Here is a 57,671-nt window from a genome sequence, read left to right as displayed (position 1 = left end):
ATGTTTTTACCATTTTGAGCTTGCATAGGCATATGGAGCATAACCGCCCTACCTTCTTGCTCAGCACGGTGCGCAATTTCAGAAGCCAGTGGCGTTTGCGGAAGTATGGAGAACGTAATTTCTTTGGGGAGAGAAAAAGCAGCGACGTCGGACGGCCTGTATCCCAGGTCATCTAATATTATTATTATGTCTGACTTTGCGTTTACTCGAAGGCTAATTAGCCCGCATAAAACAAAGATTATACAAGGCATCAGCAGACGCAAAAGCATCTAAGTCACATCCGTTTTTCATCATTATTATTAAGCGCACTGTGTGAATATCTTCACTTTAACGTTAAGCATACCAATAACAAGCGTACTTTCAACAAAACTAGTTTTTTATTACAGGTGAATCATGAACAGGCTTTGCAATCGATTTTAGAGCAATACGACGCTGATTCACTAACCAGTGACAACGCGACGTCTATTGTTGAGCAATTGAAAAGTGAAGGCAAACCTCAACGTCCGTTACCAGATACAGCGACATTTGAAGTTACTGCTTAAACATTGCTGTGGCGTTAACGATTTAATCTAACCAAGCTTTCGGATTTAGCGCCTTGCCTTTGTGACGAATTTCAAAGTAAAGATTAGGGTATTCCTGACCACCGCTTCGACCAACAAGTGCAATGCGCTCCCCTTGGCTTACGTCATCGCCTGCCTGTTTAAGGAGCGCTTGATTGTGGCCATAAACACTCATGTAGCCCTCGCCATGATCGACAATAGCAACTAAACCAAATCCTCGCAGCCAATCAGCGTACAACACACGCCCTGGCGCGATTGTATTAACGGGGTCGCCCTCTGCCCCATCTATCACAATACCTTTCCAAGATACTTGCCCTTGACGGCGACTACCAAATAAATGACGTATTCTGCCCTTAACGGGGGCGGGAAGTTTCCCTTTTCTTTTGGCAAGTCCATTCATGCTGAACTCAGCCGCACGCGCAGCGCGTTCAGCTGCTATACGAGCTGCTTCAATAGCACCTCTGAGCGCTTTCTCATCGGCTCGTAATGATGCAATGCGCTGACTTTCTGAAGCAATGGTTTTATTTATTTTCTTTAGCGTAATTTTACGGTCCGCTTGACGAGTAACAAGCACGGCCCGCTGGCTTTCTTGGTCGTCTTTGAGCGCCGCTAGCGACAATGCTTTTTCACTAAGTTCAGCAGTAACCTCTTCAAGCCTTGCAACATTCTTTCTGAAGCTTTCGATTTCTTTTTGACGTGCTTTTGCCACGTATTGATAATAAGTAATAACACGTTCAAAAGTGCGTGCATCATCTTGATAAAAAAGCATTTTAGCGTAGTCATAATGACCCGCCATAAACGCACTTTTGAGCTGACTAGACAATAGAGATTGCTGTTTGCGAATAGCGACTTTTAATGCATCTTGCTCTTCTTCGAGCTTGGTCTCTTCTTGCTTAACGCTTTTTAGCGCTTGTTCGGTCGTCGATAACGCTGTTGCTACTTTTGCTATTTCTAGCTCTGAGGTCTTCAGTACGGCTTTTAGCTCTTCTGCGCTGGCTTTGCTGTTTTCAAGTACTTGCTGTCGTGCGCGTAACTCAACCTGCAATTTAGCTAACTTTTCTTTTTGCGCATTAGCGTCGCCGTCTTGCGCTAGCACATTGCTTCCAATTGGCATAACAGCCAGAGCGACTATGCATCCGATAACTGAAAGAAATGAACGTGCAGACATAACGTGCGCTTAAAACCTCTTCTGTTGTAATGGTGCCTTACTGCTCAACCGCTGCTTTTCACCACTACTATTAATACCAACATCCAGTGTATCTGACGGCTTCCCATATGCCCAGTGCAATTTATCCGTAATATCAATCATCTAAAGTATTTATGTTCAAGGCGTGGTGTCCGTCTCTTCGCTAACTGAAAGGTAAGCTGGTTTCTCGCCCATTTTTCTATATACTTTGCACTCTTTTCATGGTCTGTAGACAGGGTTAGAGGTAATGGATCAACTAGTAGAATTTGCTAGCAACAATATTATTCTTGCTGGTATTTGGGTTGCGCTGATTGCCATGTTGATATTTAGCTATATCAGTGCATGGACATCTTCAGTAAAAGAATTAAGCACGCACGAAGCAACGGTTTTAATGAACAAAGACGATGCGATTGTGCTAGATACACGTCCTGTAAAAGAGTTTAAAGCTGGTCACATCTTAGGTGCAAGACAGATTAAACCTGAAGAAGTGCGTGAGAAAAACTTTAAGAAACTTGAAAACAGCAAAGACAAACCCATTATCGTAGTATGCGCTATGGGTAATCAGGCTCGTGGTACAGCAAATGCGATGCTTAAAGATGGCTTCGCGAATGTTAATGTATTAAAAGGCGGAATGAACGCGTGGCAAAGTGCCAGCCTTCCCGTTTCTAAATAACAGGTAACCTTTATGAGCAAAGTAGAACTTTACACCAAGGGCCACTGCCCTTACTGCCACCGTGCAAAAGCACTATTGACGCAAAAAGGTGTAGAATTTATCGAATACCCAATAGACGTTAAGCCTGAGCTGCGCGACAAAATGATTGAGCGCGCGAATGGCGGCTGGACCGTTCCACAAATTTTCATTGACGATCAGCACGTTGGTGGCTGTGACGATATGATGGCTTTAGAAGCACAAAGCAAGCTTAACCCAATGCTGGGTTTAGCGTAAGCGTAAGCGTCAGCGCATACAGCAACGCACTACATTAAATTAAAACGACAATTAAATAGGAAATACCATGGCTGACGAAAATCAGACAAATCCCGGAGAAGCAGCAGGCGCACAAGCGCAACAAGGCGCTCAGTTCAATATTCAGCGTATCTACACCAAAGATATCTCTTTTGAGTCTCCAAACGCACCGGCTATTTTTACTAAAGAGTGGAAGCCAGAAATTAAACTAGACATTGACACTAGCACTAACAAGCTAGAAGAAAATGTATTTGAAGTTGTACTTTCAGTTACCGTTACGGCAACGCTTGGTGAAGAAACAGCATTCCTTTGTGAAGTGCAACAAGCAGGTATCTTCGCTATTGGCGAAATGCCAGACCAAAATAAAGCGCACACACTGGGCTCGTTCTGCCCGAATATGCTTTTCCCATATGCGCGTGAAACCATTTCTAACTTGGTTAACCGTGGAACATTCCCTCCACTTAACCTAGCGCCTGTAAACTTCGACGCTATCTTTGCAGCTTACGTGCAAAAACGTGCACAGCAAGCGCAGGGCGAAGCGCCAAAAATGGACGCCTAATTAGGTGAACATGAAAGGCGTGGACATGAAGTCGCATTCGGTTTCAGGGTCTGTTTCAGTATTAGGGGCGGGGTCTTACGGCACCGCCCTTGCTTTTTGTCTTGCCAGAAATGGCAACCCCACACTGCTTTGGGGCCGAGATGAAAAGCACATTGCCGAAATGGAAGCGAATCGAGAGAATGCTCGTTATCTTCCCGGCGCAACATTTCCAGATGCCCTAGTGGTAAATGCCAACTTAGAAGAAGTGGTGGCTGCCAGCCAAGATATTTTAGTGGTTGTACCTAGCCATGCATTTGCAGATATGCTTCAAAGCTTAAAGCCATTGCTTAAACCGCATCAACGCATTATTTGGGCGACCAAAGGACTTGAGCCAAAAACTGGCCGTTTGCTTCGCGATGTGGCAGAGGAAATACTGGGTACCGACTATCCCCTAGCCGTGTTATCAGGCCCTACTTTTGCTAAAGAAATGGTAGCGGGCTTACCTACTGCAATTTCGCTGTCTTCCACTGACGATACGCTGAGTGACGAATTTGCAGCAAAGCTGCATTGCGCAAAGTCGTTCAGAGTATACAAAAACTCAGACTTTACTGGCGTTCAGCTTGGTGGTGCGGTTAAAAATGTTATCGCTATTGGCGCGGGCTTAGCCGATGGTCTTGGCTTTGGTGCAAACGCGCGAACGGCGCTGATCACCCGAGGTTTGGCAGAGCTTACCCGCTTAGGCGTAAAGCTAGGCGCCAATCCTGAGACGTTCATGGGTATGGCAGGCCTTGGCGATTTAGTTTTAACTTGTACAGACAATCAATCGCGCAATCGTCGCTTTGGTCTGGCTTTGGGTCAAGGCAAGAGTGTCGATGTTGCTATTGACGAAATCGGACAAGTGGTTGAGGGATATCGCAATACTGAGGAAGTTCACATTTTGTCTAAGAAAATAGGCGTAGAAATGCCTATTTGTGAACAAATTTATGCTGTGCTTTATCACGGAAAATCCCCTAAAGAGGCGGCCTTAGCCCTGCTTGGTCGAGACCTCAAAAAAGAAGCCTAGTGAATACTTGATGGTTTTTGCTTTATAGCAAAAACCATCAGCCTCTTAACGCCCCACTCTTTCTATCTTTTCCAGCTTATTAAACTGAATTTAGCGCCCTTCTCTTACCACGATCACTTTAGCGTTGTCGTGATATCTAGCGTGACTGCGCTTGTGGTGTTTCACTTTTTTCACCTTTTTGTAGGGTGAATCGACAACCACATAGCGATTCCCATGCTTGCGATAGTAATGATTATTATCAACGTAATAACGATGATTATCGATAACCTCCACCCTATGCGCCCCTGGTAATACATTGACGTACAGTCCAATTTCAGGAACGCGTATGGCTACGTCAATAAGCGGACGAGCAGGTTGCGTAATAATAGTGACTCTTTCATTCACCCCTCTATTCGAGTGAGAATGATGACCTGAATGGGCGCTTGCCTGCCCCGCAATAATTAAGCAAACGCCAGTGATAATACTCAGTGTGATACGTTTCATAATACTACTCCTAACTCATTTGTGTATATTCAAAGGCTATACTAATGAGCGAAGCTGAACGAAAACTGACTTTGAGGGGCTTTACGCTGTCTTTACATTAGGCATAAAAAAGCCCTTGTTACAGGACGTTTTTAACAGGTATATCTTCAGGCAACTTTTGCCTACCTTCTACTATCGGGCACCTTCATAGCCAAACTGACGCCAGCTTTCGTATACAAAGACAGATACGGCATTAGATAGGTTCATGCTGCGACTGTCTGGCAACATGGGAATGCGAACGCGCTGCTCAGGAGGTAACGACTGAATATAATCGTCCGGTAAGCCGCGAGTTTCAGGGCCAAATATAAGTGCATCGCCTTTTTTATACGATACATCACTATGAAACGCTTTGCCTTTTGTTGTACAAGCGAATACGCGGTTCGGCTTCGCGTCTTCAAGGTAGGCTTCTAAGTTTGCATGGCGCTTAACGTGAGCAAATTCATGATAATCTAAACCTGCACGTCGTACTCGCTTGTCGTCCCACTCAAAACCTAAGGGCTCGATTAGATGTAGTGTGAACCCACTGTTTGCGCATAGACGGATAATATTTCCCGTATTTGGCGGGATCTCTGGCTGATAAAGTACGACATCAAGCATGTTTTTCAAACTACCTTCACTGTTATTAACCGACTCATTCTATAACGAAACACAGCAATTCATCACCTACTCTGCGATCAAGAAGTCTAAAATTCTGGAAAGAGAGCGTTCGCGAATGTCGTCTGACTCGGTGAATAACTCATGATAAGCCCTTGGTATAATCTCAAGCTCAGCATTTGGCATTAGGTGTGCCACCCGCCGTTGGCGCTTATTATCTATTATGGCGTCATCGTCGGCGCTTAAAACCAGCGACGGGGTAGTGATTGCCCCCGCACTAGTTTCAATTCTATTCATGGCCTGATGGGCTGCGGCCAACCACTCGGTAGTTACGCCCCCAAGCTGGATATCTTGCTCTTCATCATAAAGCTCGCGAAACAACGCGTAGCGGGATTTGCTATGGGTAAGCTTATTCAAAGAAAAAGGAAACGCGATATACGGGGTTTGCCCAAAAAAGTAGCCTGCATCGGCTTTTTTCATTCTATTAACCGCAAGTCCAGTGCGAATTAAACCGTTTGCCAACCAATTGGGCAATGAAGGTTTAATACCGAACATGGGGGAAGCCAATACAGCTTTAGAAAACAAATTGGGTAAACGCAATAGCGTAAGCGCACCAATAGCGCCGCCCATTGAATGGCAAACTAACAACAAAGGGCCTTGTTGCATAGGCTTAACGATAGACTCAACGAAGGCAACGAAATCGTCTACATAGTCATCGAAATGTGCAACATAGCCGTGTTGGGGATCCCGTGTCATTCTGTCTGACAGACCTTGCCCTCGGTGATCAAGAATAAAAACGGCAAAGCCATTTTGATAGAGGTCGTAAATAAATTCTTTGTATTTTAAGTAAGACTCAATACGCCCAGAACAAATAACAATGGTTGCTCGTGGCGTTTCTGGAATGCAGTAGGCGTAGCGCACCTTTATATCATCTTTGCCGGTGAAGTGGCTTTCAGTGACACTCTTCTGCCAAAACGGGTTGATGTGAGTGGCAAAGGTGCTGGCTAAATTCTCTTCCGACGTGAACGTCCAGTTCATAAATACCCTATAACGGTCAATTTGCGCTCATTGTGAAGCTACATACTACTGTCAAAGTATAGGTTACTACTTCGGGAATGACAGAGTGACTCGCAGTCCACCGCGCTCAACAGGTTCAGCTATAATGAGCCCATGATGCAACTCAACCGCCGCTTTTGCAATGGATAAACCCAGACCAACACCTCCAGACTCCCGCTCTCTGGCAAGCGTAGCTCGGTAAAAAGGTGAAAATATACGTTCACATTCTTCTACTGTCAGTCCATCTCCGTCATCGGTGATATGAATGCACCAGTGTTTAGCATCTTCGCTAAAAGATATATGTGTGGATAAAGCACTATGTCGTATAGCGTTGCGCAGAACATTCTCAACAGCGCGGCAAAGCATCACACTGTCGACAACGACTAAAGCTTTGGGAATTTCATCAATTTTCAGCTGCTTGTGTTTATTTGCTGCCTCAAAATTCGCATCGGTAAAAACATCGTCTAACACTAGCGATAGCATTTGCTTTTGCATAGTAGCTTCACCAGCTTCAGCACGGCTTAATGTGAGCAATTGGCTCACTAGCGCTTCCATACGCTCTGCCTCTCGCTCGACTCGAGATAGAGTTTCAGGATCTACGTTCTGCTGATGAGCAAGCCCAAGCGCCATTTGCAAACGTGCGAGCGGAGAGCGAAGCTCGTGGGATACATCGGCTAACAAGCGCTTTTGCGCCCCCCACATAGACTCTAACTGCTCAGCCATTTTATTAAAATCACGAGAAAGCTGTCCTAGCTCGTCCTGACGCTTAGCCGCTCGGCCAACTCGCGCCTGCCAGTCGCCGCTTGCTATACGTTTCGCTGAGCTTTGAATACGCAGTATTGGGTTAGTCAGTGATTTCGCAAACAACCAGCTTAACAATACAGTGGTGATCAACGCGATAGTAAGAAACAGTAAAACAGGAGGCGTTTGCTTTTCAGGCATTTCCAGTCTAACCGTAAAAAGCGCAAATCGGGTGCCGTTGCGCTCAAAGAAAACCGGGCCCAAGATTTTAAATGCCCCCCGCTTTACCGCAATGGGTGATGTTTGGTTAACCAGTCGAAGTAAATCTTCTTTATCATTTTCACGAAGCGGAGGACCCCCACCCGAAATAAGGCGGTTATCACTCATGTCGACAGCAACCATTCGACCTCTCCCTCCTCGAGAAAAGCGGTCAAGAGGCTCGTGCAGCGGTGCATTTTGGAAGCGACTGTTTTGCAAATGTTCCACTACTTGGTTTAGAACAGCAATTTCTCGCGGCTGTATTGCTACAATTTCCAAGTCTTCAAAAAATAATCGGCTACCCCAAATAGCCAATAAGGCGGTGACAATAAATGTAGCCCAAAACCAAAGGAACAAGCGGCCCATGATGGCCCGCGTAGGGCTTATACTGCGTAACAGTTTTACCATCAATGACTTCCAACAATTAACATATATCCCACGCCTCGGATGGTTTTAATTTTCTCATCCGCAGCCACTGCGCCTATTTTCTTGCGCAAGTTACTTACGTGCATATCAATACTTCTATCAAAAGCCTGTAATGGCTTACCCAATATTTTTAAACTTATTTCTTCTTTCGTTACTCGCTGGGCCGCATTAAGCATTAATAGGCGCAGGATCAAAAATTCCGTTGTTGTAAGCGTTAGTTCGATATCATCCACTTTCGCCAGCTGACTGCTGGGGCTTAAAAAGATACCGTTGACGAATAAGTCCTGTTCAACAGCGCCGCCCGTGGATGACAAATTATGACGGCGAACTATAGCTTTTATTCGCGCAACGAGCTCCCGGTGATTAAAAGGCTTAGGTAGATAGTCATCGGCCCCCATCTCGAGGCCTAAAATGCGGTCATAGTCATCGCCTCTTGCTGTAAGCATAAGCACTGGCGTACTGTGACTGGCTCTTAGTTTCTTTAATACATCGAAACCATCCATTTTAGGCATCATCACATCAAGCAATATCAGATCGTAATGACGCCCAGAGACCGCTTCTGATAGTCCCTCTTCGCCATTGTTGCGTACTTGCACTTGATAACCCATACCCGATAAATACGTACAAAGCATTTCTGTAAGCTCTAAGTCATCATCAATAACAAGAATAGACTGCAAGTGAAAATCTGAACTCATGGTATTAAACTCTTTAACTGCTAGATTCATGAAAATGCCTGTAAATTGGAAGAAACTCAACCTACGCATTCGGTGTGACTCGCCTCAAGCCGACAAACAACACTGACAAAACGCGTACTATATCTTTTCAGACCTTTACAATCATAAATCGGCATTACCTTTACATAAGCTTTACACTGCATTGACTGCTTTTTTAGTCGAGAAAGCTACGATTAGCGTGTCCGAAAAAAAGGAGACGACAATGAAAAAGTTATTAATTGCTAGTGCAACAGTAGCAGCGATTGGCATAGGAGGCTTTGCATTGGCCCAGCCACCAGAGCCTGGAATACGTCACCACGAACCGGTTAAAGAAATTGTTAAACATCTTCGCGGTCTAAGCTTAAGTGACGCTCAGCGCGAGGAAATAAAAACACTCGTAAGCGCATTTAAAGACGCTAACCCTCGCCCTAAATTTGGTGATAATGAAAAACCTAACCTAGATTTTGCTACCGCCACAGAAGCACAGATAAACGCGTTTATTCAAACTCAGATTAAAGAGCGCGAAGCAAAGCATTTCGCTTTTGCACAACTGCGTCACGACATTTACAACGTGCTGAATGAAGAGCAACAAGCAACTCTCTTAGCACGAGACGCTAAAAGAGAATTAGATAGACAAAAACACCATGATGCTTTCGAAGCACAAGAAGCTCGCTTTGCCAAAAGAATGATTGGTGAGGTTAAAGGCCCTAACCGCAAACCCAGGGAATTTTTGTTCGAAGGCGTTGAATTAACCGACGAACAAATAGCAAGCCTTGCTGAGCTTCGCGAGACATTTAAAGATACATCTAAAACGAATGGAGAGTTGCTACGCAATTTTAAAGATGCCCAGCGCGATTTGGTTCGCAGCCAGTCTTTCTCTCAGGACGCTTGGGATGCGCTTATCGCCCAATACAAAGGTGACCTAGTTAGCGCCGGCGTAGAAAAAGCTAAACAGCGCCAAGCCATGTTTCAAGTTTTGTCATCTGAGCAACAAGCGAAACTGGAAGCACTGCGTGAAGAAGAACATAAGCTAGACGAGCTATTTAAGCCTTAACGCTTAGCTTTTTTCGCCCATCCCCCCATCTTACCCACCGTAAAAAGTGCTGGTTTCGGCCAGCCTTTTTTATGGCTGGTTATTAGTTATGTTTTCTAGAAGCTCGGTTTAACTGGCTTGTAATCAGGTGATAAGAAAAGCGGTGACGTAATTACCAAATCTGCCGTGGCTGGCGTACAGGCTACAGGTACATTCCACACTGAACACAACCGCAATAGCGCTTTTACATCGGGGTCGTGGGGCGCTGGATTCAATGGGTCCCAAAAAAAGAATAGCGCGTCTAGCTTGTTTTCTGCGATCAACGCGCCTATTTGCTGGTCCCCACCAAGTGGGCCACTTTTATAGCGTGTGACGTCTAATCCCGTTTCGCTGGCAATTAATCCGCCCGTAGTTCCTGTCCCCACCAAATTACACTGCTTAAGTACGTCAATATGCTGTTTAACCCATGCTAGCAATTCGGGCTTCTTATGGTCGTGCGCCACCAGCGCTAAAGTAAGTTTGCTCATTTTATTTTCCGAGTTTAATCCCAACAATCTAGGTTCACAGTGATTTACATAGGCATTTCGCTACCTATTATTTTTAACTGCCTATTTGCATAGTCCGCTTGCGCTTTTCCACCCACTTATGTGGTAGACCATTGCAAAGACCAAATTAACTTTTTAGTTTTTCCACCATCAATGCCGCTAAAAACTAGACTCACTACTACTTATAGCGAGCAAATATAAATATTCAGTTTTATTGATTAACTTGTCAACTTACTGTCACAACTATAAATATATTATTAGTTATATTTTTAAAGCTTAAATCCCGCCAAGAACCGGCAAAATATTTATACATTTTTATTGCATAAAAATTCAATATAGATAAACTAGGCAACGGTTAAAGCATCCAACCCGTAATTTGGGTTGTAACATGATAGGAATTGATGATGACACAACCAACTCGCGTTGTTGGTTCAACCACTAACAACGATATAGAGTTTACCTCTCCCCTGGCTGGCTACACCTTGCATAGCGCACGACGATGCGTGTGCACATCTATGCTTATTCGGTAGCACACTTTTTACCTTTGTAATGTGGTCGCGGTTAGGCAAGGATTTACGCCCAACCAGTTTACAAAGGTAAAAAGTGATTTTTTTCTCCTTTTATTGAATTTTTAAATTATGTATAGCGTTTCAATTATTGGTGCCAGTGGTTACACAGGGGCACAACTTGTTCAGTTGGTTATTCAACACCCTCAACTCGAATTAGCGGGTACTTACGTATCTGAAAAAAGTAGTGATGCGGGGAAAAATATCGCACAGCTTCACGGCAACTTGGCTCACGTTAATGCCACACTGACGCCTATTTCGGATGCGGCATTAAAAGAAATGGCTGACGGTGTCGATTTTATCTTTCTTGCCACTCCTCACGAGGCGAGCCACGACTGGATGCCTGTCCTATCTTCGGGCAAAGCCAAAGTGCTCGATTTGTCGGGTGCATTCAGGCTAAAAGACACGAATGTCTTCGAACAGTTCTACGGCTTTCCCCATACGCAAAAGCAAAGCTTGGCTCAAGCTGTTTACGGTCTTGCCGAGTGGCACGAAACTCAAATTGCCAATGCAGATGTTATTGCTGTTCCGGGTTGCTACCCCACGGCGAGTCTTAGTGCACTGAAACCACTTGCTGAAAATAACCTACTTGACGCAAGCGTACGCCCTGTAATTAATGCCGTTTCAGGCGTATCGGGTGCAGGAAGAAAGGCCAGTTTAACCACCAGTTTTTTTGAGGTCAGTCTTCAAGCATATGGCGTACTAGGTCATCGCCATACGCCTGAAATTGAAGCGTATCTAGGCACGCCTGTTATCTTTACGCCGCACTTAGGTAATTTTAAACGTGGAATATTGGCCACAGTGACCGTTAAGGTTAAAGCTGGTACCACCAGCGCGCAACTTGAACAAGCGTACACTGACGCCTATGCTGATAAACCTATTGTGCGTTTGCGCAAGAGTTTTCCAAAAATTGACGACGTTGCTCATACTCCATTTGTTGATCTGCATTGGAAGTTAGATGAAGCATCTGGATACGCAGTGATTACCGCTGCAATCGACAACGTAATGAAAGGTGCTGCCTCTCAGGCAATACAGTGCCTTAACATAATGACGAAACAACCAGTAGAGACAGGGTTAGTACTATGAGTGTTTCACCAATTGTAATTAAAGTTGGCGGTGCATTACTTGATGATGCGGCGGCAATGACTCGCTTATTTCTAAGCGTAAAAGACGTTCAAGCAACACGCCCAGTTGTAGTGGTTCACGGAGGCGGACCATTAGTGGAAACGCTAATGGCGAGTCTTGGTCTTCAAAGCACAAAAATAGATGGCCTTCGGGTTACGCCCGATGAACATATGCCTTATATCTGTGGAGCCCTCGCAGGCTCTGCCAATAAACAGCTTTGCGCTGCGGCGCTTGCTGCTGGTATTACTCCAGTTGGTTTATCATTACTAGACGGCAATATGGTGGTGTGTGAGCCACTGGCAGACCAGTACGGCGCCGTTGGCGTGCCATCAACAGCTGACGCTGCGTTTCTAAAAAACGTACTAGCCCAGTCAACCCTTCCTATCATCAGTTCAATTGGCTCAAGCCCACAAGGTAGACTGCTAAATGTTAATGCCGACCAAGCAGCTACGGTTATCGCTGAACTCCTTAACGCGGAACTTTTATTACTTTCGAATGTTGAAGGTGTGCTAGACGGTGACAAATCGCTAATTAGCGAACTTAACGCTGCAAGCATATCGAAGTACGCAGATGAAGGCGTGATCACTGACGGAATGAAAGTAAAAGTAGACGCGGCACTTGCGTCTGCAGAAAGCCTAGACCGCACGGTGTATATCGCGAGTTGGGCTGCCGACATCAACGACATTTTAAATAATAAAACGGGTACGCAAATTCTACCCGCAGCGCTGACAAATACACCGTCAACAAACGCTGACTTACACCATACCGATTTTACAAAAGGCAATGCCGGAGAAGTACAATGAAACAGGACCTACTTACCTTTGCAGACTGGACACCCGACGCAATGAAAAACTTGCTGCAATTGGCTGTAGAAATTAAACAAGCACCAGCAAGTTACAGCAATGTACTAGCGGGAAAATCAATTGTTGCCCTGTTTGAAAAGCCGTCTTTGCGAACCCGCGTAAGCTTTGATATCGGTATTAATAAGCTTGGCGGTCATATGGTGTACTTAGATGCACAGTCGGGCAAATTAGCAGGTCGAGAAGATGCCGTGGATACTGCTGCCAACCTAGCCTGCTGGGCTGACGCAATTGTCGCTCGCGTGTTTTCTCACGAAACCCTAGAGACCTTTTCTAGAGCGGCCAAAGTGCCGGTAGTTAATGCACTGTGCGATAAATACCACCCATGTCAGGGCCTTGCCGACTACCTCACTATGTTTGAACGCTTTGGCAAGACCGAAGGTCTTACCATGGCTTATGTAGGCGACGGCAACAATGTAACTCACTCTCTGTTAATTGTTGGTGCGCTTTTAGGTTGCAACCAAGTTGTAGTCACGCCAAAGGGTCACGAAGCGGCACCTGAAATTGTGGCGCAAGCGAAAGCAATTGCGGAAAAGACGGGTGTATCGATTGTTGAAAGCACAGACCTTAGCGCCGCTAACGGCGCTGACGTTATCTATGCGGATACATGGCTTTCAATGGGTGACGATACACCACTTGAAGTGATCAAAGAAAAATTCATGCCTTATCAGGTAAATGAAGCGCTGATGGAAGCAACGGGTGCTAGCTACGTGATGCACTGCCAACCAGCCCATCGCGATTTAGAAATTACGGGCTCGTTAATTGATAGCGATAAATCGCTGTTAATGCAACAAGCCGAAAACAGAATGCATGGCCAAAACGCCATCCTTACTCAATTACTTAACGCCTAAGCAGGCACCTAAGAGGTTTATTTAGATGCAAAACGTTAAAAAAATCGTGCTGGCCTATTCAGGCGGGCTTGATACATCAGCCATCATTCCATGGCTTAAAGAAAACTATGGCTGTGAAGTTGTCGCATTTGCAGCAGATGTGGGCCAAGGTGATGAAGAGCTAGAAGGCCTTCACGAGAAAGCTATCGCATCTGGTGCAAGCGAATGCCACATTGTTGATTTGAAAGAAGAGTTCGTAAGCGAATATATCTTCCCTACTATCACGACAGGTGCGGTATACGAAGGTGAGTATTTACTTGGTACGTCAATGGCGCGCCCGGTTATCGCTAAAGCGCAGGTTGAGATTGCCCGTAAAGTAGGTGCCGACGCCCTATGTCACGGTTGTACCGGTAAAGGTAACGACCAGGTACGTTTTGAAAGCACCTTTGCAGCGCTTGCTCCAGATCTTACGGTAATCGCGCCATGGCGTGAGTGGGACATGGTAAGCCGTGAAGACTTATTGGCTTACCTAGCTGAGCGCAATATTGCGACAACCGCGTCAGCGACAAAAATTTACAGCCGTGATGCAAACGCATGGCACATCTCACACGAAGGCGGCGAGCTTGAGGATCCATGGCAAGAGCCTACCAAGCAAGTGTGGACCATGACGGTTGACCCTGAAGATGCCCCTGATGCCCCTGAGCGCGTAACCCTGTCTTTTGACGAAGGTAAACTGACTCATGTTGATGGTGAAGCACTCTCGCCTTATCAAGCACTTGTTAAGCTAAACACAGTAGCAGCAGCGCACGGTGTTGGGCGTATCGACATTGTTGAAAACCGCCTTGTAGGTATGAAGTCTCGTGGCTGTTATGAAACGCCAGGAGGCACCGTACTGCTTAAAGCATACAAAGCACTAGAAACTATGGTGCTAGATAAAGCTGCGCTTAAATACCGTGAGCAGATTGGTCTTGAGTTCTCACACGTGATGTACGACGGCCGTTGGTTCACCGCACTTAACGATGCACTGCTTGCTGGCGCTGCGTCTTTTGCTAAGAAAGTGACAGGCGAGATAGTAGTTAAGCTTTACAAAGGCCAAGCTACGGTTACCCAGCGTAAATCGCCAAACAGCCTTTACTCTGAAGACTTTGCTACCTTTGGTGCTGACGATGTTTACGACCAGAAGCACGCTGAGGGCTTTATCCGCCTATTCAGCCTTTCAAGTCGTATTGAAGCACTAAAAAATCAAGGTTAATGGTATACCGCGCGTAGCGTTTAGCAGCTACGCGCAGGTAGCAAAGGCAACAAACAGTATTTAAGGAGCATCGCATGGCGTTGTGGGGTGGCCGGTTTGAATCCGGTGCAAGTAGTATGTTTAAACAGGTTAACGACTCACTGCCGTTTGACCAAGTTATGGCAAGCCAAGATATTCAAGGCTCTATCAGCTGGTCGCGTGCGCTGCAAAAAGCGGGCGTTCTAACTGCTGACGAACAAGCCCAGCTTGAAGCAGCACTTAGCGAGTTGAAAGCGAAAGCTGATGCAGGTGAATTAGACTTTAACGCATCTAGCGAAGAAGACATTCACAGCTTTGTAGAAGCTGCGCTTATAGAGAAGCTTGGCGACATTGGTCGTAAGCTTCATACCGGGCGTAGCCGAAACGACCAGGTGGCTACTGACTTTCGCTTGTGGGTACGTGAACATATTGCCTCACTTCGCGCTGATGTTTTAGGTGTGATCAAATCGCTTCTTAATGCCGCTAGTCGTCATCAAGAAGCCATTATCCCAGGTTACACCCACTTACAGCGTGCACAGCCTATTCACTTTGCACACTGGTGCTTGGCTTACGTTGAAATGCTAAAGCGTGACTTAAGTCGTTTAGACGACCTTAAAGTGCGCATGAATCAGTGCCCGTTAGGCTCTGGTGCATTAGCAGGCACTACTTTCCCTGTAGACCGTCATGCCATAGCTGAAGAGCTGGGCTTTGACTCTCCATGCCTTAACAGCCTAGACGCTGTGTCGGACAGAGACTTTGTGCTTGAGCTTTTGTTTGTGGCCAGCACCAGCATGATGCACTTGTCTCGTCTTGCCGAAGATATGATTTTCTATAACTCTGGTGAAGCAGGATTCTTACAGCTTGGCGATAGCGTAACGTCTGGTTCGTCGCTTATGCCGCAGAAGAAAAATCCTGATGCGCTTGAATTAATGCGCGGCAAATGTGGCCGTGTGTTTGGCTCATTACAGGCACTCTTGGTTACTATGAAGGGTCTTCCGCTTGCCTATAACAAAGATATGCAAGAAGACAAAGAAGGCGCTATCGATACGGTAAATCAGTGGCATATTTGCTTATGCATTGCCAGCGAAGTGCTTGACTCTCTGCAGCTAAACGAAGAGCGCTGCCGCGTTGCGGCAACCCAAGGTTTCTCTAACGCCACTGAGCTTGCCGATTACTTGGTAGGTAAAGGTGTACCGTTTAGAACAGGCCATGATATTGCTGGGCGCATTGTGCTTCAAGCCATCGACAAAGGCTGTGCTATTGAAGATTTACCGCTAAGCGACATGCAGGCGATTTGCGATAAAATCGAAGACGATGTTTATCCAGTACTTCAATTGGAATACGGCGTAAACCAGCGCAATATCCTTGGCGGAACCAGCAAAGAAACAGTCACTAAAGCACTGTATCAAGAGCTGGAAGACTTGGATAAGCAAGGGTAGCGGTAAGGAACTACTTAGATGGTATTAGCGCAGCAAGATGGTATAAAACTGTTTCGCAGTTCACTGCCATATATTAATGCTCATCAGGGAAAGACCTTTGTACTGATGTTCGGTGGCGAAGCCATTGAACATCCTAATTTCCCTAATATTATTCACGACATTGCCCTGCTTAACAGCTTGGGCGTGCGCGTAGTCGTAGTGCACGGTGCCCGCCCGCAGATTGATCAGCGCGTTGCCCTTCGCAACATCGAAGGTCGCTTTGAAAGCGGTGTGCGCATAACCGACAAACAAACCCTTGAGTGCGTAAAAGATGCCGCCGGCTCAGTACGTTCTCAAGTGGAAGCTCTGCTTACTATGGGGCTTCCCAACTCACCTATGCACGGCTCTCAAATACGCGTGTGTTCGGGCAACTTGGTCGTTGCCAAGCCGATGGGCGTACGAGGCGGTGTAGACTTTGAAAATACCGGTTTGGTACGTCGTATTGATACCACCGGCATTAACGACCATTTAAACGACGGCTCAATTGTGCTGCTATCGCCTATGGGCTATTCATCAACAGGAGAAGTGTTTAACTTATCTCACGAAGATGTAGCCACACAGGCGGCTATAGCCCTAAAAGCTGACAAGCTTATCGTATTTTCGAATTTTGATGGTATATACAACCGCGAGGGAAGATTACTTCGCACCATTGAACGCCCTCAGCTAGAGCAGTTGATCATGGCAGGTGACATCACCACCGAAGATACGGTACTAAGCGCACTTACCACCAGTGTTGCTGCTGGGGTTCCACGCGCGCACTGTATCAGTTTTGAAAAAGACGGTGCTTTACTTCAAGAACTGTTCACACGCGACGGTACGGGCTCACTAGTAATGGAGCACCATTATGAGCAGTTGCGAGCTGCAACCATCGAAGATGTAGGCGGTATCTTAAAGCTGATAAAACCGCTAGAAGAAAGCGGCGTGTTAGTGAAGCGCTCTCGTGAGCGTTTAGAAAACGAAATAAACCAGTTTATAGTGATAGTGCGTGACGGCATGATCATCGCCTGTGCAGCCTTGTATTTATACCCTGAAGACGGCTGTGCCGAGCTAGCTTGTGTGGCAACCCACCAAGATTATCGCGGTAAAAACCGTGGCGAACGGATTTTAGATGAAGTGCGCTCCCGTGCTAAAGAAGCGGGTATTAACAGCATTTTTGTACTGACCACAGTTACCGCACACTGGTTTTTGGAGCAAGGATTTGAACCTGCAGACATCAGTGCGTTACCTACTGTGAAAAAAGAACTGTACAACTTCCAGCGCAATTCTAAAGTATTTACCTTGGCGGTGTAGGAAATCTCTCGTTTTAGCGCGAATGCTATGGCTTACCATCCCAGATAAGCAATAGCATTTGCGCGTCACTTATCACTCAGCACTAACTATTAACAAAATAAATAGTCAGGATATTGCATTTTATTGGTGCAGAAGGTTTACTGGTTAGACCAGATGAGTTTTAGAGATCTCCAATGTCGAGCAAAATAAAGCAACAAGACACCCTAAAAAGTACGAGTGTTAAAGATATCACTGTTACTTGTGCTGATAGTACACCGCTTGCAGCTTCCCTTTACTCTCCTGTCCGCCCTGCTAAAGCAGCTGTCATGGTTGGGCCAGCGACGGGTATTAAACGCCAATTCTATAGCGCGTTTGCCACTTACTTGAGTGAACAAGGGTTTGGCGTTATCACGTTCGATAACCGTGGCATTGGCGGGTCGGTAAAGGACAGTGTTAAACAAAGTGACGCATCACTCGTAACCTGGGGCGAGCAAGATATGCCAGCGGTGCTCGAGACACTAAAGATTCACTTCCCTAATGTGCCCTATTTTCTTGTTGGTCATAGTGCGGGAGGTCAGCTATTGGGTTTGATGCACAACGTACATGACCTCACTGCTTTTTGTAACTTTGGCAGTTCATCAGGTAGTCTACGCAATATGCGCAAAAGCTATTTGCTAAAAGCGCATTTCTTTATGAATTTCTATATCCCCGTGAGTAATTTACTGTTCGGCCATACTAAGTCTCAGTGGGTAGGCATGGGCGAGCCACTGCCCAAAAAAGTGGCGCGCCAATGGCAAAAATGGTGTAACGGTAAAGGATACGTAAAAACAGGATTCGGCAGTGATGTAAACCAGCACTACTACGACACCATTCAGATACCTTCTAAGTGGTTACTCGCCAACGACGACGACATTGCTAATATTCATAACGTTCACGATATGATTAGCATTTTCCCCAATATGGAAGCAGAAGTTGAGGAGCTAGATCCACAGGCCTACAACGTAAAAGAAATCGGTCACATGAAGTTTTTCTCACGGAAATGTCAGCACTTATGGCCTAAAGTCACCGATTACTTTAACCAATACGTGTGATATCACCTTCAAACGAGCGCTTATATCAAAGCACTCGAACTCGATACGGGTGCTCTGGTTACGCGCTAAGCAAGTGTGTATATTCTTCCTTCATTTGAAGGAATGTGACCTTGTTGATGTTCGCTAAAGTCATCTTGTAGCGCGCTTAACCCTTCACGCTCTTTAACGTTCAACCAACCGGCGCTCCACGCAATAGCTTTTGATACAAACCCGCTACTTAACTTCTGGTACTCAGCAGCCCCAATCTCAGACATACGCTGCTGTATATGAGTAGGGGCAAAGAAGAACTCCTCATCGCTTGACGGCTTGATGTCCTGCCAGTGAGTAAGCCCAACGTTGATGTATCTTGTTAGGTGCGCACCAAGTCTATGTCTAATTGATTCTTTGACCTGCGCGTTACCGGACATGTCGACCACAACGGTGCTTTTCAGTTGCAACATATCCAGCTGTTCATAGCTAATAACAGAGCTGTAAACATCTAACCCTTTGAGGGACGCGACACGCTTATCTGACGTGACGCCTATCGCGCTAATACCAGCTTCTTTTAACGCAAAAGCAAGCCCTAAACTGGTTTTGCTTGAAGCACTTAGCACCAGCAACTGTTCTCGCGCTAAAGCGGGTATGGATTCGACCACTTCCGACAAACAGTAGGACGTTGCATAAAGCGGCCACAACAACATCTGAAAGTTCTCTTGTTCGTGCTGCTTAGTGTTTACTTCAGCGTTAGCATCGGCCGCTAGTTCAGGAAGCGGTCGGTAGACATTATACCCTTGGGGCAACTTCAAACGATGAGGACTACAGTCTATCAAATTGTTGTTTGTCACCGTAGTGTTAGCCATAACCAGATACTCAGCGGGCGGGAAATAACCTAAAAAGCGACTGCCAACTTCTACCGAGTCATTACTGGAGCTTATTACCTGGCCCACACCCCATACTGGAATAACACCCCAGTTTTCGTTACTACTTGTATTAACGGGAGGAAAAAACTGCCAATAACCAAGCTTGTCACCCACCATATAGTAGGTCAGGTTATTGGCAGTAAACGCGAACCTTTCAATTTTGATTACTAGGCTTTTCGTGTTTTCAGTCCCCTCTATTCGCGCGTTATCGGGGCTACCTTCAGCTTGCATTATTCGAAAGCAGTTTGGGTTCGTTTTGTCTATTTGAAACTGTTTCATCGTTATTTTTAACCTATTAAAGTTGTCCGCTCGCTTTTAAGCCCTGTATGTAAGTCATCAGCTTTTGCATGGCCGGCGCCGCTGCTTGTTTCAACCGCCCTAACACCTGCATTTTTTGCATATCGTCTTTTGCCACGCCGTGTACTATTTTTGAAAAGCCATCTAGTCGACATTGGTAGATCCACGCTTTAAGCGCTGGGTCTTCACCCCAAATTTGCATATTTCGTAACATAGCTGCGGTCATTGGCAACCAGTCGACATCGCGATTAGGCAGCGGAACCACTTGTGTCAGCATTTGCTTTTGTCGTTCATCGCTGTAAGCAGCCTCAACGTGGGCAATAAGTGCAGCACTAAAAACAGGTTGATAGGCGCGCACTGTTTGAGGGGTGATGGTGTCGCCATCGAACACCGCTTTCATCTCTAGGTTAGTCAGTGCAGAAGCTGAGCAGTCAATAACCAGCGTGTTCTCTGGCATCTTCCATGCTGTGTTTTCAAAACGCAGTTCTTCGCGGCTGATATGTTTAACACGACCTTGTCTAACGACAGACGGAAGCGTTTGTAAGGCATTTAGCTCTAATTCGCTCACCGTTGCGCCGTGAAACATACTAGGTCTTACTTCCTTATCAATGCGCAGTAAAACACCGCGCTCTTCTAGTTTGTCGAACATGTCCTCGATAGAACTTGACGCAGCAATAGCTTCCATTTGGTTTGCTTGTGCCCCAATAGAATCAAAGAAGAAGTTATCCAAAGGCTGCGTATTTTTTCGGTTCAGTAACCATGCATCTCGCGATACGACCCAATGAATATTATGCGGGGAGACGTGATTCTCGAGCAGCCATAGGCAGGTATCAATACCCGTTTTACCACCGCCAACAACCACGTAGTTGTCAAAGCCTTCGATATTTTCAACAACGGTATTAACCGGCGTAAAGGCAACGTCGTCGTCGCGGGTAAAGCTTGGGGTGTGGGTAAGCGGTATATTAGTGTTTAGGTAAGTGGCATCAACAATTTTCTTGTTAACCTTAACGTTGTAGTGCTTGCCACTTAAGGTTGAAACAAACTGGTTATTTCCTTTGTACTCGCAAAGCGGGTAATACTGCACTCGGTTTGAAGGCAAAAAGGTTTCGTTCATTACCGCATCGAAATACGCACTCACTTCTTGGCCTGACGCTAACCCCATTAGGCCTTCATTCAATCCTGTTTTATCAATAACGCCACGATTTAACTCTTTTGAACACACGCCATAGAAAGCTGAAGGCTGGTGCAGGGTGACGAAGGGATAAGCATAGTTCCAATGCCCGCCGGGCTTCGCATTTTTATCTACAATCAGAATGTTAGCGTTAGTCTCGTGAAGCAGTACATCAGCAAAAGCCATCCCTACCGCGCCAGCACCAACAATTAAATAATCGCAGGTTAATTCCTCAGTTTTCATATATAGTGTCCTTATGAATAACCTGCGGCCAGGCAGGTTAAGTGTTAAACCAAGAGATATAACGGCGTTATAAAACCACTTTACATAACGGTGTTATATTGCGCAACATGTAAATGATGTGTAAATGAAAAAAGATACGCGACAAAAGATCTTAGATGCTGCTTCAGCACTGTTTTTGAAAGGCGGTACAAATGCGCTCAGCGTGCGCGCTATAGCCGAAGGCGCGGGCATGTCTACCATCGGCATCTATAGCCATTTCAAGGGCAAGCAGGGTATTTTAGATGCGCTCTACATTGAAGGTTTCGAACTCGTAGAACGTGAAATGTTGGGGGCAGATGGCAATACTGCAGCAGAAAAAGTGATTGATGGCTGTGAGCGTATTCTAACGTTTTCGGAAACTCACGCTGCTCATTATCGGCTAATTTTTGCTTCTAACTTGAAGGATTACACGCCTTCGGATGAAGCTATTGAGGCAGGTGAAAAAGCCTTTATAACACTAACAAAGCTTACTGCCGCGTTAATTAAAAAGGACCTGTCTGTTGAAGAAAAACAAGATGTGGCTATGCAGGTGTGGGCGCTAAATCATGGTTATATTACGTTGAATCAGCACGAAATTAGCAACCGTATTACTTGGAACAATTGGAAAGAACGTGCACTTCAAGCCATTCGCTTGCACGTTTACGCCCTTGTTGCTACTCAATAGCATAACCTTGTTGTGCTACTTTGGATTACGCTTGTCTAGTGCATATTGAACGGCCATCCGTGCGAGGCCTGCTCCAATGCCAGACACTACTGCCCAAGTAACGGCTTCTTTAAGGTCTGTATTTTCACTTTGCTTATCTTTAGGTGCAGGTTGATCGGTTACCTTTTCCCAAGACTTTTGCAGCGTTTTTCTCGCGAGAATTCCTGCAGAGGCTGCGGCGAGTCCAATGCCTACATTCGTAATGAGCTGTTTATTACTCATGATGATCTCCGATAAATTTATCCATTGATGCGGCGATAGAAAAGTAACAGCTGCTTTTTGAACAACTAACAGCTGTTTTTTCTGACCGTTATAGTCTTTGAATAAAGCTCAAATTTGGCTATGGCTTAACTTTTGCCCCTAACCAAATTCATTACTACTGAAATAATCAGTAAGATAACGAAAACACCAAATATAATTTTGGCAATACCCGCTGCAGAGCCGGCAATTCCACCAAACCCTAAAACCGCTGCAACTAATGCGACAACTAAAAATATTAAAGCCCAACGTAACATAATGTATCTCCTTATTTCGTCACTTAAAGTCATTTAATATCTTAGTAATTGCAAACCACGGGCCCATTTGAGAATTCATCTTAGCTATTGTAGAGCTCATAAGGCTTACAGAATGATAATGATCAATTAAAGGAAGTGCATTTTATCGCTGCCGTAACTTTCATTACAAAATATGCCGGCTTTATTACCTTTAAAATTGTAAATATTTCTCGAATAAAAAGAATCAGAGCAATCTTCATTAATTAACTCTGATTCCCCGCAATTACTATCTATTTGCTACCGCCTTTCTTACCCGTTCACCATAGTCGCTATCAGCTAGGTCGTATTGCACAAACATGGCTTCTTGAACATCCTTAGTAGCTTGGCTTAGGCCATCAGCGATATTGCTTACCAACTGCTGCTTTTGATCTTCACTCATAATGCGGTACAGCTCACCCGCTTGCGAGTAGTTGTCTTCATCACGGTTATCGTAAATGTCTAACCATGCATCTTGCTCTAAAGGCATCGGTGGCTCTTGTACCTCTGGCATTTCAGCAGGCTCACCAATTCGCGCACGGTTGTTTGGATAGAAGTTTGCCCCACCTCCCGCAAGTGATGGGTTAATTCCAGAAAAAGCGCCATCTCGCTGATAATTGTGTACCGGACAACGTGGTGCGTTTACCGGTATTTGATTATAGTTGGCCCCAATGCGGTATCTGTGAGCATCTTGATAGGCAATTAGTCGCGCTTGAAGCATTCTGTCTGGCGACGCACCAATACCCGGTACCAAATTGCTCGGCGCGAACGCGGCTTGCTCAGTTTCTGCAAAGTAGTTATCAACATTACGGTTTAACTCCAACTGTCCTACTTCAATTAATGGGAAGTCGCTGTGCGGCCATACCTTGGTAAGATCAAACGGATTGATACGATAATTACGTGCTTCCTCTTCGGTCATGATCTGCACGTTCACTGTCCACGATGGAAAATCACCGTTATCAATACTTTCGACAAGATCTTGCTGGGCACCGAAGGCTGGCATTTTCGCAGCTTCTTCGTTAGTAAGCGTTTTAATACCTTGGTTAGTTTTAAAGTGCCACTTTACCCAATAGCGCTCACCTGCGTTGTTCCAAAAACTTAAAGTATGTGAGCTATAGCCATTCACGTGGCGATAGGAAAGCGGTATACCGCGGTCAGACATCAAAATCGTTGATTGGTGTAGCGACTGCGGGTTGTTCGCCCAAAACTCATAGACTGCTTGAGGATCTGGCAAGTTAGTGCGTGGGTTCTTTTTCTGGCTGTGTATAAAATCAGGGAACTTAATACCATCTCGCAAGAAGAACACAGGGGTATTATTTCCCACCATATCCCAGTTACCTTGCGCGGTGTAAAACTTCACCGAAAAACCACGAGGATCACGAGCGTAATCACTTGAATCCTGGCCGCCACCTACAGTAGAAAAGCGCAAAAACACATCAGTTTTTTGCCCTTCTTTTTGCAAGAAGTCAGCAATAGTATAGTCAGACAAATTTTTAGTTAGCGTGAAAGTCCCATGCGCTGCACTACCTCGGGCGTGAACTACACGCTCTGGAATTCGCTCGCGGTTAAAGTGCGCAAGCTTCTCGAATAGATAGTGGTTGTCGAAAGTAACAGGTCCGCGCGGGCCTGCAGTTCGACTTTGATTGTCATTAGCAACGGGCGCACCATTGCTAGATGTTAGCGTGGTAGGATTTATAACGGTACCTGAAAATGGACACTTACTCATTGCGAATTCCTTCTAGTTCTTTTCTCGCCCTCTTTTCAGCTTTACTAATAGCCTCGCTAAAACTGGGCACTACATGCGCAATTAACAATGTCTTGTTAATCACCTTTTTCGTTTAAAAAGATAATCGCTGATTCAACAATACAATTAAAGTAAACAAAATAGATAATGCTAATCGTTATTTCAAATCACAATGAAGCACTCGTTATCAGGTGGTAGCCTTTATTTATTAATATTGTAGAGGCATCGAACGACGAAAATCAGCGTCGGCGAGCTTTGTATGACTAAAAAAAGCGAATTACTTTTTTGCAATGAAAGTCTAGCGATGTGCTTTTTTCGTAAATAGAAAACTAGATATTTGCAATCGACTAAGGGCTTGCTCCATGACAAAGCCACTCATATTCATCACCGGTTTCATAATGTTGTGCATGATTGCTCTTGCGTCTTGGAATACTTTTGAAACGCTTATGGATTTTAACGACAAAAATAACGAACTAACTTTTATGGGCAGTTCGGGTTGGCAGTGGTATAACAAATCACAAGGGCTTCAAATTAAGCGTGCAGACAGTTATTTGCCTGCGATGAGAAAAGTATCCGACAGCAAAGAGTATGCTTCGCTTATCACCATCACTGAAAGAGGTAATTATCGCGGCTTTGTATTTTTTGACCAAGACTGTGAAGAAGGAGCTATTGTCTCAGAGCGTGTGACTTACAGTGAGCAAGAACCAGCAAAACTTGAGGTATTACACTGCCTGCATGGAAAGCTGGTATATATGAAAAGCTGGGCAACAGTGCCTACGAAAAGGTGGCGTGGCCGTGTGGGCGACTTTGAATTTGATGAAGCCCTAAACGAATGGGATTTCACACCACTTCAACAAGCCTACTTAAAGAGCGTGGCAGAGCTCATATGAAGATTGAGGTCAGAGTACTTTTTGGTCCCGCTTTTTGTCGATCCCCTTCCTTAGCCATACTGATGCTAAAAGATGATAAACATAACTAAAGTACTCTGACCCCGTCGATTGCGTAATGTACTTTGACCCCATTATTTAGGTGTTGGCGAGTGCGTCGTCGATATCTTTGGCGCTGTGGCGATTTTCTAATTGGCCATCGTCACCCCAGGTTTTGTTGACGATACGACCTCGTTTAACCCCTTCTCGCTGCTCTAGTTGCTTAGCCCAGCGGACTAAGTTGGTGTACTCGTGCACTTGAAGGAACGTTGCTGCATCATACAGATTTCCGAGCACTAGATTGCCATACCATGGCCATATAGCCATATCAGCAATGCTGTATTCTTTTCCCGCCATAAACTCATTGTTTGCTAAGTGCTTATCTAATACGTCTAGCTGACGCTTAGTTTCCATGGTAAAGCGATTGATAGGATATTCCATTGGGTAAGGCGCATAACTGTAGAAGTGCCCAAAACCACCGCCTAAGTAAGGCGCTGATCCCACCTGCCAGAACAGCCAGTTGAAACATTCCGCCTTGGCATGAGCGTCTTGTGGAATGAATTTACCGAATTTTTCCGCTAGGTATACTAAGATTGAACCCGACTCAAAAAGCTTGGTTTCTGGCGACGTGGTCGTGTCGACCATAGCAGGAATTTTACTATTCGGATTAACGTCGACAAACCCAGAAGAAAACTGGTCTCCCTCACCAATGTTAATCAGCCAAGCGTCGTATTCTGCTTCGCTCACGCCAGCAGCTAACAACTCTTCAAGCATGATGGTAACTTTCTGACCATTAGGCGTAGCTAACGAGTATAGCTGCAAACCATGTTCACCATTAGGGCGAGCCTTCTCATGGGTAGCGCCTGACACAGGACGATTAATGCTGGCCCATTTGTTGCCATCATCCTCAGCCTGAGCCCAAACCTCGGGTGGCGTGTAGTTACTTTCTGTCGACATAGCAAATCCTTTAAATGACTTTATCGTTAAGGTTAGTGCAATACATAGCTACTAAGAACAGCTTTTAAAGACTTATAGCTCAACACTGTCGACTAATAAACGGCGATATACGTTTACTGACATAAAAAAGCCGCGCACCAGAGTTACCTGAAGCGCGGCTTTATGAATAAAAGGCGAGCAGTCCTTTGCCCGCAAACTGGTACTATTCGATATTTATCAATAAGAATTCATAGGTAAAAACGATGACTATATCGATAGCATGTAAACCTATAATTTTGAGTTACTTAACCTTGTAGTAGGCGTCAATTAGGTCGGATTCATCCAAATAGGCAAACATTTCACTTTGTTCATCTACTGAGCTTTCTGAAGTAGGTTCGATAGCCTTTTCATCGTGTGCTACCACATCAACATTAGTTGCATCACAAGCAGAAAGTGTTGCAAGAGCTGCCATAACTAACGACGTAGAGAATGAGCGCTTCATAACTTGCGCACAGAAGGGATTAGTCTTGCTCTTTAACTTTGTCATCAATAACGCCTCTTGCTCCTTGTTGTAACTAATAGGAAGAGTATCAATCATTGTGCCAACTAAAATTAATCTATATTTATCAGTATCGTAAGAAAACCGAAACGGTAAAAGCAGTATAATGAATGAAGGAAATGTTGCGCATAGGCAACACTATTTTACATTTGTTAACGATTACTCGCGAGATGCATAAAAAGCGAACAAATTACGTTTGTTTATTTCTGTTAATGCTAGAGAAGTAATGAAGAAAACCTAATCTACAGGCACAAAAAAAGCAGGCTTAGCCTGCTTTTTTGTTGCCATTACATTTTACTAAATGCTAACGCGCTTATAAGGGCGATATTCGGCTTTCCAGAAGTTGCGCTCAATGCTGGCGCGCAGTGCGTCGTCAGACATTTCCAAGGCTAGTCCCTGCTCCATCGCTACTTTACCCACTTCAAAAGCAATCTCACGGCTAATTTCTGCAATCGCTGCAAGTGGTGGTAATAGTGAACCTTGACCCGTGTTGACTAATGGCGACGCTGCCGCTAGCGCGTTACTTGCTGCCATTAACATTTCATCACTGATAAGCTTGGCTTTTGATGCGACAACACCAAGGCCGATGCCAGGGAAAATATACGAGTTATTACACTGAGCAATAGGGATAATATTGCCATTGTACTCAACAGGCTTGAACGGACTACCTGTTGCAATAATTACCTCACCTTCGGTCCATTCAATTACTTGCTCGGGACGCGCCTCAACCTGACGAGATGGGTTACTCAATGGGAAGATGATTGGCAGCTCACAGCCTTGCTTCATGGCACGAATAACTTGTTCAGTGAATAAGCCTGGCTGACCTGAAACACCAATAAGTACGTCTGGCTTCGCGCAGTGCATCACATCTAGCAAAGAAGCGTAGTCACCGCTGAATGTCCAATCTGCCAAGTCAGCATTCTTCTGCTGTAGTTTTTGTTGGAAGTCGCGTAGACCTTCCATGCCTTCTGTTACCAAGCCAAAGCGGTCAATCATGAACACTTGCTTACGCGCTTGTTCGTCAGTAAGGCCTTCAAATACCATTTGCTGAATTAGCATTTCGGCAATACCACAGCCTGCAGAGCCCGCTCCTACAAACACAACCTTCATGTCGCGTAGCTTTTGCTGCTTGGTTTTACATGCCGCCAGAATAGTACCAAGAGTAACCGCAGCGGTGCCCTGAATATCGTCGTTAAAACAGCACACGTCGTTGCGATAGCGGTTTAATAGCGGCATAGCGTTTGGCTGAGCAAAATCTTCGAATTGAATCATTACATCAGGCCAGCGTCGCTTCACAGCGTTAATGAACATATCAACGAACTCGTCGTACTCTTCCTGTCCAATACGCGGGTGGCGAGCGCCCATGTACATTGGATCATTAAGTAGCTTTTCGTTGTTAGTGCCTACATCTAACATCACAGGCAACGTGTACGCCGGGCTAATACCACCGCAAGCTGTGTATAGCGACAGCTTTCCGATAGGAATGCCCATACCACCTATACCTTGGTCACCCAGGCCTAGAATGCGCTCTCCGTCTGTCACAACAATAACTTTCACTTTTCGTTTAGTCGCATTGCGAACGATATCATCTAGTTGATGGCGCTCTTCATAAGACACAAACAAGCCGCGAGAACTGCGATAGATATCAGAGAACTGTTCACACGCATCACCCACTGTCGGCGTGTAGATAATTGGCATCATCTCATCAATGTGCTTTTGAATGAGGCGATAGAACAAGGTTTCATTGTTGTCTTGTATAGCGCGCAGGTAGATATGCTTATTTAGCGCTTCATCAAAGCTGCTGTACTGCATGTAAGCACGTTCAACTTGCTCTTCAATCGTTTCATACCTAGGTGGTACTAAACCAGTCAAGTTAAACGCTGCTCGCTCACGTGCGGTGAAAGCACTGCCTTTATTAAGTAGGGGAGTTTCCAGCAATGAAGGGCCGGCATGAGGAATATAAAGATATCGCTGTGAATCTTCTGACATTGGTTTTCCAATAATGTGTTCAGGCAAAAACATCACCTAAAGCCTGAAGCGGCACGCTCGTGGCGTGCCATTTTTAATTAGAATATTTCTTCTGGCTCTGGCGCAGTAGTCTTATCCTGCGTGGCTGGGTCCAACACTTCGTCATCGCGAACGTAAGTTGTCGGCTCAGTCCCTTGCAGGAAATATTCGAATAGTGTCGTATGGTCTGTACGTCTGGTCAACTTTCCACTGGTACGATCAATGCGAACACGTACTATATTTTCTGGTACGGGCAAAGGCGTATGAGGTTTACTTTCAAGGGCGTGCTGCATAAATCGGATCCACGCCGGCTGTGCCGCTTTAGCCCCGTCTTCAATACCAATCAAAGCGTTGCCAATCCAGTTAAACTTCTCAGGATTCTTATTAATAAGGTTTTGGTTGCGCGTTGCGCGGCCTAGTTGACGACCCATGTTGTCGAACCCAACCCAGGTCGTTGCCACTAAATCTTTATGAAAGCCACTAAACCAAGTATCGCGAGAGTCATTAGTAGTACCTGTTTTACCTGCAATATCAGTACGCTGAAGAATATTGCGAGCACGCCAGCCTGTGCCTAGCCAATAGGTCTTTTTGCTCCAATTTCCATTTGCTCTAACCGCTGTACGCATCATCTCTGAAACTAAAAAGGCATTTTGTGCAGTAATGACCTGCGGCGCGATTACCTTTTCTGTGCCTTCATTACCACCGTCACTGTCGCCAAGCAAAATATCTTGATTCAATTCAGCGGCGAGTAAGGCTTCAATATCCGCTTCTTCATCTTCAGGTAGCATTTCTTGCTCGCTTTGGCTTTCACAACGATTACATGCCCAAACAGGGTTTGCTTTCCAAAGTTCATCACCGTTTTCATCAAGCACTTTGCTAATAAAATGAGGGTTTACTAAGTAGCCGCCATTCGCAATGACCGACATACCTCTTACTACTTCAAGTGGCGTATGTGAACTCGAACCAAGAGAGACAGTTTCGTCTAATGGAATGTCGTCTTTATTAAAACCAAACCGGGTTAAATAGTCTGCCGTTTCTCTTAGACCAACACCGCGAAGTAAACGAACCGACACCACGTTTTTGGATTTACCCAAGGCTTTACGCATTCTTATCGGGCCATCGTACTCTGCCGGCGAGTTTTGCGGTCGCCAAGCAACCCCTGTAGCCGCATTCCATTGGTTTATAGGCGCGTCGTTAATAATAGATGCGAGTGTGTAACCACTGTCTATTGCTGCCGAATAAACAAAAGGCTTTATGTTTGAACCCACCTGGCGCTTAGCCTGGGTTGCCCTGTTAAACTGGCTTTGGTAGAAGCTATAGCCGCCCACTACTGCTTCAACGGCGCCATTTTTTGGATTAAGCGCAATAAAGGCACCACTGACTTCAGGAATTTGCGAAATACGCCACTGCCCTTCTTGCTGCCTAATGTAAATAACCGCACCTTCTTGGGTTACATCTGACGCGGTTCTAGGGTCACTGCCCTGTCTAAAATCCGTAATGTAACGTCTCGCCCAGTCCAAGCCATCCCACTCTACCGTAATAGTTCTTCCATCAACGGCAAGCACATCGATTGACTGTTCATTTACCTTTATTACCACAGAAGGCAGTAGAGGCTTAATGTGAGGGATTTCTTCTAGCACTCGAATAAGTGACTCGTCATCCCATTCTTCTCGCGTTGTTTTATTACTTACGTCAAAGCTTAGCGAAAGCTGAGGAATTACGTCATCTTTGCCTTCTTGCTTTGGAATATCCCATAGGTACCCCAACGCCCCTTTATAACCATGACGTTCATCGTAATCGTGAAGGTTTCTCACTACCGCTCGTTGTGCGGCTAATTGAAGGTCTGACGTTGCTGTTGCGAATACTTGGTAACCTCCAGTTTCTGCTTCTTCTTTGCCATAAATTTCGACCATTTCGTTGTAAATGGTGTCAGCCAAATAGGGCGCATCAACTTCAATTTCGGCGCCGTGTTTTCTAGCCGTAACTGGCGCATTTGCTGCTTCATCGAACTGCGCTTTTGTAATGTACTGCTCATCTAACATTCGAAGAAGTACAACCCGCCTGCGTTCGACTGAGCGTTGTGGCCCGCTAATAGGATTGAGTAGTGAGGGCGCTTTAGGCAGACCCGCGATGGTCGCAATTTGCGCCAAAGAAAGCTCGCCCAGCGGTTTGCCGTAATACACTTGAGCAGCAGCACCAAAGCCAAACGCCCTGTGCCCCAGCTCAATTTTATTGAGGTACAACTCCAATATTTCTTGTTTAGAAAGCTCCTGCTCCATATGAAGCGCAATAAAGATTTCTTTTATCTTTCGAATATAAGTCTTTTCACGAGTAAGGAAGAACCCTCTAGCTAGCTGCATGGTTAAGGTACTCGCTCCCTGACGCTTTTCACCAGTAAGCACTAAACTTACAGCAGCACGTGCAATACCAATAGGATCAATGCCGCGATGTTCATAGAAACGACTATCTTCAGTAGCAAGTATGGCGTCAATTAATTCTTGTGGAACTTCCTCAAGTTTTACCGGGATCCGCCGTTTAACTCCATATTGCGAAATAAGTTTTCCGTCTTTGGTGTAAATCTGCATAGGAGTTTGCAGTCGTACATCCTTAAGTACAGTAACACTTGGTAGGTCAGGTTTGATATAAAAGTAAATACCTACCAGCGCTGCAAAACCAAGAAGGCCTGATAGAAAGCTAAATAAAATAAGTGGTTTAATGTACTTCACTGTAACGGATACCAAGACATTTTGTTGAAATGACGTATATTCTATACGTATGTGTTATCTGTAGAACCATACGCACTATACTAATAGAGTAATATTGTACTTTAGAGCAACTACCTTTGAAACTGGACACTTGCAAATGAAATCGCTGTTTAAAAAAAAGCTGCCGCCCATTGTGGGCTTAGACATAGGCACGCGTCAAATAAAAGCGGTATGGCTAGAACAATCAAAAGACGGGTTCGTCCTTCAAGGGTATGCCTGCGAGCCGATAACTAAAATCGCGTTTTCAGAGCGAGATATAAAAGATTATGAGTCGGTAAGCGTTGCACTAAAAAAAATTCGCAAATCGTTGAAGACAAAATTAAAGCTGGCAAATGTTGCGGTAGCAGGCACATCTGTAATCAGTAAAATTGTTTACATGGACCCCGAACAAAACGATTACGATCTTGAAAATCAAATCGAGATAGAGGCAGACAGTCTCATTCCCTACCCTCTTGAAGAAGTCTATTTAGACTTTGAAGAAATGGGGCCAAGCGCGACGCACACTGGCAAAGTCAATGTTCTGTTAACTGCCGCTCATAAAGACCTCGTCGACAGTCGATTGTTGCTAGCGAGAGAAGCTAACTTCGAGCCTAAGATTGTTGACATGGAAAATTACGCCATTGGTAACGCATTAGATTTTTTCCACACTCCACAGGCTGAGGATGAACCGATTTGCTGCATAAATTTGGGCGCTTCGCTGCTTCAAATATGTGTAGTTAAAAACGGTAATGTAATTTATACAAAAGAGCACGCATTCGGTCTTAACCAATTAATCAATGATATTAGCGCCATTCATATGGTTGAGCGCGAGGTAGCAGAGCGCCAGTTACTAGACGATACACTTTCAGGTAACTGGGTGGAAGATACACTGCCCATATTTGCTGCTAATCTTCAGCAGAATATCAACCGCGCACTACAGATGTATATGAGTACCTTGCATGCTGAGAGACCAAAGAAAATTTTGTTAAGCGGCGGTGCAGCGACCATTGAGCCCTTGGTAGATATACTGAAACAAGACTTAGGCCTTGAAGTTGATTGCTTCAACCCATTTAGCAAGATGACGATTAATCCAAAACTTGATACTACGCGACTTAGCAAAATTGCACCTCAGCTTGCAATTGCTGCGGGTCTGGCGAGCCGGAGCTTTACGCCATGGCACATGTAAATTTACTGCCTTGGCGAGAAAAACAGCGCCAACATCAAAAGCAACAGTATTTAGCGGGCCTGGTTGCGGTTGCCGCTATTGTCGGTTTAATTTTTTGGTTTATTGGTCAAGCTATCGACCAGCAAATTAATAATCAAAACTCACGAAACCAATACCTCGAGCGGGAAATAGCCCTACTGGATGCGCAGATTGGTGAGATTAAAAAGGTAAAAGAGAGAAAAAGTGCGGTTGAGCAACGCATGGCACTCATCGAACAACTACAGGCAAACCGCAACGTGGCCCCTATTGTTTTTGATGAGCTTGCAAAACTAGTACCCCAAGGGGTGGCATTTGAATCAATGACCCGAACCGACAACAGCATCAAAATTGAAGGAATTAGCGACTCAAACAATCGCTTATCAGATTTCATGCGCGCATTAGACACTTCAAAAGTATTCGTGGGTGCAGAGCTTTCTACTATTAAGTCTGACAGTAGCGCGGCCAGAGCAGTTAGCAACTTTACGCTTACGTTTTCGATAAACCCAAACGTTGCTCCTTTAGAAATTGTCAGTAGTGAGGCGCAGTAGCAATGAAGTTTGACGTTTCAAAACTAAAAGAACTCAACGAACTCGACTTTGAGCAGATTGCAATTTGGCCAAACGAAGTCCGCATTGTTGTAGCTGCGTTCCTTGCCATATTGGTAGGCGCAATAAGCTACTACACCTTAATAAGCCCCAAGCTACCTATAATGGATGCAGCAGAGTTAAAAGAGCAGGAGCTTAAACTGCAGTTTGAAGCCAAGTATCGTATTGCAGCTAATTTAGATGCGTATGAAGAGCAGCTTGCGAAGATAAAAGAAGACTTTTCTTCTATGCTTAAGAGTTTGCCCACCAGTAATGAAACGCCAGGTCTACTTGATGACATCACATACGTGGGTACGTCAGCTGGGCTAACGTTTGAATTGCTTAACTGGCAACAAGAAGTACCAAAAGAATTTTATACCGAGCTTCCTATCGAAATGGAAGTTAGCGGAGGCTATCACAATTTCGGGGAGTTCGTGTCTAAAGTGGCCGATTTACCCCGTATTGTTACGCTACACGACTTTGATATTAAGCGCGAAGCAGGCGGTTTATCTCTTAAACTACAGGCTAAAACCTATCGTTCTGAAAATTCCTCCGATATTGAAGGAGATGAACAATGATTCGTTCGCTTTCATCTCTTTTAATCGTACTACTTATTACAGGCTGTTCGCCGAAGCTTGATGATCTTCAGACCTACACACAAAGTGTGAAAGAGCGTGCACAGCCTCAAATTGAACCGTATCCAGAATTCAAAACACACCCGCCATTCAGCTATACGGCAAGCACATTAAGAAGCCCATTCGACCGCCCCCGAAAAAATTCGGCGCCGGTAGCTAAAGCAAGGGTGGAAAACTGTCTACAACCCAACTTTCAACGTACGAAGGAACCACTGGAAGCTTATGGGATAGATGCACTTGCACTTGCGGGCAACTTTGCTGTTAAAGGAGAAAAGTGGGCGCTATTAAAAAGCAACGATGGTGCACTATATAAAGCTAAAGTAGGAAGCCGTATCGGCTTGTTTTATGGCAAGATTATGCAAATTGGCACCGATTCAATTACTATTGAACAATTATTACCTGATGGTGCAGGCTGCTGGCAAAGGAAAACAACAACAATGACTACAGCATCTAAGGCGGGAGAGTAAGCATGGCCGAACGATACATTTTCAATAAGTCTCTCAATCGTAGAGCGCCTAGATGGTATTGGCTTGCTTTGGCTGTCGCCGTAATATTTTCATTTACCTTTTTGGTATCGACTCCCGTTAAAGCGCAAGAACCTTTATTGGTAGACCCTAACGCTAAACAGAGCGAGGCAGCCCCCACTACCACGGTGACGAATTTGGACTTCACCCAAGCAACCAACAGTACAGCGGTAACTTTAATAGAATTTGTCGGTACAGCGCCAAAAGTGCAACTTATCGAATCACAGGGAAAGGTAACGCTTACTCTCACCAAAACTGCTTTAGCTGAAGATCAGCTGGTTGAGTTAAACGTTGCTGATTTCGGCACTGTTGTTTCAACCATAGAAACTTTTGAAGATGAAAATGACGCGCGCGTTGAAATTAACTACTCAGGTCAGGTTACCGTTAAAAACACGGTGAAAGACAGTGTGTTGCGCGTTGCTATTTCACCTATGGATAGCGAGCAACAAGAAGCTTTAGGCACAGAGCAAAAATACACAGGTGATCCAATCTCTCTTGACTTTCAAGATGTCCCTGTAAGGCAAGTTCTACAGATTATTGCCCAGGTCAATGGATTTAACTTAGTCACAACTGACACGGTTTCGGGTAATGTGACCATTAGCTTATCTGGCGTACCTTGGGACCAAGCGCTAGACATGATTTTGCGCGTTAAAGGCTTGGACAAGCGTTTAGAGGGTAATATTTTGTTAATTGCACCTGCCGAAGAATTGTCTGCACGTGAAACTCAAGCGCTTCAATCTAAAAAACAAGTGTCGGATTTAGCCCCGCTTCACACGGTAAATATTTCGGTTAACTACGCCAAAGCGTCTGCATTGGCTACTATTCTAAAATCTACCGAAGGCGGTATTCTTTCCGAGCGTGGCGGTGTTACCGTGGACGAACGAACCAATACATTACTTATTCGCGATACCTTGGCGTCTATTGATGAAGCAAGAAAAACAATCAATGCTTTAGATATCCCGGTTAAACAAGTGCTGATAGAAAGCCGTATGGTTACTGTACTTGACGACGTAGACGAGCAGTTAGGCGTACGCTGGGGGTTCAGCGACCGACAAGATGATAACGGCGTGTCTGGTAGTATTGAAGGTGCCGATACCATTGCCGGAGGCGTGGTGCCGAGCATTGAAAATCGTCTTAACGTAAACCTTCCGGTAAGCAGCGCTGCGGGAAGCATAGGCTTTCAAATTGCGAGCCTGGTTGACGGCACTATTTTAGACCTTGAACTTTCTGCATTAGAGTCTGAGAACAAGGGTGAAATTATTGCCAGCCCTCGAATTACTGTCGCCAATCAGCATGAAGCTTACATTGAACAGGGTACAGAAATTCCATACGTTCAAGCAACGTCGAGCGGTGCGACGTCCGTAGAATTCAAAAAAGCGGTACTATCGCTTAAAGTTACTCCTCATATAACGCCAGATAATCGCATTATTTTGGATTTAGTTGTAACCCAAGATACCCGCGGCGAGACAGTTTCTACGTCTACCGGTGATGCGGTAGCCATAGATACACAAGAAATAAAAACACAAGTGCTTGTTGAGAACGGTGAAACCATTGTACTTGGCGGCATTTTCCAACAAACCAGTTCTGACGGCGTATCAAAGGTTCCACTGTTTGGTGACTTACCGGTTGTTGGCGCCTTATTCAGAAATTCGTCTCAGCTTCAGCAGAAGCGAGAGTTACTCATATTTGTTACACCAAAAATTGTAACTGAAAGGCCCTAGATAAAATTTCAACTACAAAAAAAACGCGCATCTTGATGTGCGTTTTTTGTTTTACGACCTTTTTTGTAATTAAATTTACAGGTATACGCTATTTGTTGGTAACAAAACTTGCATCGCCTTGCATGAAACTGAGATAATCCCCGCCTCGAAATTTAAGCGAGGTTTAAGGAGTGGTGCTTATTGGAAACTAAATAGGCACGAGTCAATGGGTAGGCTGGTAAGGCAACAGTGCACTGCCCCTAACATGATTAAGTTGTGATATAAGCAAATATGGCTGAAAAACGTAATATCTTTTTAGTTGGCCCAATGGGTGCTGGCAAAAGTACCATCGGTAGACATCTGGCAGACGAACTTCACCTAGACTTTTTTGATTCTGATCAGGAAATTGAGCGCCGCACTGGTGCAGATATCGCATGGATCTTCGACCTTGAGGGCGAAGACGGTTTCCGTAAACGCGAAGAAAACGTCATTAACGATTTGACAGATAAGCAAGGTATTGTACTTGCCACTGGCGGCGGTTCTATTGTAACTAAAGCAGTACGCAATCGTTTATCTGCCCGCGGCATCGTTGTTTACCTACAAACTACCATCGATAAGCAAGTTGCCCGTACACAACGCGACAAACGTCGCCCTTTGCTACAAAACGAAGATCCAGAACAAGTACTTCGCGATCTAGCAGAAGTGCGCAATCCGCTTTACGAAGAAGTCGCTGATTACATTGTTGATACAGACGACCAGAGCGCGCGCGCTGTAGCAAATCAAATTATCAGTAAAATCGGTTTATAAATTAAATATGCAATAGGAGGTGCTACGCCAATGTCAACCTTAACTGTGGAACTTGGAGAACGTAGCTATCCTATACAGATAGAGGCTGGGCTGCTTTCGCGACCCGGCCTTTTTAGTGCCTACATAAAAGGCCCCTTGGCGGTTATCGTAACCAACGAGACCGTTGCCCCCCTCTACTTAGAAACCGCTAAGGCAGCATGTGGTGACGTTCAAGCTGAAACCATTATTTTGCCAGATGGCGAGCAGTACAAGAATTTAGAACAATTCGAAGTAGTCATGACCCGCCTTCTCGAATTAAATGCGGCAAGAGATACAACACTAATTGCCCTTGGCGGTGGTGTGATAGGCGACCTCACAGGCTTTGTTGCAGCAACGTATCAACGCGGTGTGCCTTTTATTCAAGTGCCTACTACCCTGCTTTCTCAAGTTGATTCTTCGGTAGGCGGAAAAACGGCGGTAAACCACCCTTTAGGTAAAAACATGATTGGTGCTTTTTACCAACCCGTTTATGTTGCTATCGATACCAACTCGCTCGCAACACTACCGCCTAGAGAATTCGCTGCCGGTATGGCAGAAGTTATTAAATACGGCATCATTTACGATGCTCCGTTTTTTACGTGGCTTGAAGAAAACGTTAACGCACTGACGTCTCTCGATACTGAAATCCTTACCTACGCGATTTCCCGTTGCTGCGAAATAAAAGCAGATGTTGTTGCGAAAGACGAACGGGAAGGTGGCTTACGCGCCATTCTTAACTTAGGCCATACCTTTGGTCATGCTATTGAAGCCGAACAGGGTTATGGCAATTGGCTACACGGCGAAGCGGTAGCCGCTGGTACTATACTTGCTTGTAAAGCTGCTGAAGCATTAACATGGTTTGAAGCGTCAGAAACACGACGCGTGACAGCGTTATTCGAAGCTTTTGCACTGCCTATTGCAGGGCCTAGTAGCATGACGAAAGACGACTATGTTAAGCACATGAAACGCGATAAGAAAGTGGAAGCGGGCAGTATCCGATTTGTACTTCCTCAAGGTATTGGCAAAGCGGTTGTTACTAAAGACGTCACCGACGCCATCCTTACTGACATTCTCTCTTAGGCATTCGCGTTCGCGACAAACTGGCAGCGTGCCCTTTCATTACCCCCTAGGTCTGGGGGCTAATAATAGGTGCGTTGTTAGACTAGTTTTAAAGCAACGGTGAATAAGGGCAAACTCCCATGCAAAGCGAACTGCATGAACGTTTGGAATATCTGGTCAATTACTCGTCTCAACTGATTTTTGTCAGCGGTGAGTCTATTGCTCAACAACAAAAAACCCTAGAAGCCTTTGTTTTTCAGCAGCATGACGATACCGAAATTGCGTATTTAACCGCGCAAGATAATATGGAACCGTCTGACTATCGTAGACAGCTTTGCCGGCAGCTACTCGGTCAGGTGGTGGGAAGCTTCGTTCGTCCCCTCAATGAATTGCTTTCTGATTTGAATAGCCATGAAGGCCCAATTCTGATCGCTATCACTCAAGCCCATAACCTTCCTGATGCACTCTTGCAAGAGCTGTGGGATCTGGTATTACAAAGTCGATTTGCTGGAAACAAACAGCATTTAAACGTGCTTTTATTTGCAAATAACGCATGGGCTGAACGCGCTAAGCAGTGGTTGCCAGCTAAAAATACTGAGACTCCACTTATTATTAGCAGTCAGTCTGTGATGAGTGAGCAGCCTAGCTACGAATCAGACCTCGACAAAATGATTGCCTCCCGTAGACAGGCGTTTCAGGCTCACTTAGAAAATAGGCAGCGTGAAAATACAAAGACATTCACTAACCCGCTAAAAACAAAATGGTTTTATGCTGGAGTAGCTCTGGTATTTATGGTCACGTTCTCAGGTCTCATCTATTGGCAGTACGGTGAACAACTCGCATCAATTTTCTCCCCTATTAGCCAGCAAACTCTAGAGCCTAAGGAAACTCAGGTTGCACCGGGTTCAGCCTACAATAAGCTAATTGGTACCGATGATGAGGCGCTCAATAACGCTGCAGAGACGAGTAAACAAGCTACAACTGCTGGTAAGCAAAATGACGTAAGTGCACAAACCGGTAATGTGGAAATTGTCTCAACACCACTTACAACACCCGAGTTAACCGGTCAACCAACTTTTGATAGGCCAGCGAAAAATGCAGTAGCAGAGAGTGACTCTCTGATTACCGACTGGGAAAGCGCAGTATCATCGCTGCCTGACGCAGGCTCTTTAACTGAATCAAAAGACAGCAAAAGCAATATTACTTCAAGGACACTAAGCGGTAATTCTCCCTCCGTCGATACTAATTCAGGTGAAAGCAGTGAGCAAAGGGCTCAAGATAATGCACAACCAGCAGTAACGAACCCGCAAAACACTGATACAGTGTCTGGTAGCGAAAATGCGAATCAAACATCAGTGCAGCCAGGCCTGTGGATTAGCGATAACGATTACGCCATCCAGATGCTAGCGATGAAAAGCGAGTCGGTGCTCAATGCGTTCTTGCGAGAAAACAATCTTGTAGAGCAAACCCGCATTTATAAAACTGAACGCTACGGTGGCGACTGGTTTGTAGTTGTGTTTCGAGAAGTTTACGCCTCGCTATCGCAAGCACAGCAAGCGCGAGCGGAGTTACCCCAATATCCGGGGAAACAGAATGCTTTTATTAAGCGTGGGGCTCAAATTCTCTCGGAAATAGACACCGCGCAAAATTAAGCCTATTCAAAGTCAAAAACAACCATTTAGTTCTGATTATTTAGCAAAATTCCACTCTTGCGGCACTTGTTGGTTGTCCGTTTTACTGATGAAAGTTACAATCTACCTTTAGCGTGGTGATATCTGATACTGATCAGCATAAAAGTATAAAGACGACCCTTTCCCTTGGAACGGCGGCGCAAGGAAAAACCACCGTCTTCATTCCGTCTAGGTAGTAACGTTTAAGCATGATGCAGAAAAAGAACCGTGCCTTTCTAAAGTGGGCCGGTGGCAAATACAGCTTGGTTGAGCACATTCAGGCCAGATTACCGCAAGCTAACAAACTCATAGAACCGTTTGTTGGTGCCGGCTCTGTATTTCTGAATACGCAATACAAACGCTACCTGCTTAATGATATCAACCCTGACCTCATTAACTTATACAACTTCTTAAAGGCGCAACCTGATGCGCTTATTAACGACGCGCGCTCGTTTTTTGACGGGAGTCGCAATGAAGAGAAGATGTATTATGACTTGCGAGAAGAATTCAACGGTACGCAAGACGAATACTATCGCGCTATTCTTTTTCTCTATTTAAACCGTCACGGCTACAACGGTTTGTGTCGCTATAGCCTTCAAGGTCGTTTTAATGTGCCGTTTGGCCGCTATAAAAAGCCCTACTTTCCAGAAGACGAAATGTTTGTGTTTTCTGAAAAATCACAAAAGGCCACGTTTACCTGCTTACCGTTTGAAAAGGTTTTTTCAAGGGCTAGGCGAGGCAACGTTATTTATTGCGATCCACCTTACGCACCTATTAGTAAGACAGCAGCCTTCACCAGTTATGCGGCACGAAGTTTCGGCCAAGAGTCGCAAGAAAAGCTAGCAGAATTGGCCACCCGAGCCTCTAAGAAGCGCGGTATACCTGTGTTGATATCGAACCACGATCTACCGCTCACTCGCTCCTTGTACCAGGGTGCTGACTTTAGCATGCTGTCGGTCAAACGCTCGATAAGTCAAAACGGCGCAAAGCGACAGCCTGTCGATGAAATATTGGCTTATTTTCCACCTGCGAAAGTTGTTCCCAAGCGAAAAGCACGCAAGAAAAAAGTAGCTCAGCGGCCTTCTTCTGAATAACTATTTCGACACAAAAGATGAGAGAACTCTTACATGAAGCGATGAAGTGACTAAACGCTTTCGCTAAGTGTGAAGGGGCAATCAACCGTAGCCTGTATACCACTTTACAAACATAAAAAGTGAAACAACGAATATCACAACCACAATTACACCTATAACAGCAAAGCTGATAAAGGTACCCTTGGTAAAGTCACGTTCATAGTTTTTATGGCTTTGAACACCGAACAAACTTGCCACTACACTACCTAGAACTGACCAAAAACCAGTACCAGATTGCATAATTTCCCCTTAAGAATCGTTTGAGGGTGAAGTGAAGTCGCGGTTACCATCGTCGCTGTGAAGCAACTCTAGTAAATCTAAAAAGTGAAACTGGAAGGACGGTGAATTCCCCGCTATCCATGACAGCCAGCTGACCTCTTCAACTCCCTCTTGATGACGGGCACATTGGTTTTGAATATGGCTTGCAGGAAGCTTTGGATTAAACTCGGTAACGGGTTGGAATTCACAAACAGACGAGCGCGTGCTTGGCGGATTCGTAACGGCTACGCTAACTAAAGCGGCAGCTCCACAAATCGCAAAAAAAGGAAGAACTTTCATCCTGAACACCCCTTACACTCGTTTAAAATTTAAACTCATTATAATCAAAAGCAAGTAACGAACAAGTTAAAAATGCGTTGCTTTTTAAATTGGAAAGCCTAATGCAATTACATTAGGCTTTTACTACTCAACGTTTTAATTAAGAGGCCTATCCATTGGCCCTTTTTTGACAATTAAAGTTCGAAATCTACTGAGTAAGCTACAGTGAATTTCAACTCATCGTTATCAAGTGCGTCAGCACCAACATCATCAATATCTGTACCAGTGATCGCGAAGCTGAATCCGTCTTTCGCAATAGAAACGCCGTAGTCTACGTAACCTTCAACGCCATTAAACGCTTCAGCAAAATCACCTTCGTGATAACCGACGTGAAAACCAAGTTCCGTACCGTTTAAAACTTCCATGCTGTAATCAAGCGATGTGTACGATGCTTGTGCAAAACCAAAGTCTTGATTTTCGCCCTCGTCAGCTTCCGTGTGAGCTAACAGGTAAACCGTTAGGCTTAAACCACCCATACCTACTGAGCCGTAAACTTCAGCAAAATCAAATTCAGCTTCTGCGTCGTAGTTGTAATATAAGTAACCAAAGTCGTACGCAATGCCGTCAGATTCGCCAGAAAAACCGAAATACATATCGTGCTCATATGAATAAATGTCGTCTGATTCATAGCTTACGTTCGATGCCCAAGTACCGGCATAAAATCCACTTTCGTGCGCATAGTCGATACCGCCTTGAACAGCGGCTTCGTTAACGGTTTGTGTTAAACCACGCCAAATGTAGTTACTTGTTGCGCTTGCATTGGCGGTAAATTCGCCTTCGGCGTAGCTAGGCATTGCAGTTAGTAGACACGCTGAAGAAATAGCAGCGGCAACTAGGGTTCTTTTTGTAGATGTTTTCATGTGAGTTCTCCAGTCAAATTCAAACTTGTTGTTATTCGTTTTTTCTGTCTGTGTTTTCTTTTTGGACTGGGTAACGCAAAGTTGATGCCCATTTATGGTTCACGAAAAAAGCCTGCCAAAATAATTACAAGCCATTGATATAAAAAGATTTTTGGAAAACCATTTTAATACTCACTGCATTGGTAAAGTTTAAAGACTGACTAAAAGCGCACCAACAAAACGCAGCTTCACCAAAATTGGGCAACCGCATCGCTTACGGTTACTTGTCTTAAATTCTTGTCAAATCGTCCTCGATGTCCCCTTTGCGTAGTAAAGATGCATGGTTTTGGGTAAACTTTCGCAACCCTATAACGTAAGTGGCAACGTACTTTGTTGTTTTTGATTTGAAGGACACGCAATGAAACCGTTTTTAATTGCTCCATCAATACTCTCTGCAGACTTTGCTAGGCTTGGTGAAGACGTAGAAAAAGTGTTGGAGGCAGGCGCCGATGTGGTGCATTTCGACGTAATGGACAACCACTATGTGCCAAACCTTACGTTTGGGCCGATGATTTGCGAAGCATTAAGAAAGTACGGCATAACCGCGCCGATTGACGTTCACCTTATGGTTAAGCCCGTAGATGACCTTATTGAGAAATTTGCCAACGCGGGCGCAAGCTACATTAGCTTTCACCCCGAAGCGTCTGAGCACATAGACCGGTCTCTTCAGCTTATTATTGATGCAGGCTGCAAGCCTGGCTTGGTATTTAACCCAGCCACGCCGCTGCATTACCTTGATCATGTTATGGATAAACTACACCACATCCTTATTATGTCGGTTAACCCTGGCTTTGGCGGCCAAAAGTTTATACCTAGTACCCTGGATAAAGTACGTGCGGTAAAACAGCGCGTAGTAGAAAGCGGCTACGATATTCGAATAGAAATTGACGGTGGCGTAAAAGTCGATAACATTCGCGCAATAGCAGAAGCCGGTGCAGATATGTTTGTGGCTGGTTCGGCCATTTTTTCTCAACCCGATTATGGCGATGTAATTGCGCAGATGCGTGATGAACTTTCATCGCTATCTCAAGCTTAGTTTTTTAACAGAATTTAACGTATTACAGGTAAATAGAAATGAGCAATAAACCCGTTGTATTAAGTGGCTGTCAGCCTTCAGGACAACTTACCCTTGGCAACTATATGGGTGCACTTAAACAGTGGGTTTCCATGCAAGACGATCACGACTGCTTATACATGATTGTCGATTTGCATGCGATTACCGTTAGACAAGATCCAAAGCAACTTGCTGAAGCCTGTTTAGACGGCCTTTCTCTTTATCTAGCCTGCGGCATCGACCCACAAAAGAGTACGCTATTTTTGCAATCACATGTGCCTGAACATGCACAGCTGTCTTGGGTATTGAATTGTTACGCCCAAATGGGTGAGCTTAATCGCATGACTCAATTCAAAGATAAGTCTGCGAAGAACGAAAATAACATTAATGTAGGCTTATACAGCTACCCTGTACTCCAAGCAGCAGATATTTTGCTATATCAAGCAGATAAAGTACCGGTAGGTGAAGATCAAAAACAACACCTTGAGTTAACACGTGATATTGCTACCCGCGTGAATAACTTATATGGCGATGTGTTCCGTTTACCTGACCCATATATTCCAGAGTTCGGTGCTCGGATCATGAGCCTTCAAGAGCCAGAAAAGAAGATGTCTAAGTCAGATAACAACCCGAATAACTTTATTGGGTTGCTTGAAGACCCTAAGAAACTGGCTAAGAAGATTAAACGCGCGGTAACCGACTCTGACGAACAAGCCAATATTTACTTCAATCCAACCGAAAAACCTGGTGTCTCTAACTTACTTACTCTGCTTTCTTTAGCAACGGGTAAAACAGTAAAAGAGCTTGAGCCTGAATATACCGATAAAATGTACGGTCACTTAAAAGGTGATGTTGCAGATGCAGTGGTATCTTTACTTGAGCCTATTCAAACTCGCTACGCAGAAATTCGTGCAGACAGAGCGTACCTTGATGACGTTATGCGCCAAGGTGCAGAGAAAGCATCAGCCCGTGCAGCAGAGACGCTTGCCAAAGTTTACAAAGCCGTTGGTTTCATTCCAAAGCCGTAAGTTAAAGGTTGCACTAAAAAGACATGAAACGTTAATAGAACGCTTCATGCCACAACCGTTGTTTTACAGAAATACCAAGGATTAACACTGCTGTGTTGCTGTTAATTGATAACTTCGATTCGTTCACTCATAACCTCGCTAGGTATTTCACAGAGCTTGGCGCTGACGTTGAAGTTGTGAGAAATAACGCCCTTAATCTTGACGACATTTCGCGCTTGGCTCCTTCCCAGCTTGTTATCTCGCCAGGCCCTTGCACGCCTAACGAAGCGGGTATCAGCTTATCCGCAATAGAACATTTTGCCGGTGAAGTCCCTATACTAGGCGTTTGTTTAGGCCATCAAGCCATAGGTCAAGCCTTTGGTGCTGAAGTAGTAGGCGCCCAAGAGATTAAACACGGTAAGGTTTCGGCATTGTCCCATCGCAACACGGGGTTATTTGAAGGTCTACCAAACACTTTCAATGTAACCCGCTATCACTCGTTGGTTTTAAACCCTGAGTCTTTACCTCCATCACTACGCGTGGATGCTTGGTGTGAGACAGCTTTGGGGACAAAAGAAATTATGGCCGTTTCTCATAGCCACTTCCCAATATGGGGCGTACAGTACCATCCGGAGTCGTTGCTGACCGAACACGGTCACAGCGTGCTCGACGCTTTTCTTCACTATAAAAAGGTTTAAGTCTGCTGGCGCATTGCCGATACCCTATTTAGTGTGAAAGGTTGCACTTGAAAGCCGTTAAAATTCGCAATTCACTGATTTTTCGTTTAACTTCCTGTAATTAAGTTTAGCCAGAGCGCTAAATGAGCGTTTTGTCTTAAACTATATGAGCGATATCAATCATTGCAGGGTGCTAACTGTATTTTTAAGTAGTAGCTACATCTTCACCATTACCGTAGCGAACATAATAAAGGCCCCTAATGTACGATAATATTGCCGTTCACCAGAAAGTTATGAGCAGGAGTGCTTTTAATATGACTATGGGGGCTGCCACACCGCCAACGATAGATGATCGATTTGAAAATTTGATCATATCACCTGAGCGCGTGCTTGAAATGCTAGGGAAACGCAAGGTGGGCGAAGTTAGCTTCGAACAGTCAGAACAAGGTGACGCGCGCAGACTTTTACTTCACGTTGAAAAAGTTGCAATTGAAAACAAACGCCTACAGGAAAAAACAGAAGCCTCTTATTTGGAATCAGTGAGCCACCATCTTCACGAAATTTTGCTTGGTGAACTTACTGAACAACTTAGCTACACCGAAGAGCTCGTTCAGAACGTGCTCAACTTACCTGAAAACATTGGTGAGCTATTAGATGCCTTATCTGTTAAAGCGTGCTCAGTTTCAAAATTAGAGCCGATAGTCGCCACTATGCCGTGGCTTTATGACGAGCTCATAGTGGTAGTAAACACGCCTCAATTTAGGCGAAAAGATTCACGAGGGCGCATTATTGTTGTTGAAACCTTACGCACCGCATTGAGCTTTTTAGGTATCGAAAACTTGCGTACGCTAATTCCCTCATTAATCCTGAAGCGTGCAATGCCTCAAATCACTGACCCTTACCCGCTGATCAAACAAAAGCTAACACATTACTCCATCGGTGTTGCGCTTACGGCAAAACGTCTTGCTTCATTAAGTAACCTTAACAAAAATCAAACCTACGTATTGGCAATTGTCAGCAATCTAGGGCGATGCGCTGTGACGCGGCTTTACTTTAAACTGTTTGATAAAATTCAGCTGCACCTTCTACAAGAATGTCAAAAAGATAAAGAACAAAAGCGTCACGAGGCTTTACTAAAAATTGCGCCTTCAGCTAATCACCTCATTGCTTTACAGCAAGAGTTTGCTGATGCGGTTAGCGCAGACATTTTAGAGTGGATGCACTTTACCCGCCTGCCAATCGCACAGCCAATGCGTGCCTGTGCTGATAAGCAGCCTGCAAAGGTAAATACGTTGAGCAAAATACTGCACCAAGCACGTGCCTACGCACAAATAAGAATGCTTCATCAATTAAAGCTTGTTGATATAAAAGAAGTAAAACCGCTTTTTGCAGAACAAAACTACCCCACAGGTGCACTTGAAGCACTTAAAAGCACAGATATCTTCACCCTTCCGCTGGTAAAAAGTGAAGATAGTTAACAGGCCTTGAGGCTTTCCCTCGCCTGATTTGAACAAAATTTGTGCACAGGAGAGCATCAAACCTCAAATAATTTGTGGATATTCATGCATTGGTTATGCACTTTTCTCGTAGTTAATGCCCGATACTCAAAAATATTGACCGCAACTCAGTGTCTTGCCTGTTTATGGCTAAAGTAAACAGGCAGGCTTTTCTGCTGCGTATTGCGCCTTTGTACTCCTCTGAAGTACAACAAAACCACCAGACGGCGCTTTTCTTCGCGTAAAAATTGATTATTACTAATTGATATAGCCCAGTAGTTAATAGTTATTCACTTTTCCTGCAAATTAAGCCACAGTCCTTATAAATAAAGGGCTGCAGCCCTTTACAAAGAAGACAAATGTTAAAAAAAATGGCATACTGTAAACCAAATCCGATTAGTTTTTATGCGCCCAATTGACGCTTATCGACTCTCGCAGCACGAATAAAACGTGCGCTTAGATTAGACAAGCAAAATCACATAGTGTGATTGGCGCCCAATGCAGAGGTAACAAAGATGAACGTAACTCGCGCTACATTTGATGATGTGATGGTCCCTAACTATAACCCAGCAGGTATGGTACCTGTTCGAGGTGAAGGTTCGCGCGTATGGGATCAAGATGGAGCTGAGTACATCGACTTTGCAGGCGGTATTGCAGTAAACGTTTTAGGTCACTGTCATCCAGAGCTAGTGAAAGCCCTTAGCGAACAAGGCAGCAAGCTTTGGCACTTAAGCAACGTGTTCACCAACGAACCAGCCCTTCGTCTCGCTAAGAAGCTTAACGATGCGACATTCTCTGACAAAGTTTACTTTGCAAACTCTGGTGCAGAAGCCAACGAAGCGGCATTAAAGCTAGCTCGTCGCTGGGCGCTTGATAAGCACGGTGAAGATAAAAACCAAATCATTGCCTTCAACAAGGGTTTTCACGGCCGTACCTTCTTTACTGTTACTGTAGGTGGTCAAGCGGCTTACTCTGATGGTTTTGGCCCTAAGCCTGGCGCTGTTGATCACTGTGACTACAACGATTTAGCTGCCTTTGAAGCACTTATTTCTGACAAAACCTGTGCGGTAATGATGGAACCACTTCAAGGTGAAGGCGGAATTATTCCACCAGATGTAGACTTTGTTAAAGGTGTGCGAGAGCTTTGTGACAAACACAATGCATTACTAATTTTTGATGAAGTTCAGTCGGGCGTTGGTCGTACCGGTCACCTTTACGCATATATGGGTCTTGGGGTAACACCTGATATTTTGACTACTGCTAAATCTCTTGGCGGCGGCTTCCCAATTGGCGCCATGCTAACAACGAATGATATTGCTGCTCATCTTAAGCCAGGTACCCACGGTAGTACTTATGGTGGTAATCCACTTGCTTGTGCGGTAGCAGAAAAAGCGTTAGATATCGTGAACCAGCCTGAAGTGCTTGAAGGTGTACTTAAGAAAGAGGCTCTTTTCCGTGAGTTACTAGGTGCTATTAACGAAAAGTACAACGTATTTGAAGAAGTTCGTGGTCAAGGCATGTTGTTAGGTTGTGCGTTAAATGAAAAGTATCAGGGCCGTGCACGTGACTTCATGATGGCTGCAACTAAAGAGAACCTTATGTGTCTTGTTGCAGGCATGAACGTAATTCGTTTTGCACCTTCACTGGTTATTCCTGACGAAGACATTAAAGAAGGTCTTGCACGTTTTGAACGCGCCGTTGCTGCCGTTGTAAACGCCGAATAATTACAACACGAGTAGCGAACATGAATATCATTCGCCCTATCACGAAGGCCGACTATAACGCGCTAAAAGAAATCGCCGTTGAATCAGGTATTGGCTTTACGTCTTTGCCTGTCAACGACGAGTTACTGCAGCGTAAAATTGATCGTGCAGAAACTGCGTTTAACAAACCAAACGTAACCGAACCTGGCGATGAGTCGTACTTGTTTGTAATGGAAGACACCACTACCGGACAGGTAGTGGGCACAACAGGTATCGAAGCGGCTGTTGGTATAGATGATGCTTTCTATCATTATCACTTAAGCAAAGTCGTGCATGCCTCGCGCGAGCTAAACATTCATAACACGGTAGACATTCTAACGTTTTGCAATGACTACACTGGTGTTACTGAGATATGTACGCTGTTTCTTCGCGAACAAGCCCGTGGCGGCATAAACGGCCGCTTCCTTTCAAAGGTTCGATTCTTGTTCATGATGGAGCACCGTGAACGCTTCTCAGAAACCGTTATAGCTGAAATGCGCGGTGTGAGTGACGAAGAAGGTCGCTCGCCGTTTTGGGAGTGGTTAGAAACTCACTTCTTCTCGATGGACTTTCCTACTGCTGACTATTTGACGGGTATCGGCAATAAAGTATTTATTGCTGAACTTATGCCAAAGTATCCGATATACGTAAACCTACTAAGCAAAGAAGCACAAGAAGTCATTGGTGAAGTACACGACAAAACTCGCCCAGCTCTTCAGCTTCTTGAAGAAGAAGGCTTTTCGTGCCGCGGTTACGTAGACATTTTCGACGCTGGCCCAACGGTTGAGGCGAATTTAAGCCACATCCGAACGGCTCAATCGAGCTTAAAACTGCCTGTTGTCATTGATGATAGTGCTGCTGCTCAAGGGCAAACTTACTACATCATAAACACATCAATATCTGATTTTCGTGCAGTAGCCACTGAAATGACGTTTAGCGAAGAAAAGCAAGTTGCCGTGCTATCTCGTCAAACCGCTGCTGCATTGAATGTCAAAGAGGGTGAACACGTACGCTTTGCCCCCGTTACATTCAGAGATTAAAAGGACACCCACTATGCTACATACACATTTTATCAACGGTGAATGGGTTGCCGGACAAGGTCACGACTTAACGTCTGTTGACCCTGCAAAAAACGAAGTAATTTGGGAAGGTAAGTCTGCGACTGCCGCTCAGATTGATGACGCAATTAACGCTGCTCGTGCTGCGCTTGTAGCGTGGAGCATGAAAACGGTTGAAGAGCGTCTTGAAATTATAAAGGTTTATGGCACTAAGCTAGAAGAAGCTAAAGCCCACCTTGCCAAGGTTATGGCTAAAGAAACAGGCAAGCCAGAGTGGGAAACTGCCACTGAAGTTGGTGCCATGATGGGCAAAATTGGTATTTCTGAAAAAGCCTATTTTGAACGCACGGGTAATGTTGAAAACCCAATGCCTGTAGGTAAAGCCTTCATTCGCCACAAGCCTCACGGCGTTGTTGCCGTATTTGGCCCGTACAATTTCCCTGGCCACCTGCCAAACGGACACATTGTTCCAGCTCTTATTGCAGGAAACACAGTTGTGTTTAAACCAAGCGACTTGACGCCTATGGTTGCACAAGAAATGGTGAAATTGTGGGATGCTGCTGGTCTACCGGCAGGCGTGCTTAACCTTGTTCAAGGCGAAGTTGAAACGGGCAAAGCATTAGCGTCGCATAACGATATCGACGGTCTTTTCTTTACGGGTAGCTCACGCACAGGAAAAATCTTGCACGAGCAGTTCGCAGGTCACCCGGGCAAAATCTTGGCTCTTGAAATGGGCGGTAACAACCCGCTTATCGTAAAAGACGTAGCTGATGTTGATGCGGCAGTACACGATATCGTGCAATCTGCTTTCATTACTTCAGGCCAACGCTGTACTTGTGCTCGTCGCTTGTTCTTACCAGCAGGTGCCAAAGGCGACGAGATCCTTGCTCGCCTTATCGAAGTAACCAAAAACATTAAAGTTGGCGATTATGATGCTGAAGATCAGCCATTTATGGGCGCAATGATCTCAAGCAATGCCGCTGCACTGATGGTGAAAGCACAGCAAGAGCTTGAAAACCTTGGTGGTAAAGTACTGGTTCGCCTTGAACAAAAAGATGAGAACAAAGGTTTTGCTACTCCTGGCATCATTGATGTGACCGACATGCTTGCTTCACTGCCTGACGAAGAACACTTTGGTCCATTACTTAAAGTAATTCGTTACAGCGATTTTGACGCAGCTATCGCAGAAGCAAATAACACCAGCTTTGGCTTATCAGCAGGTCTTCTAGGCGACAACGAAGAAGATTATCGCTACTTCTTCGCACGCATTCGCGCGGGCATCGTAAACTGGAATAGACCTATAACCGGTGCTAGCAGCGCAGCGCCATTTGGTGGCGTGGGCGACAGTGGTAACCACAGAGCTAGCGCGTTTTATGCAGCCGACTACTGTGCATACCCAGTTGCGTCAGTTGAACTTGATAAAGTGACTATGCCGGGCAAATTAAGCCCAGGCTTGTCGATGTAACTCAAGCTTTTCACGTTACAAAAAGGCCGACGCAAGATTTGTGTCGGCCAGTTTAGTACCAACCCTATACGAACTATTGGTTTAAAAATAGTCAACGACAGAAAGGACCCTACCACCATGCATAGCAACATCGATACGTTGTTTAGCAACATGTGGGACGATTACGTTACCATCACTCCCTCAGCGCATAAAATTCATGCACTTTTGGCGGGTGAAGAAAACACGAACGACATCGTTAACGACCATGTAGCTTTTCGAACTTTTGCTCTTGATAAAACCCGCTTAGACAAGCTTGCTGCACACTTCTTAGCATTGGGTTATGAAGCGAAGGGCGACTATGATTTCGAAGCGAAAAAGCTTACTGCAAAGCATTTCGAGCACCCTGACGACACTAAGCCAAAAGTGTTTATTAGTGAGCTTCGTGTAAATGAACTGTCTGATACAGCTCAAACAATCATAAAAAAGCTTGTCGAGCAGATGCCAGAATCTGTAGTGGACGCGGATAACTTCTTGTACTCGGGTAAGCATTGGGACGTCACTAAAGCTGAATACGACACACTGCTTAACGAATCAGAATACGCGGCGTGGATGGCGGCATGGGGCTTTCGTGCAAACCACTTTACGGTAAGTGTTAACCATTTAACACGCACTGACGAGCTTACTGACGTAAACACATTGCTTAAAGAAGCAGGCTTTGTGCTGAACACATCAGGCGGTGAGATAAAGGGCGGCCCAGAGGTATTTTTAGCCCAATCGTCAACGATGGCCGACCGTGCAGATGTTGCATTTAGCGATGAGACTGTAGCGATTCCAAGCTGTTTTTACGAATTCGCACAACGCTATGAAATGCCTGACGGTAAACTTTATAAAGGCTTTGTTGCTGCATCAGCAGATAAAATCTTTGAAAGTACAAATGCGAAGTAACGAGGTTGCTTAGTTATTAAAAAAGCCCGCAAGGGCTTTTTTTGTTTGAACTGAACAGAAGACATTACCGATTAGGCTCAGTGGTGTGTCTCGCTAAAAACTGGTCGTAAGGCATAGGTTTGTCAAAGTAAAAACCCTGCATTAACTTAATATCTGCTTGCTCCATAAAAGGTAAATAAGACTCTAGTTCTACCCCTTCAGCCACTACATCTATTTGAAGACCCTTCAGCATAGCGATTAGACCATTAAAAAGTGCGTTCGCTTTACTGTCTTGGTGAATACCTTGAACCAAGCTTTTATCTACCTTGACCACTTCAAACTGAAAGCTTCTCAGGTAGCTGAGTGATGAGAAACCACTACCAAAGTCATCTAAAGACAATCTAAACCCACTGTCTCTTAATTTACTTAATGCGCGTAGCGCAGACTTTTCGTCCCGAATGAACACCGACTCAGTAAGCTCTAATTCGATAAAACCAGGCGATACGTTGTTATCCATGCAAACAGATACTGCCTGATCAGGAAACGCAGGGTCGAGCATTTGATTAGCACTAATATTAACCGATAGTGGAATAGCTTCACCTTGATGTGACTCCATTATGGAAATATAGTCGCATGCTGCTTCTAGCGCCTGTAATCCAATGGCGCTATCAAGCTTTTGCTCTTCTGCTATAGGGATGAATACTGCAGGCGACACTACACCGTGTAAGCCAGAAATCCAGCGGCACAGGACCTCCCCCCCTTTGAGCTCGCCATTCAGGTCATATTTTCCCTGAATGTAAAAATCAAGAAGATGGTTCTCTACAGTTCTGCGCAAGTCGTTTACCATACTGACTTGCTGCGTCATGCTTTCGTAGAGCCCTGGTTCGTAAACGAACGCCTGTCCTTTCCCCAGCTCTTTAGCTTGGTACATTGCCGCATCAGCACACTGCACCAAACTTTCTATGTTATCGCTGTGTTCTGGGAATTCAGCAATACCTATACTGGCTGATAGCCTAAGCTCCAGCGCATTTATTACAATTGCATCTTCTTCAATTTGACTGATAAGCCGCTTTGAGCGCTCGACTATTTCTTCGATATTTTGATTGGGCAACACGGCAATGAACTCATCGCCGCCCCACCTACCGACTTCGCCAATGGGGCCAAAAACAGCAGTAAGTAGCGCGCCAACACGCTGAAGCTCTATATCTCCCCTTTCATGACCTGCATTATCGTTAACCGCTTTAAAGCCGTCTAAGTCGATAAATACGAGAGAAAAAGGCTGATCTTCCCCCACCCATTTTGAAATAGATTCACGAAGTGAGTTACGATTAGAAAGGCCCGTTAATTCGTCATGCAGGGCAAGTTGGCGCAGTTTCGCCTCGTTGCGCTTTCTATCGCTAATATCGCGCATTGTTGCGATTAAATAAGTCGAGGTCTGTTGATAGGTTTCGAATAAAGCGACAGAAATATCTACAACCCTAATCTCTCCACTTTGTGTTTTTATCTTTGACTCAAATCGAATTTGCTTATCAAGAGCCAGTTGCGCCTTATCCACTTTATCTGCAATGAATATTTGATTGAAATCCAGCCCTACACACTGCTCTTTTACCGACATACCAAGTAATCGGATAAAAGCATCATTGCATTCAGTGATAACCAAGTCAGGAGAGAGGACTAACATTGGCTCTCTTGAGCTGGCAAACGCTGAGGCCATTAGGTGAAAAGATTGCTCGGCTTTGCGCTGCTGGGTAATGTCTTTGGTGGTTCCCACAATGAGCAAGGCTTCACCAGCATTTCCTCGCTCTAACACACGACCGCGTAATCTTACCCATTGGTAGCTTTTTTCTAACATTAAGCGAAAGGAAAATTCAACGCGATCGCGATTGCCATGAAGCGCCATGGACCAATGAAACTGAAGCCCTTCTAAATCGTCTTCATGCACCCGCTGAGAAAGCTGAATTAAGGTCCCTGACCATGTAGATACGCTCCCAGAATAAAGAGAGAAGGAACGAATTTCCATTACATCACTTTGCGCCTCCCAACGCCAAAATGACTCTTGTGATGCCCAAAGGGCAAGCTCTAGGTCCTTTTGCACGCGTTGACTTTCTTTCAGCGAAGCATACAAACTTTGCGTCTTTTCTGTCAGCAACTTTTCAGCTTGCTCTCTGGCATTTCGCTCTCGCTTTAAACGGCGCTCAATTAAAGCTAAAGCGCTTTTATTAGCGGCCTTGCCATCCGGTGTTTCATCTGACATTACACCTCCGTTAGGCAACAAGAGATATGCTAAATTCGTACGTGTGGGGCGTTTCTAGTTGATGGGTTTCCCTTTCAAGTTTGCAGTTGTAATGGGCTGCAGCGGCGTCCATCAAGCCCTCCGCTAAGGGGTATAACTCTCTTTCAGAGTAGTATTGTAGGCGCATGGAGGTGTCTGTGCGTGACAGCACCTTAAAACGAGGGAGGTCTGCGTCAGGATAAAGCTTTTTAACCTGGACATGGATATCGCCATCTAGGTGTTCCAGCATGTCTAGCATACTATTGGTATTGGCTAACACATCGCCGTGCACAGCGGCTAACTTACCAAATAAATAAAAACCAAAATCGTATAAGAGTTCATTGGCAGATTTACCCGTTCTCTGCACCAGCACACCTACAAGGCGCTGCATCTGTTCAAACGGGTAATAACCCACTGCGGTATAAGCTCCGTCGTTCTCTAACCCAGCTTCCATGATGACATCATCAGCGAACTCGGGAGAAATCTTCTCCTCAAGCATGTCGATTAACGATGTAAAAACTATGCCTAACATGTAAATTCCTCATTCATACCTTTAATGAGTGTAGTTCACCTAAGCATAAGAACAACTTAAACTTTATGACAAACCTTCAGGTGCTTCGTCTTTATTTGGTAGCACTACTTCTACGCTATCAACCCGCTGTAGACCACGAGGTAATTTATTCCCTCTACGGCCCCTTTCCCCCTGATAATGGGTAAGATCTTCAGCGGTCAACGTCATGCTGCGTTTCCCTGCACCAACCTTAATGGCTGCACCATCAGGCACAACGGTGAGCACCTTTACATACTCTTCACGAGACTGAGATTTTGCTGAAGGAATATTGATAAGCTTGTTTCCTTTGCCTTTACCTAAACTTGGTAAATCCCGCAGAGGGAACATCAGCATACGCCCTTCGTTAGAAATGCTTAAACACCAGTCAGAGTCAGGGTTCGTCACAGGCATTGGTTTCATTACTTTTGCTGCCGCAGGTAGCGAAAGGTAAGCTTTACCCGCTTTATTTTTGCTAACCATATCTTTAAACGTGCCGACGAAACCGTAGCCCGCATCAGACCCCACCAAGAATTTACTCTCGTCTTGCGCCATAATAACGTGCTGGAAGGATTCTCCACCAACAATATTGAAGCGGCCCGTCAATGGCTCGCCTTGACTCCGTGCAGACGGAAGTCCGTGAGCGTCACAAGAGAATGTTCGCCCCGAGCTATCCATAAATACAGCTGGTTGATTACTTTTGCCTTCGGCGCTAGATAAGTAAGCATCACCCGCTTTATAACTTAGTCCTTCAGCGTCGATATCATGACCTTTCGCACAGCGTGCCCAGCCTTTTTCTGAAAGAACAACCGTGACTGATTCAGCAGGCACTAATTCTTTTTCTGACAGTGCTTTAGCTTCGCTACGCTCGACAATAGGTGAACGTCTGTCATCACCGTACTTCTCAGCGTCAGCAAGAATTTCCTTCTTAATAAGAGTTTTAAGGCGACGGTCTGAACCCAGCAGTTGCTGTAGCTTGTCACGCTCGGCAGCTAGCTCGTCCTGCTCACCCTTAATTTTCATTTCTTCTAATTTGGCTAAGTGGCGAAGTTTCAGTTCTAAAATGGCTTCAGCCTGTTTATCACTTAAACCAAAACGCGACATAAGCTCAGGCTTGGGTTTGTCATAGGTACGAATTATCTCGATAACTTCATCGATATTTAAAAACGCAATTAACAAACCTTCTAATATGTGTAGGCGCGCCAGTACTTTATCTAAGCGATATTGCAAACGGCGCGTCACTGTGTCTTTTCGATACTGCAGCCACTCAGACAAAATAGTACGTAAGTCTTTAACCTGAGGCCGACCGTCTAGGCCTATCATGTTCAGGTTAACTCGGTAGTTTTTCTCAAGGTCGGTGGTTGCAAATAAATGCTGCATTAACTGGGCAACATCAACGCGATTTGAACGAGGAGTGATAACCAAACGAGTGGGATTTTCGTGGTCCGATTCGTCGCGAAGATCGCTAACCATTGGCAGCTTTTTCGCCTGCATTTGCGAAGCTATTTGCTCTAGGATCTTTGCGCCAGACGCCTGATGAGGTAGAGCGGTAATGACCACATCTCCATTTTCTTCGCTGTATACTGCGCGCATTTTTATTGACCCACGTCCGGTCTCATAGAGCTTTTTAATGTCGACCTTTGGCGTAATAATTTCAGCTTCGGTTGGATAGTCAGGCCCATTCACATGTTCTAGAACGTCGCTGAGCTCAGCTTTACTGTTGTCCAGTAACATAGCGCAAGCGTTAGCCAACTCTCTTACATTATGAGGAGGAATATCAGTGGCCATACCCACTGCGATACCTGTCACGCCGTTAAGCAATATGTGTGGTAAACGGGCAGGCAGTACACTTGGCTCTTCTAACGTACCGTCGAAATTGGGCACCCAGTCTACCGTACCTTGACCAAGCTCGTTTAACAGTACTTCCGAGAATCGAGAAAGCTTAGCTTCAGTATAACGCATGGCCGCAAAAGATTTGGGATCATCCGGAGCACCCCAGTTTCCTTGACCGTCCACTAGGGGATAGCGGTATGAGAAAGGCTGGGCCATTAGCACCATGGCTTCGTAGCAGGCAGAGTCACCATGAGGATGAAACTTACCAAGTACATCACCTACGGTTCTTGCAGACTTTTTATATTTTGCATTCGCGCTTAAGCCTAAATCGGACATCGCATAAATAATTCGACGCTGTACCGGCTTTAAACCATCGGAAATATGCGGAAGAGCACGGTCCATGATGACGTACATGGAATAGTTTAGATAAGCGTCTTCGGTGAAACGTCGAAGAGGAAGTTGCTCTACCCCATCGCGATTAATGATGATCTCGTCACTCATGATAGTTTTTTCGTTTTGTTATTAATACCAATGCGCTCGTAATAGAAAAGCCGTCATTCCCGTTGTGTTATAGCGCACTACTTGATGAATGTACGCGAGCGTTTAAGCTATTGTGGGGTAAACCGCAATTGTGTGCAATCTTTGAAAACAATTGTCATCACTTTTCAAATAGCCAATGCCTCACAGTCTTCGTTATGTAGCGAAGATTCTCGCATTCTAAATGCTATCAATGTGTTAATTGTTTGCTTTGTTATTCTGCAAATAGAGTGTTTAAATAGAAGCAGTGAATGTTCCGTTCAATATTCGCCCTAAAAATAATAAAACCCTTATTCAAATGGTAGTTAAAGTACAGAATAATATGGCAACTTTTCGCGCATTTTCTCTCCTATTTATTTTGCTAGCCGGCTTCTGGCCTTCTTGTTCCAATGCGCAACATATCGAGCAACTATTCGATGAGCACAATACGCTGGACTTATCCGACTCATTGTACTTTTTATTCGAAACCGATTACCAACTTACCATTGGCGATGTATCAAGAAGACGAAACGACTTTCTTATGCATCCTCACGGCAACCCGAATTTTGGCTTTCGCAATAATGGTATGTGGTTGCTTACATCCGTTGCTAATGTTTCCAACGATAAAGACTGGGTGTTTTCAATAAACTTTAGCCAGCTTGATAGTGTTGATTTCTATTTAGTACAAAATGGAAAGGTCATTAACCAGAGCCATCAAGGTAAGACGCAAAAAGAACAACGTTTTCGCGTCCCCACCTTTCGCGTCGAACTCCCGAACAGCGACC

At 44.9% G+C, this 57,671-nt stretch carries 56 protein-coding genes (2 of these 56 cut by a window edge); 33 read left to right on the top strand and 23 right to left on the bottom strand.

Features of this window, described 5'->3' with window-relative positions; translation table 11 throughout:
- A protein-coding gene (locus tag V7R55_RS15880) for a divergent polysaccharide deacetylase family protein (RefSeq protein WP_334060262.1) crosses the window boundary here: on the bottom strand, nt 1-269 show its 5' end (the start). It extends 640 nt beyond the left edge of the window; the window shows 269 of its 909 coding nt (coding positions 1-269); the start codon lies at nt 267-269; the stop codon falls past the left edge of the window.
- A 135-nt stretch (nt 270-404) separates the two neighbouring features.
- On the opposite strand from V7R55_RS15880, the gene V7R55_RS15875 reads away from it, so the two are divergent.
- Complete coding sequence (locus V7R55_RS15875) at nt 405-542, top strand: hypothetical protein (RefSeq protein WP_334060261.1); 138 nt, start codon at nt 405-407, stop codon at nt 540-542.
- A 22-nt stretch (nt 543-564) separates the two neighbouring features.
- Here V7R55_RS15875 and V7R55_RS15870 read toward each other — a convergent pair whose 3' ends face one another.
- The gene (locus V7R55_RS15870) at nt 565-1,728 is read right to left on the bottom strand and encodes a murein hydrolase activator EnvC family protein (protein ID WP_334060260.1); all 1,164 of its coding nucleotides are present in this window, start codon (nt 1,726-1,728) and stop codon (nt 565-567) included.
- Between the two features lie 265 nt (nt 1,729-1,993).
- Between V7R55_RS15870 and V7R55_RS15865 the strand changes: the two genes are divergently transcribed.
- The 4 genes from V7R55_RS15865 (at nt 1,994) to gpsA (ending at nt 4,311) form a co-directional block, all read left to right on the top strand.
- Nucleotides 1,994-2,419, top strand: a complete 426-nt coding sequence (locus tag V7R55_RS15865) for a rhodanese-like domain-containing protein (protein WP_334060259.1) — start codon at nt 1,994-1,996, stop codon at nt 2,417-2,419.
- Nucleotides 2,420-2,431: 12 nt separating this feature from the next.
- On the top strand, nt 2,432-2,692 hold the full coding sequence (gene grxC, locus V7R55_RS15860; RefSeq protein ID WP_334060258.1) for a glutaredoxin 3: 261 nt from the start codon (nt 2,432-2,434) through the stop codon (nt 2,690-2,692).
- Nucleotides 2,693-2,759: 67 nt separating this feature from the next.
- On the top strand, nt 2,760-3,269 hold the full coding sequence (gene secB, locus V7R55_RS15855) for a protein-export chaperone SecB (RefSeq protein ID WP_025256765.1): 510 nt from the start codon (nt 2,760-2,762) through the stop codon (nt 3,267-3,269).
- Between the two features lie 10 nt (nt 3,270-3,279).
- Complete coding sequence (gene gpsA / locus V7R55_RS15850) at nt 3,280-4,311, top strand: NAD(P)H-dependent glycerol-3-phosphate dehydrogenase (protein ID WP_334060257.1); 1,032 nt, start codon at nt 3,280-3,282, stop codon at nt 4,309-4,311.
- Between the two features lie 90 nt (nt 4,312-4,401).
- On the opposite strand, the gene V7R55_RS15845 is transcribed toward gpsA, so the two are convergent.
- The 5 genes from V7R55_RS15845 to V7R55_RS15825 form a co-directional block, all read right to left on the bottom strand.
- A complete protein-coding gene (locus V7R55_RS15845; protein WP_334060256.1) occupies nt 4,402-4,794 on the bottom strand; it encodes an NAD(FAD)-dependent dehydrogenase in 393 nt (130 codons plus the stop codon).
- Nucleotides 4,795-4,965: 171 nt separating this feature from the next.
- On the bottom strand, nt 4,966-5,430 hold the full coding sequence (gene trmL / locus V7R55_RS15840; protein ID WP_269918200.1) for a tRNA (uridine(34)/cytosine(34)/5-carboxymethylaminomethyluridine(34)-2'-O)-methyltransferase TrmL: 465 nt from the start codon (nt 5,428-5,430) through the stop codon (nt 4,966-4,968).
- Between the two features lie 66 nt (nt 5,431-5,496).
- Nucleotides 5,497-6,465 (bottom strand): alpha/beta fold hydrolase, encoded by a 969-nt coding sequence (locus V7R55_RS15835; protein WP_334060255.1) that lies wholly within the window; start codon nt 6,463-6,465, stop codon nt 5,497-5,499.
- A gap of 66 nt (nt 6,466-6,531) precedes the next feature.
- Nucleotides 6,532-7,890: an ATP-binding protein gene (locus V7R55_RS15830; RefSeq protein ID WP_334060254.1), complete on the bottom strand. Its 1,359-nt coding sequence runs from the start codon at nt 7,888-7,890 to the stop codon at nt 6,532-6,534.
- Entirely contained in the window at nt 7,890-8,633 is a 744-nt protein-coding gene (locus V7R55_RS15825; protein WP_334060253.1) for a response regulator transcription factor, read from the bottom strand. Before V7R55_RS15825 ends, V7R55_RS15830 begins: the two co-directional genes overlap by 1 nt.
- Nucleotides 8,634-8,844: 211 nt before the next feature.
- Here V7R55_RS15825 and V7R55_RS15820 point away from each other — a divergent pair, with 211 nt between their 5' ends.
- Complete coding sequence (locus tag V7R55_RS15820; protein WP_334060252.1) at nt 8,845-9,675, top strand: Spy/CpxP family protein refolding chaperone; 831 nt, start codon at nt 8,845-8,847, stop codon at nt 9,673-9,675.
- Between the two features lie 95 nt (nt 9,676-9,770).
- Here the strand turns inward: V7R55_RS15820 and V7R55_RS15815 are convergent, their stop codons facing one another.
- A complete protein-coding gene (locus tag V7R55_RS15815) occupies nt 9,771-10,181 on the bottom strand; it encodes a methylglyoxal synthase (RefSeq protein ID WP_334060251.1) in 411 nt (136 codons plus the stop codon).
- A 656-nt stretch (nt 10,182-10,837) separates the two neighbouring features.
- On the opposite strand from V7R55_RS15815, the gene argC reads away from it, so the two are divergent.
- The 7 genes from argC to V7R55_RS15780 all read left to right on the top strand — a co-directional run bounded on the left by argC (nt 10,838) and on the right by V7R55_RS15780 (nt 18,688).
- Complete coding sequence (gene argC, locus V7R55_RS15810; RefSeq protein WP_334060250.1) at nt 10,838-11,851, top strand: N-acetyl-gamma-glutamyl-phosphate reductase; 1,014 nt, start codon at nt 10,838-10,840, stop codon at nt 11,849-11,851.
- Entirely contained in the window at nt 11,848-12,693 is an 846-nt protein-coding gene (gene argB / locus V7R55_RS15805) for an acetylglutamate kinase (RefSeq protein ID WP_334060249.1), read from the top strand. Before argC ends, argB begins: the two co-directional genes overlap by 4 nt.
- Nucleotides 12,690-13,601 (top strand): ornithine carbamoyltransferase, encoded by a 912-nt coding sequence (locus V7R55_RS15800; RefSeq protein ID WP_334060248.1) that lies wholly within the window; start codon nt 12,690-12,692, stop codon nt 13,599-13,601. Before argB ends, V7R55_RS15800 begins: the two co-directional genes overlap by 4 nt.
- Nucleotides 13,602-13,626: 25 nt before the next feature.
- Nucleotides 13,627-14,832 carry an argininosuccinate synthase gene (locus V7R55_RS15795; protein ID WP_334060247.1) on the top strand — a complete coding sequence of 402 codons (1,206 nt, stop codon included), beginning with the start codon at nt 13,627-13,629 and terminating at the stop codon, nt 14,830-14,832.
- A 74-nt stretch (nt 14,833-14,906) separates the two neighbouring features.
- Nucleotides 14,907-16,289, top strand: a complete 1,383-nt coding sequence (argH, locus tag V7R55_RS15790; RefSeq protein WP_334060246.1) for an argininosuccinate lyase — start codon at nt 14,907-14,909, stop codon at nt 16,287-16,289.
- Nucleotides 16,290-16,307: 18 nt separating this feature from the next.
- On the top strand, nt 16,308-17,618 hold the full coding sequence (argA, locus tag V7R55_RS15785; protein WP_334060245.1) for an amino-acid N-acetyltransferase: 1,311 nt from the start codon (nt 16,308-16,310) through the stop codon (nt 17,616-17,618).
- Between the two features lie 173 nt (nt 17,619-17,791).
- The gene (locus V7R55_RS15780) at nt 17,792-18,688 is read left to right on the top strand and encodes an alpha/beta hydrolase family protein (protein ID WP_334060244.1); all 897 of its coding nucleotides are present in this window, start codon (nt 17,792-17,794) and stop codon (nt 18,686-18,688) included.
- 65 nt (nt 18,689-18,753) lie between these two features.
- On the opposite strand, the gene V7R55_RS15775 is transcribed toward V7R55_RS15780, so the two are convergent.
- Nucleotides 18,754-19,866: a DUF2855 family protein gene (locus tag V7R55_RS15775; RefSeq protein ID WP_334060243.1), complete on the bottom strand. Its 1,113-nt coding sequence runs from the start codon at nt 19,864-19,866 to the stop codon at nt 18,754-18,756.
- Nucleotides 19,867-19,882: 16 nt separating this feature from the next.
- Nucleotides 19,883-21,298 (bottom strand): NAD(P)-binding protein, encoded by a 1,416-nt coding sequence (locus V7R55_RS15770; protein ID WP_334060242.1) that lies wholly within the window; start codon nt 21,296-21,298, stop codon nt 19,883-19,885.
- Between the two features lie 124 nt (nt 21,299-21,422).
- Between V7R55_RS15770 and V7R55_RS15765 the strand changes: the two genes are divergently transcribed.
- Nucleotides 21,423-22,001 carry a TetR/AcrR family transcriptional regulator gene (locus V7R55_RS15765; protein ID WP_334060241.1) on the top strand — a complete coding sequence of 193 codons (579 nt, stop codon included), beginning with the start codon at nt 21,423-21,425 and terminating at the stop codon, nt 21,999-22,001.
- 15 nt (nt 22,002-22,016) lie between these two features.
- Here the strand turns inward: V7R55_RS15765 and V7R55_RS15760 are convergent, their stop codons facing one another.
- The 3 genes from V7R55_RS15760 to V7R55_RS15750 all read right to left on the bottom strand — a co-directional run bounded on the left by V7R55_RS15760 (nt 22,017) and on the right by V7R55_RS15750 (nt 24,296).
- On the bottom strand, nt 22,017-22,262 hold the full coding sequence (locus tag V7R55_RS15760; protein ID WP_334060240.1) for a DUF4235 domain-containing protein: 246 nt from the start codon (nt 22,260-22,262) through the stop codon (nt 22,017-22,019).
- 125 nt (nt 22,263-22,387) lie between these two features.
- On the bottom strand, nt 22,388-22,555 hold the full coding sequence (locus tag V7R55_RS15755) for a DUF1328 domain-containing protein (protein WP_334060239.1): 168 nt from the start codon (nt 22,553-22,555) through the stop codon (nt 22,388-22,390).
- A 265-nt stretch (nt 22,556-22,820) separates the two neighbouring features.
- Nucleotides 22,821-24,296, bottom strand: coding sequence for a catalase (locus V7R55_RS15750; RefSeq protein WP_334060238.1), 1,476 nt, complete (start codon nt 24,294-24,296; stop codon nt 22,821-22,823).
- A gap of 380 nt (nt 24,297-24,676) precedes the next feature.
- Here V7R55_RS15750 and V7R55_RS15745 point away from each other — a divergent pair, with 380 nt between their 5' ends.
- Nucleotides 24,677-25,204, top strand: coding sequence for a hypothetical protein (locus tag V7R55_RS15745; protein WP_334060237.1), 528 nt, complete (start codon nt 24,677-24,679; stop codon nt 25,202-25,204).
- A gap of 135 nt (nt 25,205-25,339) precedes the next feature.
- Here V7R55_RS15745 and yghU read toward each other — a convergent pair whose 3' ends face one another.
- The 4 genes from yghU to V7R55_RS15725 form a co-directional block, all read right to left on the bottom strand.
- On the bottom strand, nt 25,340-26,197 hold the full coding sequence (gene yghU / locus V7R55_RS15740; protein WP_334060236.1) for a glutathione-dependent disulfide-bond oxidoreductase: 858 nt from the start codon (nt 26,195-26,197) through the stop codon (nt 25,340-25,342).
- 280 nt (nt 26,198-26,477) lie between these two features.
- A complete protein-coding gene (locus V7R55_RS15735; RefSeq protein ID WP_334060235.1) occupies nt 26,478-26,723 on the bottom strand; it encodes a hypothetical protein in 246 nt (81 codons plus the stop codon).
- Nucleotides 26,724-27,032: 309 nt separating this feature from the next.
- Nucleotides 27,033-28,724, bottom strand: coding sequence for an NAD-dependent malic enzyme (locus V7R55_RS15730; RefSeq protein WP_334060234.1), 1,692 nt, complete (start codon nt 28,722-28,724; stop codon nt 27,033-27,035).
- A 77-nt stretch (nt 28,725-28,801) separates the two neighbouring features.
- Nucleotides 28,802-31,468: a penicillin-binding protein 1A gene (locus tag V7R55_RS15725; RefSeq protein ID WP_334060233.1), complete on the bottom strand. Its 2,667-nt coding sequence runs from the start codon at nt 31,466-31,468 to the stop codon at nt 28,802-28,804.
- Nucleotides 31,469-31,604: 136 nt separating this feature from the next.
- Between V7R55_RS15725 and pilM the strand changes: the two genes are divergently transcribed.
- The 9 genes from pilM to V7R55_RS15680 all read left to right on the top strand — a co-directional run bounded on the left by pilM (nt 31,605) and on the right by V7R55_RS15680 (nt 40,781).
- Nucleotides 31,605-32,672 carry a type IV pilus assembly protein PilM gene (gene pilM, locus V7R55_RS15720; protein WP_334060232.1) on the top strand — a complete coding sequence of 356 codons (1,068 nt, stop codon included), beginning with the start codon at nt 31,605-31,607 and terminating at the stop codon, nt 32,670-32,672.
- The gene (locus V7R55_RS15715) at nt 32,660-33,238 is read left to right on the top strand and encodes a PilN domain-containing protein (RefSeq protein ID WP_334060231.1); all 579 of its coding nucleotides are present in this window, start codon (nt 32,660-32,662) and stop codon (nt 33,236-33,238) included. Before pilM ends, V7R55_RS15715 begins: the two co-directional genes overlap by 13 nt.
- Before the next feature lie 2 nt (nt 33,239-33,240).
- Complete coding sequence (locus tag V7R55_RS15710) at nt 33,241-33,852, top strand: type 4a pilus biogenesis protein PilO (RefSeq protein WP_334060230.1); 612 nt, start codon at nt 33,241-33,243, stop codon at nt 33,850-33,852.
- Nucleotides 33,849-34,376, top strand: a complete 528-nt coding sequence (locus V7R55_RS15705) for a pilus assembly protein PilP (protein WP_334060229.1) — start codon at nt 33,849-33,851, stop codon at nt 34,374-34,376. The genes V7R55_RS15710 and V7R55_RS15705 overlap by 4 nt, the downstream gene beginning before the upstream one ends.
- A gap of 2 nt (nt 34,377-34,378) precedes the next feature.
- Nucleotides 34,379-36,154: a type IV pilus secretin PilQ gene (locus tag V7R55_RS15700; RefSeq protein ID WP_334060228.1), complete on the top strand. Its 1,776-nt coding sequence runs from the start codon at nt 34,379-34,381 to the stop codon at nt 36,152-36,154.
- 270 nt (nt 36,155-36,424) lie between these two features.
- Nucleotides 36,425-36,940, top strand: coding sequence for a shikimate kinase AroK (gene aroK, locus V7R55_RS15695; protein ID WP_334060227.1), 516 nt, complete (start codon nt 36,425-36,427; stop codon nt 36,938-36,940).
- A gap of 30 nt (nt 36,941-36,970) precedes the next feature.
- Nucleotides 36,971-38,038: a 3-dehydroquinate synthase gene (gene aroB, locus V7R55_RS15690; protein WP_334060226.1), complete on the top strand. Its 1,068-nt coding sequence runs from the start codon at nt 36,971-36,973 to the stop codon at nt 38,036-38,038.
- A 119-nt stretch (nt 38,039-38,157) separates the two neighbouring features.
- On the top strand, nt 38,158-39,669 hold the full coding sequence (locus tag V7R55_RS15685; RefSeq protein ID WP_334060225.1) for an SPOR domain-containing protein: 1,512 nt from the start codon (nt 38,158-38,160) through the stop codon (nt 39,667-39,669).
- Between the two features lie 227 nt (nt 39,670-39,896).
- On the top strand, nt 39,897-40,781 hold the full coding sequence (locus V7R55_RS15680) for a Dam family site-specific DNA-(adenine-N6)-methyltransferase (protein WP_334060224.1): 885 nt from the start codon (nt 39,897-39,899) through the stop codon (nt 40,779-40,781).
- Nucleotides 40,782-40,862: 81 nt separating this feature from the next.
- On the opposite strand, the gene V7R55_RS15675 is transcribed toward V7R55_RS15680, so the two are convergent.
- The 3 genes from V7R55_RS15675 to V7R55_RS15665 all read right to left on the bottom strand — a co-directional run bounded on the left by V7R55_RS15675 (nt 40,863) and on the right by V7R55_RS15665 (nt 42,277).
- A complete protein-coding gene (locus V7R55_RS15675; RefSeq protein ID WP_334060223.1) occupies nt 40,863-41,060 on the bottom strand; it encodes a DUF2970 domain-containing protein in 198 nt (65 codons plus the stop codon).
- 9 nt (nt 41,061-41,069) lie between these two features.
- A complete protein-coding gene (locus V7R55_RS15670) occupies nt 41,070-41,378 on the bottom strand; it encodes a hypothetical protein (RefSeq protein WP_334060222.1) in 309 nt (102 codons plus the stop codon).
- Nucleotides 41,379-41,551: 173 nt separating this feature from the next.
- On the bottom strand, nt 41,552-42,277 hold the full coding sequence (locus V7R55_RS15665; protein WP_334060221.1) for a TorF family putative porin: 726 nt from the start codon (nt 42,275-42,277) through the stop codon (nt 41,552-41,554).
- A gap of 397 nt (nt 42,278-42,674) precedes the next feature.
- On the opposite strand from V7R55_RS15665, the gene rpe reads away from it, so the two are divergent.
- The 8 genes from rpe (at nt 42,675) to V7R55_RS15625 (ending at nt 51,739) form a co-directional block, all read left to right on the top strand.
- The gene (gene rpe / locus V7R55_RS15660; protein ID WP_334060220.1) at nt 42,675-43,352 is read left to right on the top strand and encodes a ribulose-phosphate 3-epimerase; all 678 of its coding nucleotides are present in this window, start codon (nt 42,675-42,677) and stop codon (nt 43,350-43,352) included.
- A 38-nt stretch (nt 43,353-43,390) separates the two neighbouring features.
- Nucleotides 43,391-44,398, top strand: a complete 1,008-nt coding sequence (gene trpS, locus V7R55_RS15655; protein WP_334060219.1) for a tryptophan--tRNA ligase — start codon at nt 43,391-43,393, stop codon at nt 44,396-44,398.
- Between the two features lie 92 nt (nt 44,399-44,490).
- The gene (locus V7R55_RS15650; RefSeq protein WP_334060218.1) at nt 44,491-45,075 is read left to right on the top strand and encodes an anthranilate synthase component II; all 585 of its coding nucleotides are present in this window, start codon (nt 44,491-44,493) and stop codon (nt 45,073-45,075) included.
- Nucleotides 45,076-45,368: 293 nt separating this feature from the next.
- Nucleotides 45,369-46,532, top strand: a complete 1,164-nt coding sequence (locus V7R55_RS15645; protein ID WP_334060269.1) for an HDOD domain-containing protein — start codon at nt 45,369-45,371, stop codon at nt 46,530-46,532.
- Nucleotides 46,533-47,065: 533 nt separating this feature from the next.
- Nucleotides 47,066-48,274 (top strand): aspartate aminotransferase family protein, encoded by a 1,209-nt coding sequence (locus V7R55_RS15640; RefSeq protein ID WP_334060217.1) that lies wholly within the window; start codon nt 47,066-47,068, stop codon nt 48,272-48,274.
- 20 nt (nt 48,275-48,294) lie between these two features.
- Complete coding sequence (gene astA / locus V7R55_RS15635) at nt 48,295-49,332, top strand: arginine N-succinyltransferase (protein ID WP_334060216.1); 1,038 nt, start codon at nt 48,295-48,297, stop codon at nt 49,330-49,332.
- A gap of 13 nt (nt 49,333-49,345) precedes the next feature.
- A complete protein-coding gene (gene astD, locus V7R55_RS15630; protein WP_334060215.1) occupies nt 49,346-50,815 on the top strand; it encodes a succinylglutamate-semialdehyde dehydrogenase in 1,470 nt (489 codons plus the stop codon).
- 117 nt (nt 50,816-50,932) lie between these two features.
- Nucleotides 50,933-51,739: a DUF1338 domain-containing protein gene (locus V7R55_RS15625; protein WP_334060214.1), complete on the top strand. Its 807-nt coding sequence runs from the start codon at nt 50,933-50,935 to the stop codon at nt 51,737-51,739.
- Between the two features lie 64 nt (nt 51,740-51,803).
- Here V7R55_RS15625 and V7R55_RS15620 read toward each other — a convergent pair whose 3' ends face one another.
- The 3 genes from V7R55_RS15620 to parC form a co-directional block, all read right to left on the bottom strand.
- A complete protein-coding gene (locus tag V7R55_RS15620; protein ID WP_334060213.1) occupies nt 51,804-53,972 on the bottom strand; it encodes a putative bifunctional diguanylate cyclase/phosphodiesterase in 2,169 nt (722 codons plus the stop codon).
- 10 nt (nt 53,973-53,982) lie between these two features.
- On the bottom strand, nt 53,983-54,522 hold the full coding sequence (locus tag V7R55_RS15615) for a heme NO-binding domain-containing protein (RefSeq protein ID WP_334060212.1): 540 nt from the start codon (nt 54,520-54,522) through the stop codon (nt 53,983-53,985).
- Nucleotides 54,523-54,585: 63 nt separating this feature from the next.
- A complete protein-coding gene (gene parC, locus V7R55_RS15610) occupies nt 54,586-56,871 on the bottom strand; it encodes a DNA topoisomerase IV subunit A (protein WP_334060211.1) in 2,286 nt (761 codons plus the stop codon).
- 358 nt (nt 56,872-57,229) lie between these two features.
- Between parC and V7R55_RS15605 the strand changes: the two genes are divergently transcribed.
- A protein-coding gene (locus tag V7R55_RS15605) for a hybrid sensor histidine kinase/response regulator (RefSeq protein ID WP_334060210.1) crosses the window boundary here: on the top strand, nt 57,230-57,671 show its start. 2,678 nt of this gene lie beyond the right edge of the window; 442 of the gene's 3,120 nt are visible here — the first part of the coding sequence; it begins with the start codon at nt 57,230-57,232; the stop codon falls past the right edge of the window.

Source organism: Alteromonas sp. S005, assembly GCF_036864475.1.
Classification (GTDB): Bacteria; Pseudomonadota; Gammaproteobacteria; order Enterobacterales; family Alteromonadaceae; genus Alteromonas.
Note: the sequence above shows the minus strand (reverse complement) of the source record. Positions and strands in the feature narration are given on the sequence as shown.

Excerpts from the sequence above, each read along its gene's own strand:
- V7R55_RS15870 (WP_334060260.1), bottom strand. The coding sequence starts at position 1,728 with ATGTCTGCACGTTCATTTCTTTCAGTTATCGGATGCATAGTCGCTCTG.
- V7R55_RS15865 (WP_334060259.1), top strand. The coding sequence starts at position 1,994 with ATGGATCAACTAGTAGAATTTGCTAGCAACAATATTATTCTTGCTGGT.
- grxC (WP_334060258.1), top strand. The coding sequence starts at position 2,432 with ATGAGCAAAGTAGAACTTTACACCAAGGGCCACTGCCCTTACTGCCAC.
- secB (WP_025256765.1), top strand. The coding sequence starts at position 2,760 with ATGGCTGACGAAAATCAGACAAATCCCGGAGAAGCAGCAGGCGCACAA.
- gpsA (WP_334060257.1), top strand. The coding sequence starts at position 3,280 with ATGAAAGGCGTGGACATGAAGTCGCATTCGGTTTCAGGGTCTGTTTCA.
- V7R55_RS15845 (WP_334060256.1), bottom strand. The coding sequence starts at position 4,794 with ATGAAACGTATCACACTGAGTATTATCACTGGCGTTTGCTTAATTATT.
- trmL (WP_269918200.1), bottom strand. The coding sequence starts at position 5,430 with ATGCTTGATGTCGTACTTTATCAGCCAGAGATCCCGCCAAATACGGGA.
- V7R55_RS15835 (WP_334060255.1), bottom strand. The coding sequence starts at position 6,465 with ATGAACTGGACGTTCACGTCGGAAGAGAATTTAGCCAGCACCTTTGCC.
- V7R55_RS15830 (WP_334060254.1), bottom strand. The coding sequence starts at position 7,890 with ATGGTAAAACTGTTACGCAGTATAAGCCCTACGCGGGCCATCATGGGC.
- V7R55_RS15825 (WP_334060253.1), bottom strand. The coding sequence starts at position 8,633 with ATGAATCTAGCAGTTAAAGAGTTTAATACCATGAGTTCAGATTTTCAC.
- V7R55_RS15820 (WP_334060252.1), top strand. The coding sequence starts at position 8,845 with ATGAAAAAGTTATTAATTGCTAGTGCAACAGTAGCAGCGATTGGCATA.
- V7R55_RS15815 (WP_334060251.1), bottom strand. The coding sequence starts at position 10,181 with ATGAGCAAACTTACTTTAGCGCTGGTGGCGCACGACCATAAGAAGCCC.
- argC (WP_334060250.1), top strand. The coding sequence starts at position 10,838 with ATGTATAGCGTTTCAATTATTGGTGCCAGTGGTTACACAGGGGCACAA.
- argB (WP_334060249.1), top strand. The coding sequence starts at position 11,848 with ATGAGTGTTTCACCAATTGTAATTAAAGTTGGCGGTGCATTACTTGAT.
- V7R55_RS15800 (WP_334060248.1), top strand. The coding sequence starts at position 12,690 with ATGAAACAGGACCTACTTACCTTTGCAGACTGGACACCCGACGCAATG.
- V7R55_RS15795 (WP_334060247.1), top strand. The coding sequence starts at position 13,627 with ATGCAAAACGTTAAAAAAATCGTGCTGGCCTATTCAGGCGGGCTTGAT.
- argH (WP_334060246.1), top strand. The coding sequence starts at position 14,907 with ATGGCGTTGTGGGGTGGCCGGTTTGAATCCGGTGCAAGTAGTATGTTT.
- argA (WP_334060245.1), top strand. The coding sequence starts at position 16,308 with ATGGTATTAGCGCAGCAAGATGGTATAAAACTGTTTCGCAGTTCACTG.
- V7R55_RS15780 (WP_334060244.1), top strand. The coding sequence starts at position 17,792 with ATGTCGAGCAAAATAAAGCAACAAGACACCCTAAAAAGTACGAGTGTT.
- V7R55_RS15775 (WP_334060243.1), bottom strand. The coding sequence starts at position 19,866 with ATGAAACAGTTTCAAATAGACAAAACGAACCCAAACTGCTTTCGAATA.
- V7R55_RS15770 (WP_334060242.1), bottom strand. The coding sequence starts at position 21,298 with ATGAAAACTGAGGAATTAACCTGCGATTATTTAATTGTTGGTGCTGGC.
- V7R55_RS15765 (WP_334060241.1), top strand. The coding sequence starts at position 21,423 with ATGAAAAAAGATACGCGACAAAAGATCTTAGATGCTGCTTCAGCACTG.
- V7R55_RS15760 (WP_334060240.1), bottom strand. The coding sequence starts at position 22,262 with ATGAGTAATAAACAGCTCATTACGAATGTAGGCATTGGACTCGCCGCA.
- V7R55_RS15755 (WP_334060239.1), bottom strand. The coding sequence starts at position 22,555 with ATGTTACGTTGGGCTTTAATATTTTTAGTTGTCGCATTAGTTGCAGCG.
- V7R55_RS15750 (WP_334060238.1), bottom strand. The coding sequence starts at position 24,296 with ATGAGTAAGTGTCCATTTTCAGGTACCGTTATAAATCCTACCACGCTA.
- V7R55_RS15745 (WP_334060237.1), top strand. The coding sequence starts at position 24,677 with ATGACAAAGCCACTCATATTCATCACCGGTTTCATAATGTTGTGCATG.
- yghU (WP_334060236.1), bottom strand. The coding sequence starts at position 26,197 with ATGTCGACAGAAAGTAACTACACGCCACCCGAGGTTTGGGCTCAGGCT.
- V7R55_RS15735 (WP_334060235.1), bottom strand. The coding sequence starts at position 26,723 with ATGACAAAGTTAAAGAGCAAGACTAATCCCTTCTGTGCGCAAGTTATG.
- V7R55_RS15730 (WP_334060234.1), bottom strand. The coding sequence starts at position 28,724 with ATGTCAGAAGATTCACAGCGATATCTTTATATTCCTCATGCCGGCCCT.
- pilM (WP_334060232.1), top strand. The coding sequence starts at position 31,605 with ATGAAATCGCTGTTTAAAAAAAAGCTGCCGCCCATTGTGGGCTTAGAC.
- V7R55_RS15715 (WP_334060231.1), top strand. The coding sequence starts at position 32,660 with ATGGCACATGTAAATTTACTGCCTTGGCGAGAAAAACAGCGCCAACAT.
- V7R55_RS15710 (WP_334060230.1), top strand. The coding sequence starts at position 33,241 with ATGAAGTTTGACGTTTCAAAACTAAAAGAACTCAACGAACTCGACTTT.
- V7R55_RS15705 (WP_334060229.1), top strand. The coding sequence starts at position 33,849 with ATGATTCGTTCGCTTTCATCTCTTTTAATCGTACTACTTATTACAGGC.
- V7R55_RS15700 (WP_334060228.1), top strand. The coding sequence starts at position 34,379 with ATGGCCGAACGATACATTTTCAATAAGTCTCTCAATCGTAGAGCGCCT.
- aroK (WP_334060227.1), top strand. The coding sequence starts at position 36,425 with ATGGCTGAAAAACGTAATATCTTTTTAGTTGGCCCAATGGGTGCTGGC.
- aroB (WP_334060226.1), top strand. The coding sequence starts at position 36,971 with ATGTCAACCTTAACTGTGGAACTTGGAGAACGTAGCTATCCTATACAG.
- V7R55_RS15685 (WP_334060225.1), top strand. The coding sequence starts at position 38,158 with ATGCAAAGCGAACTGCATGAACGTTTGGAATATCTGGTCAATTACTCG.
- V7R55_RS15680 (WP_334060224.1), top strand. The coding sequence starts at position 39,897 with ATGATGCAGAAAAAGAACCGTGCCTTTCTAAAGTGGGCCGGTGGCAAA.
- V7R55_RS15675 (WP_334060223.1), bottom strand. The coding sequence starts at position 41,060 with ATGCAATCTGGTACTGGTTTTTGGTCAGTTCTAGGTAGTGTAGTGGCA.
- V7R55_RS15670 (WP_334060222.1), bottom strand. The coding sequence starts at position 41,378 with ATGAAAGTTCTTCCTTTTTTTGCGATTTGTGGAGCTGCCGCTTTAGTT.
- V7R55_RS15665 (WP_334060221.1), bottom strand. The coding sequence starts at position 42,277 with ATGAAAACATCTACAAAAAGAACCCTAGTTGCCGCTGCTATTTCTTCA.
- rpe (WP_334060220.1), top strand. The coding sequence starts at position 42,675 with ATGAAACCGTTTTTAATTGCTCCATCAATACTCTCTGCAGACTTTGCT.
- trpS (WP_334060219.1), top strand. The coding sequence starts at position 43,391 with ATGAGCAATAAACCCGTTGTATTAAGTGGCTGTCAGCCTTCAGGACAA.
- V7R55_RS15645 (WP_334060269.1), top strand. The coding sequence starts at position 45,369 with ATGACTATGGGGGCTGCCACACCGCCAACGATAGATGATCGATTTGAA.
- V7R55_RS15640 (WP_334060217.1), top strand. The coding sequence starts at position 47,066 with ATGAACGTAACTCGCGCTACATTTGATGATGTGATGGTCCCTAACTAT.
- astA (WP_334060216.1), top strand. The coding sequence starts at position 48,295 with ATGAATATCATTCGCCCTATCACGAAGGCCGACTATAACGCGCTAAAA.
- astD (WP_334060215.1), top strand. The coding sequence starts at position 49,346 with ATGCTACATACACATTTTATCAACGGTGAATGGGTTGCCGGACAAGGT.
- V7R55_RS15625 (WP_334060214.1), top strand. The coding sequence starts at position 50,933 with ATGCATAGCAACATCGATACGTTGTTTAGCAACATGTGGGACGATTAC.
- V7R55_RS15620 (WP_334060213.1), bottom strand. The coding sequence starts at position 53,972 with ATGTCAGATGAAACACCGGATGGCAAGGCCGCTAATAAAAGCGCTTTA.
- V7R55_RS15615 (WP_334060212.1), bottom strand. The coding sequence starts at position 54,522 with ATGTTAGGCATAGTTTTTACATCGTTAATCGACATGCTTGAGGAGAAG.
- parC (WP_334060211.1), bottom strand. The coding sequence starts at position 56,871 with ATGAGTGACGAGATCATCATTAATCGCGATGGGGTAGAGCAACTTCCT.